The organism is Acidisoma sp. S159 (assembly GCF_009766125.1).
Taxonomy (GTDB): Bacteria; Pseudomonadota; Alphaproteobacteria; order Acetobacterales; family Acetobacteraceae; genus Acidisoma.
The window spans coordinates 111765-157989 of record NZ_LMUG01000008.1 but is presented as its reverse complement, the minus strand read 5'-3'; the positions used below and the strand labels follow the sequence as shown (position 1 = coordinate 157989).

Annotated in this window: 42 protein-coding genes (1 of these 42 running past the window's edge); 26 read left to right on the top strand and 16 right to left on the bottom strand. The window is 63.5% G+C overall.

Annotated features, from left to right (window positions below; translation table 11 throughout):
• Positions 1–149: 149 nt before the first annotated feature.
• The 3 genes from GSQ92_RS04050 to iolD are packed head-to-tail and all read right to left on the bottom strand — an operon-like array spanning position 150 to position 3738.
• Positions 150–956: an SDR family oxidoreductase gene (locus tag GSQ92_RS04050; RefSeq protein WP_254066561.1), complete on the bottom strand. Its 807-nt coding sequence runs from the start codon at positions 954–956 to the stop codon at positions 150–152.
• 5 nt (positions 957–961) lie between these two features.
• A complete protein-coding gene (gene iolE / locus GSQ92_RS04045; protein WP_159013065.1) occupies positions 962–1861 on the bottom strand; it encodes a myo-inosose-2 dehydratase in 900 nt (299 codons plus the stop codon).
• 5 nt (positions 1862–1866) lie between these two features.
• Positions 1867–3738 (bottom strand): 3D-(3,5/4)-trihydroxycyclohexane-1,2-dione acylhydrolase (decyclizing), encoded by a 1872-nt coding sequence (gene iolD / locus GSQ92_RS04040; RefSeq protein WP_158804315.1) that lies wholly within the window; start codon positions 3736–3738, stop codon positions 1867–1869.
• A gap of 112 nt (positions 3739–3850) precedes the next feature.
• Here iolD and iolG point away from each other — a divergent pair, with 112 nt between their 5' ends.
• The 10 genes from iolG (at position 3851) to GSQ92_RS03990 (ending at position 15147) form a co-directional block, all read left to right on the top strand.
• On the top strand, positions 3851–4858 hold the full coding sequence (iolG, locus tag GSQ92_RS04035; protein WP_158804316.1) for an inositol 2-dehydrogenase: 1008 nt from the start codon (positions 3851–3853) through the stop codon (positions 4856–4858).
• Positions 4858–6294 (top strand): NAD-dependent succinate-semialdehyde dehydrogenase, encoded by a 1437-nt coding sequence (locus tag GSQ92_RS04030; protein WP_159013064.1) that lies wholly within the window; start codon positions 4858–4860, stop codon positions 6292–6294. The genes iolG and GSQ92_RS04030 overlap by 1 nt, the downstream gene beginning before the upstream one ends.
• A gap of 1 nt (position 6295) precedes the next feature.
• Positions 6296–7105, top strand: coding sequence for an HpcH/HpaI aldolase/citrate lyase family protein (locus GSQ92_RS04025; RefSeq protein ID WP_159013063.1), 810 nt, complete (start codon positions 6296–6298; stop codon positions 7103–7105).
• Entirely contained in the window at positions 7105–8067 is a 963-nt protein-coding gene (locus GSQ92_RS04020; protein ID WP_159013062.1) for a hydroxyacid dehydrogenase, read from the top strand. The genes GSQ92_RS04025 and GSQ92_RS04020 overlap by 1 nt, the downstream gene beginning before the upstream one ends.
• A complete protein-coding gene (locus tag GSQ92_RS04015; RefSeq protein WP_159013061.1) occupies positions 8064–9194 on the top strand; it encodes a Gfo/Idh/MocA family protein in 1131 nt (376 codons plus the stop codon). The genes GSQ92_RS04020 and GSQ92_RS04015 overlap by 4 nt, the downstream gene beginning before the upstream one ends.
• Before the next feature lie 140 nt (positions 9195–9334).
• On the top strand, positions 9335–10828 hold the full coding sequence (locus GSQ92_RS04010) for a CoA-acylating methylmalonate-semialdehyde dehydrogenase (protein ID WP_159013060.1): 1494 nt from the start codon (positions 9335–9337) through the stop codon (positions 10826–10828).
• A 108-nt stretch (positions 10829–10936) separates the two neighbouring features.
• Entirely contained in the window at positions 10937–12514 is a 1578-nt protein-coding gene (locus GSQ92_RS04005) for a sugar ABC transporter ATP-binding protein (RefSeq protein WP_158802147.1), read from the top strand.
• A gap of 42 nt (positions 12515–12556) precedes the next feature.
• Positions 12557–13561, top strand: a complete 1005-nt coding sequence (locus GSQ92_RS04000; RefSeq protein ID WP_158802146.1) for an ABC transporter permease subunit — start codon at positions 12557–12559, stop codon at positions 13559–13561.
• A gap of 49 nt (positions 13562–13610) precedes the next feature.
• The gene (locus GSQ92_RS03995; protein WP_158802145.1) at positions 13611–14570 is read left to right on the top strand and encodes an ABC transporter substrate-binding protein; all 960 of its coding nucleotides are present in this window, start codon (positions 13611–13613) and stop codon (positions 14568–14570) included.
• A 79-nt stretch (positions 14571–14649) separates the two neighbouring features.
• Positions 14650–15147 (top strand): SgcJ/EcaC family oxidoreductase, encoded by a 498-nt coding sequence (locus GSQ92_RS03990; RefSeq protein WP_158802144.1) that lies wholly within the window; start codon positions 14650–14652, stop codon positions 15145–15147.
• Positions 15148–15320: 173 nt separating this feature from the next.
• Here GSQ92_RS03990 and GSQ92_RS03985 read toward each other — a convergent pair whose 3' ends face one another.
• A complete protein-coding gene (locus GSQ92_RS03985; protein ID WP_158802143.1) occupies positions 15321–16442 on the bottom strand; it encodes a Gfo/Idh/MocA family protein in 1122 nt (373 codons plus the stop codon).
• A 142-nt stretch (positions 16443–16584) separates the two neighbouring features.
• On the opposite strand from GSQ92_RS03985, the gene GSQ92_RS03980 reads away from it, so the two are divergent.
• Positions 16585–17649: a low specificity L-threonine aldolase gene (locus GSQ92_RS03980; RefSeq protein ID WP_158802142.1), complete on the top strand. Its 1065-nt coding sequence runs from the start codon at positions 16585–16587 to the stop codon at positions 17647–17649.
• A 178-nt stretch (positions 17650–17827) separates the two neighbouring features.
• Here GSQ92_RS03980 and GSQ92_RS03975 read toward each other — a convergent pair whose 3' ends face one another.
• Together GSQ92_RS03975 and mntR are read right to left on the bottom strand one after the other, a co-directional pair.
• Positions 17828–18238, bottom strand: a complete 411-nt coding sequence (locus tag GSQ92_RS03975; RefSeq protein WP_216849965.1) for a VOC family protein — start codon at positions 18236–18238, stop codon at positions 17828–17830.
• 46 nt (positions 18239–18284) lie between these two features.
• Positions 18285–18713, bottom strand: a complete 429-nt coding sequence (gene mntR / locus GSQ92_RS03970; protein WP_254065533.1) for a manganese-binding transcriptional regulator MntR — start codon at positions 18711–18713, stop codon at positions 18285–18287.
• A gap of 97 nt (positions 18714–18810) precedes the next feature.
• Between mntR and GSQ92_RS03965 the strand changes: the two genes are divergently transcribed.
• The 4 genes from GSQ92_RS03965 to GSQ92_RS31560 all read left to right on the top strand — a co-directional run bounded on the left by GSQ92_RS03965 (position 18811) and on the right by GSQ92_RS31560 (position 20899).
• Positions 18811–20091: an Nramp family divalent metal transporter gene (locus GSQ92_RS03965; protein ID WP_158802139.1), complete on the top strand. Its 1281-nt coding sequence runs from the start codon at positions 18811–18813 to the stop codon at positions 20089–20091.
• A gap of 94 nt (positions 20092–20185) precedes the next feature.
• Positions 20186–20437, top strand: a complete 252-nt coding sequence (locus GSQ92_RS03960) for a hypothetical protein (protein ID WP_158802138.1) — start codon at positions 20186–20188, stop codon at positions 20435–20437.
• A 148-nt stretch (positions 20438–20585) separates the two neighbouring features.
• The gene (locus GSQ92_RS03955; RefSeq protein WP_158802137.1) at positions 20586–20783 is read left to right on the top strand and encodes a hypothetical protein; all 198 of its coding nucleotides are present in this window, start codon (positions 20586–20588) and stop codon (positions 20781–20783) included.
• A gap of 2 nt (positions 20784–20785) precedes the next feature.
• A complete protein-coding gene (locus tag GSQ92_RS31560) occupies positions 20786–20899 on the top strand; it encodes a transposase (RefSeq protein WP_158802136.1) in 114 nt (37 codons plus the stop codon).
• Positions 20900–20983: 84 nt separating this feature from the next.
• On the opposite strand, the gene GSQ92_RS03945 is transcribed toward GSQ92_RS31560, so the two are convergent.
• Positions 20984–22615, bottom strand: a complete 1632-nt coding sequence (locus GSQ92_RS03945; protein ID WP_158802135.1) for a glycosyltransferase family 2 protein — start codon at positions 22613–22615, stop codon at positions 20984–20986.
• Positions 22616–22808: 193 nt separating this feature from the next.
• Between GSQ92_RS03945 and GSQ92_RS03940 the strand changes: the two genes are divergently transcribed.
• The 8 genes from GSQ92_RS03940 to GSQ92_RS03905 all read left to right on the top strand — a co-directional run bounded on the left by GSQ92_RS03940 (position 22809) and on the right by GSQ92_RS03905 (position 33135).
• A complete protein-coding gene (locus GSQ92_RS03940) occupies positions 22809–24440 on the top strand; it encodes a gamma-glutamyltransferase family protein (RefSeq protein WP_371417974.1) in 1632 nt (543 codons plus the stop codon).
• 104 nt (positions 24441–24544) lie between these two features.
• Entirely contained in the window at positions 24545–26941 is a 2397-nt protein-coding gene (locus GSQ92_RS03935; protein ID WP_158802134.1) for a mechanosensitive ion channel family protein, read from the top strand.
• Between the two features lie 4 nt (positions 26942–26945).
• On the top strand, positions 26946–27740 hold the full coding sequence (locus GSQ92_RS03930; RefSeq protein WP_158802133.1) for a S49 family peptidase: 795 nt from the start codon (positions 26946–26948) through the stop codon (positions 27738–27740).
• A 61-nt stretch (positions 27741–27801) separates the two neighbouring features.
• Positions 27802–28977, top strand: a complete 1176-nt coding sequence (locus GSQ92_RS03925; protein WP_159013059.1) for a glycosyltransferase family A protein — start codon at positions 27802–27804, stop codon at positions 28975–28977.
• Positions 28974–30107, top strand: coding sequence for an acyl-CoA dehydrogenase family protein (locus tag GSQ92_RS03920; RefSeq protein WP_158802131.1), 1134 nt, complete (start codon positions 28974–28976; stop codon positions 30105–30107). The genes GSQ92_RS03925 and GSQ92_RS03920 overlap by 4 nt, the downstream gene beginning before the upstream one ends.
• Positions 30104–30838: a PIG-L deacetylase family protein gene (locus GSQ92_RS03915; RefSeq protein ID WP_254065532.1), complete on the top strand. Its 735-nt coding sequence runs from the start codon at positions 30104–30106 to the stop codon at positions 30836–30838. Before GSQ92_RS03920 ends, GSQ92_RS03915 begins: the two co-directional genes overlap by 4 nt.
• A complete protein-coding gene (locus GSQ92_RS03910) occupies positions 30835–31407 on the top strand; it encodes a class I SAM-dependent methyltransferase (RefSeq protein WP_159013058.1) in 573 nt (190 codons plus the stop codon). The genes GSQ92_RS03915 and GSQ92_RS03910 overlap by 4 nt, the downstream gene beginning before the upstream one ends.
• A gap of 708 nt (positions 31408–32115) precedes the next feature.
• Positions 32116–33135, top strand: a complete 1020-nt coding sequence (locus tag GSQ92_RS03905) for an aldo/keto reductase (RefSeq protein WP_159013057.1) — start codon at positions 32116–32118, stop codon at positions 33133–33135.
• Here the strand turns inward: GSQ92_RS03905 and GSQ92_RS03900 are convergent, their stop codons facing one another.
• The 7 genes from GSQ92_RS03900 to GSQ92_RS03870 form a co-directional block, all read right to left on the bottom strand.
• Entirely contained in the window at positions 33136–33591 is a 456-nt protein-coding gene (locus GSQ92_RS03900) for a lytic transglycosylase domain-containing protein (protein WP_254065531.1), read from the bottom strand. It abuts the gene before it with no gap.
• Positions 33592–33687: 96 nt separating this feature from the next.
• The gene (locus tag GSQ92_RS03895) at positions 33688–34002 is read right to left on the bottom strand and encodes a c-type cytochrome (protein WP_158802128.1); all 315 of its coding nucleotides are present in this window, start codon (positions 34000–34002) and stop codon (positions 33688–33690) included.
• Positions 34003–34026: 24 nt separating this feature from the next.
• Positions 34027–35646, bottom strand: a complete 1620-nt coding sequence (locus GSQ92_RS03890; protein WP_159013056.1) for a cisplatin damage response ATP-dependent DNA ligase — start codon at positions 35644–35646, stop codon at positions 34027–34029.
• Positions 35643–36707 carry a ligase-associated DNA damage response exonuclease gene (locus GSQ92_RS03885; protein WP_254065530.1) on the bottom strand — a complete coding sequence of 355 codons (1065 nt, stop codon included), beginning with the start codon at positions 36705–36707 and terminating at the stop codon, positions 35643–35645. The genes GSQ92_RS03890 and GSQ92_RS03885 overlap by 4 nt, the downstream gene beginning before the upstream one ends.
• A 720-nt stretch (positions 36708–37427) precedes the next feature.
• Positions 37428–39464, bottom strand: a complete 2037-nt coding sequence (locus GSQ92_RS03880) for a Hint domain-containing protein (RefSeq protein ID WP_158802125.1) — start codon at positions 39462–39464, stop codon at positions 37428–37430.
• 212 nt (positions 39465–39676) lie between these two features.
• A complete protein-coding gene (locus GSQ92_RS03875; RefSeq protein ID WP_158802124.1) occupies positions 39677–39904 on the bottom strand; it encodes a hypothetical protein in 228 nt (75 codons plus the stop codon).
• Positions 39905–40027: 123 nt separating this feature from the next.
• Complete coding sequence (locus GSQ92_RS03870) at positions 40028–40729, bottom strand: hypothetical protein (protein WP_158802123.1); 702 nt, start codon at positions 40727–40729, stop codon at positions 40028–40030.
• 233 nt (positions 40730–40962) lie between these two features.
• Here GSQ92_RS03870 and GSQ92_RS03865 point away from each other — a divergent pair, with 233 nt between their 5' ends.
• The 3 genes from GSQ92_RS03865 (at position 40963) to GSQ92_RS03855 (ending at position 45539) form a co-directional block, all read left to right on the top strand.
• Positions 40963–43479 (top strand): ligase-associated DNA damage response DEXH box helicase, encoded by a 2517-nt coding sequence (locus GSQ92_RS03865; RefSeq protein ID WP_158802399.1) that lies wholly within the window; start codon positions 40963–40965, stop codon positions 43477–43479.
• Between the two features lie 17 nt (positions 43480–43496).
• Positions 43497–44186, top strand: a complete 690-nt coding sequence (gene pdeM, locus GSQ92_RS03860) for a ligase-associated DNA damage response endonuclease PdeM (RefSeq protein ID WP_158802122.1) — start codon at positions 43497–43499, stop codon at positions 44184–44186.
• Between the two features lie 810 nt (positions 44187–44996).
• Positions 44997–45539: a hypothetical protein gene (locus GSQ92_RS03855; protein WP_158802121.1), complete on the top strand. Its 543-nt coding sequence runs from the start codon at positions 44997–44999 to the stop codon at positions 45537–45539.
• A gap of 70 nt (positions 45540–45609) precedes the next feature.
• On the opposite strand, the gene GSQ92_RS03850 is transcribed toward GSQ92_RS03855, so the two are convergent.
• Together GSQ92_RS03850 and GSQ92_RS03845 are read right to left on the bottom strand one after the other, a co-directional pair.
• Entirely contained in the window at positions 45610–45987 is a 378-nt protein-coding gene (locus tag GSQ92_RS03850) for a DUF2218 domain-containing protein (RefSeq protein WP_216849963.1), read from the bottom strand.
• Positions 45988–45989: 2 nt separating this feature from the next.
• On the bottom strand, positions 45990–46225 hold the 3' portion of the coding sequence (locus GSQ92_RS03845) for a PadR family transcriptional regulator (protein ID WP_158802120.1). The gene runs 379 nt beyond the window's last position; the window shows 236 of its 615 coding nt (coding positions 380–615); its start codon lies off the right edge, out of view — the gene reads right to left on this strand; the stop codon is at positions 45990–45992.

Here is a 46225-nt window from a genome sequence, read left to right as displayed (position 1 = left end):
GGACTTTGGCGCGCCTTGGTGGCCGGAGTTTGGAGCGCGACAGCCAACCGGACGAGCGGCCGCTTACACCGCTCGCCGACCCTGACTGCAGCAACGTAGGCAATCTGCGTCGGGTTTCGCAATCGGTGGGCCGTGTGGCGCAATGATGGTCAGACGGGCAACTTCATCGGGCCTTCTGGAGCGGGCATCCCACTTGCCGCCGCACCCCAGACGGACTGATCGAAATTCACGATGGAACCGGTCATCAGCCCTGCGTCGTCCGAGACGAGGAAGTTCACGGCGCGAGCGGCCTCCGCTGGATCGACAAGCCGGCCAAAGGGAAGCTGCTTTGCCGCCTTCTCCAACCAGTCGGGATCATCCGCAGCCTGATTCTTCTGTTCCTGATCCGACGCCATCCAGCCAACGTTGAGCTGATTTATGCGTATGCGGTTTCCGGCTACCGAGAAGGCTGTATTAGCAGTTAAGGTCGTGAGCGCCCCTTTCGAGGCGCAGTAGGCATTAATAAATGGCTGGCCGGAAAGAGCCGAAATCGAACCGATATTACAGATGGCGCCCTCGATCCCATCACGGATCATGAGCTTGATCGCTCCCTGCATCAGGAAGTACGGACCGCGGACGTTGGTTGCGAAGATGCGATCGAATAAGGCGGGATCCGTGTCGAGGATCGTTCCTCGTTCAGTGGAAGCACCTGAATTGACCAGAACATCCAGGCGGCCGAAGCGCCGATCAGTTTCAGTGATAACTCGGCGGCAATCGTCGACGGAGCCGAGGTCAGCGCGAATAAAAACTATTGGCACGCCGAATTCCTCCGACAGCCCCTTCGCGAGAGTGTTGCCCCGCTGCTCGTTGCGGCCTGTCACGGCTATCCCTGCGGCGCCGGCTGCCGCGAGCCTCCGGCCGATTGCTGCTCCCAAACCTTGGGTCGCGCCCGTCACCACGCAGACCTTTTTGTCCATCCGGTTCATGGACCGACCTCGTATCCTGTCAGCGCCATAATCCGCAGAAGCTCGGCATGCCCCTTTTTTGCCATCGCGAGTGGCGGATTCTTCTTTGGGTCCTGCTCTGCCTCCACGACGAACCAGCCTTGGTAGCCGTAGGAAGCAAGTTTTCCGATGATCGATTCAAAATCTAGCGAACCGTCACCGGGAACTGTGAAAGCTCCCTTCACCACTGCGTCGAGAAAGCTCTCCTTGGCCCGGTCGATGCTATCGATCACCGCTCCTCGCACATCCTTCGTGTGGACATGACTGATACGGGCGTGGTGTTTATCGATTACGCGCATCACATCGCCACCAGCGAACGCCATATGACCGGCATCGAAGAGCAGTGGCAGACCCCGACCGGAGTGCTTCATGAGCAGGTCAAGCTCGGCCTCGGTTTCGATAGCGGCGGCCATATGGTGATGGTAGGAAATGGGCATGCCCTGCTCCGCACACCACTCGGCGAAAGCCGTCATTTTGTGCCCGTAAATCCGGATCTCCTCTTCGGAGAGCTTGGGCTTGGTCGCGAGCGGCGCGGAACGGATACCCTGAATTGAGCGCGCCGTTTCGCCGTAAACGATGCAGGGCGCGCCGGCCGCAACGAAAAAGTCCAATTGGGCACGGATCCGGTCCTTCTCCTGCTCGATGTCCCCATCGAGCAGTAGGCCAGAGAACCATCCTCCACACACCGAGATGCCGTGGCGTTTCAGAATTGGCCCCAGCTCATTCATATCCATCGGAAAGCGGCGCCCGGTTTCGGAACCGGTGAAGCCCGCTTCTCTCGTTTGCCGGAGACATTCATCCAGGCTGACGTCGTCCGACAGTTCCGCGAGGTCGTCATTCCACCAGGCGATGGGCGCGATACCTAGCTTTGCTTTCATGACCGTTAGACCCCAACGCGTTGCTTCGTGCGGATTTCCTCCTGGTGTTTCCGGGCGGCTTGCACGGACTCCCGCGTGGAAACTTCAGGCACGCCAACGTCCCAATCTGCGTCACCTGGTGTCCACGCGAAGGCGTCTGTCGTGATGGACAGCACAGTAGTCCGGTCATTGGCCTTGGCCCATTCAAGGGCTGGAGCCAGCTCGGCAAGACTGTCGCAATGGCGTGTCGCCGCACCCATCGATTCCGCATGCTTGATGAAGTCGACATGCAGGGGTGCACCGGGATTCTTCACGCGGCTATCGACGAGCAGATTGTTAAACCCTGGCACGCCCTTGGCCTGCTGCAGGCGATTGATTACCGCGAAACCGCCGTTGTCGCAGACCACGACGATCATCTTGTGGCCTGTCAGCACCGTCGAGTAGATGTCGGAGTTCATCATCATATAGGAGCCGTCGCCAACCATCACGATCGGCGTGCCCCCAAGCCCGCCGGGGCCGCTATTGGCCATGGCGTGACCCCAGCCCGCGGCAATCTCGTAGCCCATGCAGGAAAAGCCCCATTCGAGATCGAAGGTATTCGGCGACTTCACGCGCCAGCCTTTCGAGACTTCCCCAGGAAGACCGCCGGCGGCGGTGATGATTGTGTCAACGTCTCCTGCTGCCTGGTTTACGACGTGGACGACCTGGGCATAGGTTGGAACCGGGGCATTGCTGGGCGCCTGGAGCTTGGCCAGAAGCTCGTCCCACTCCTTGAACAAGGCCTGAGCCCGGGTCATATAGTCGGGCTTCACCTTCCAGTCACCAAGAGCTTGCGTGAGCTCGGCTACGGTTTCCAGCGCATCCCCTACGACAGCGACTGCACGATGCTTAATCGCATCGAAGCGGGCGGTATTGATGGATATGAACCGCGCCGTCTGACTGAAGACCGTCCAGGACCCAGTCGTGAAGTCCTGCAGCCGGGTGCCCACCGCGAGGATGACGTCGGCTTCGCCTGCCAAAGTATTCGCCGATGTGGATCCGACGATACCGATAGGCCCAGCGTGGGCCTCGTGATAATGCGTTAAGCACCCTTTGCCCGCGATGGTTTCGACAATCGGGATGCCATGCTTTACCGCAAAAGCAGCGACCGCGTCCTCCGCCAGCGAATAACGCACGCCGCCGCCCGCGATTATCAGTGGCTTCTTCGCCGTCTTCAGAAGTTCCACAGCTTCCGCAAGCTTCCGCCGGTCCGGCCGTGGACGCGGAATGCTCCATAGCTGCGGTTCGAAGAAGGCCTTCGGATAGTTGAAGGCGATTTCCTGAGTGTCCTGCGGCAGTGAAATAAAGGCTGGTCCGCAATCGGCCGGATCAAGCATCGCTGCCACAGCCTGCGGTAGCGAAGAGAGAATTTGCGCGGGGTGGCTGATCCGGTCCCAGTAGCGTGTGACCGGCTTGAATGCATCATTAACCGTCATGGTCGGGTCGCCGAAGTTCTCGACCTGCTGCAAAACCGGATCGGGGATGCGAGTGGTGAATGTGTCGCCCGCGAGCAAAAGAAGAGGCAGCCGGTTCGCGTGGGCGGTGCCCGCCGCCGTCACCATGTTTAAAGCGCCGGGACCGATGGACGAGGCGGCGACCATGATCTGGCGCCGCCGCTTGCCTTTGGTGAAGGCAGTAGCGGCAAGGGCCATCGACTGCTCGTTCTGTCCACGCCAGGTCGGCAGCCTATCCTTGACCGCCTCCAGCGCCTCCGAGAGGCAACTTACGTTGCCGTGGCCAAAAATCCCGAAGACGCCCGGGAAGAGAGGCACTCTGGTGCCGTCGACCTCTGTGAATTGCTGCGCCAGCCATTCCACGACAGCCTGAGCCATCGTGAGGCGGATTGTCGCCTGTGTCATTTTGTTTCCTCCCTTTAGACGGGTTGTGACCACCATACGCTGGTGCATTTAATATTGACAACCCCGGCGTAATGCAACATTAATTGCTGAACGAAAAACGGGGGGCGTCCTAATGATCAGAATCGCGCTGCTTGGGTGCGGGCGCATCGGCGCTATGCATGCGATCAATATCGCGACACACCCGCGTGCGCGGCTTGCGGCAATATACGATATTAACCGTTCCACGGCAGAAACTGTCGCCGCTTTAACTGGAGCTCCGGTAATGGAGTCCGCGGCTGCCATTTTCGCGTCCCCCGAGGTGGATGCCGTTCTGATTGCTACGGCAACTGATACCCACGCCGATCTTCTGGAACATGCCGTCGCGGCAGGCAAGCCCGTACTCTGTGAAAAGCCCATCGACCTCAGCCTGGCGCGTGTAAACCAGTGCGCGGCGGTTATTCGCGGAACGCCACTCCCAATCCAGATCGGTTTTGTCCGGCGCTTCGACCCGGGACATAAAGCTGTGCACGATGCCGTCCGCACTGGCGATATCGGCGAACTTCACCAAGTCATTGTCACCTCGCGCGATCCGGGGCTCGCACCCGAGGGTTATCTGAAGGTTTCCGGCGGCATCCTGCGGGACATGACGATCCATGATTTCGACATGGCGCGCTTCATTTTGGGAGAGGAACCGGTGGATGTTTTCGCTACCGGTTCGCGTCTCGTGTCACCTGCGCTGATGGAAGGTCTCGGAGACTACGACACGGTAACAGTTGCGATGACCACTGCATCTGGCAAGCAAGCCATCATTATCAACTCGCGCGAAGCGGCGTACGGATACGACCAGCGTGTGGAAGCCTTCGGCAGCAAGGGCCTTGCCGTTTCAGAGAATCGGCGGCCGCATCACATGACACTTTCAGGCCGCGGCTTTACGGAAACGGCCGCGCCTCTGCTCGACTTCTTTATTGAGCGCTACACGGAAGCTTTCGAAGCTGAGATTACCGCTTTCGCGCAAGCGGTGGAAACGGGGCAGCCGGCAGTTGTCGGTTTCGAGGATGGACGCCTGGCGCTCGTGCTAGCTGAGGCGGCGATCAAGTCGATCGCCGAGCGCCGTGTCGTTGAAGTAACGGAGGTTGCGTGATGTATACAAAGTTCGGATTGTTCATCGGCGGTGCTTGGCGGCAGGCAACAGACGGCGAAACGGTGCCGGTGATGAGCCCTGTCTCGGAAACTCCTCTGGGAGATGTGCCGCAAGCGGGTGTCGCAGATACTGAGGCGGCGCTGGCCGCCGCTGAAGAGGGGCTAGCTCGCTGGCGTGCCACTCCTGCCTTCACGCGCGCTGACGCCCTCCACGCCATCGCCGACGAAATGGCGCGCCGCACCCCCGAAGCGGCGCGGATGATCTCAAGTGAGACAGGCAAGCCGATTGCGCAAGCGAGCCGCGAATGGGTTTTGAGCACCGATCAGTTCCGGTGGTACGCGGAAGAGGCCCGCCGCATCTATGGCCGGATAGTGGAAAGCCGCGTTCCGGGCGGCCGCTACGAGGTGAGCCACGAGCCCATTGGCATTGCAGCAGCCTTCACCGCCTGGAATTTTCCTGCCGCGCTGGTTGCCCGGAAGGTCGCGCCCGCTCTAGCCGCGGGGTGCTCCGTTATTGTTCGCCCATCCTCGCAGACGCCAGGCGTCGCAATGGTGATGATTGACTGTTGCCTGGCTGGCAACCTCCCGCCAGGAGTGGTGAATCTGGTCGTTGGACCAACCGCCACGACCTACGGGCCGATTATGGCGTCTAAAGCGGTGCGGAAGGTCTCGCTCACCGGTTCTACCCGTGTTGGACAGCAAATGGTCCGCGATGCCGCTGACACAATGAAGAAGGTATCGATGGAGCTCGGCGGCAACGCGCCGCTCATCGTCTACGGCGACGCAGATTTGACTACGGCTTTGAATGCAACGGCAGCGACCAAATATGCCAATGCCGGACAGGTGTGCGTTACGCCCGACCGGTTCTATGTCCACGAGAGCCTCCATGACGCATTTGTCGAAGGTTTTGTCACCCGGGCGAAAGCTATCAAGCTCGGCGATGGCCTGGATGAAGCGGTGGCCATGGGTCCCCTTATCAACGCCCGCCGCGTGACCGAAATTGAGGGAATTGTAGCCGAGGCCGTGGCTGCCGGTGCGAAGGTGCTTGCCGGGGGGCGCCGCCCTTCCGGCTTCAACAGCGGCCACTTCTACGAGCCCACCGTTATTACGGACGTGACAGACGATATGCGCGTGATGGCGGAAGAGAATTTCGGTCCAATCGCCGCGATTACACGTTTCTCGAGCGATGATGAAGCCATCGCGCGCGCCAATTCGTCTGACATGGGACTTTCCGCCTACGCCTTTACAAGTTCGCCAGGACGCGCCCGCCGCACAGTGGCGGAGCTCAAAGCCGGAATGGTGGGCATCAACTCCTTTGCCCTCGCAGCGTCAGAAGTGCCTTTCGGAGGGACGAATTTCTCAGGAATGGGCCGGGAGGGAGGGGTCGAAGGCATCCGCGACTACCTAGACGTAAAGTTGGCGCAGGTAGTCTTCTGATATGATCACCAACCGGCTTAAGCAGCTCTGGGCTGAGGGGAAACCCACGATCAACGGCTGGTGCTCGATAGGTAACCCCTTCACCGCCGAAATCATGGCCGCCCAGGGATACGATTCGGTAAGCATCGACGTACAGCACGGCGCGCTCGATTACACGAGCGTGTTGCCCATGCTACAGGCGATGCGGGCCTCGGGTGTCGTGACAATGGCCCGGGTGCCGTGGCTGGAGCCCGGTGTCATCATGAAAATCCTCGATGCGGGCGCCTACGGGATAATTTGCCCGATGGTGAATACGGCCGAGCAGGCGGCGGAGTTTGTCAGCTATGTGCGTTATCCTCCACTCGGGCAGCGCAGTTTCGGACCAACCCGGGCGGCCTATTCTGCCGGCGCGAATTACGCTGCGGAAGCAAACGGCGAGATCCTGGCGTTTGCGATGATCGAGACCGGACAAGGCATGAGCAACCTTGAGGCAATTGCAGCCACCTCTGGTCTCGACGGCATCTATGTCGGCCCGGCGGACCTCGCGCTGAGCCTGTCCAGTGGCCGTCTCACCCCGGGTTTTGACCGCGAGGAGCCGGAGATGATCGAAAGACTGCGAGAAATCATAGCTGTCTGCAAAAAGCACGGCATTCGCGGGGCGCTTCACTGCGGCACAGCGGAATACGCCGCACGGGCGATCGGCTGGGGGTTCAACATGACCACCGTGTCCGGCGATTCGAGGCTGCTCGCAGCCGCGGCCACCGCGAGTGTCTCGAAGTTCCGCGCGCTCGTAGGAGGAAATGCCGCAAAGGTGACGGGAGGGGGTTACTGATGCCTCACGTCCTGATCGCGGGAAGCTTGCACCGATCGGGCATCGCCCTGCTGAACAGCACCTCTGGTGTGACCTATGATTATGTCGAAGAGGTCTCAGAGGACAGCTACGCGCCTTTCATCGGCGCCGCTGATGGGCTGATCATCCGTACGCAGCCCTTGTCCGCAGAAACCGTGGAGAGGGCGCCAAGACTCAAGATTGTTTCGCGTCATGGCGTAGGTTACGATTCAGTTGATCTCAACGCACTGAATGCGCGCGAGATTCCCCTCTGCATTGTCGGCGACGTAAACTCCATCTCCGTCGCTGAACATGCAATGACGCTCATCCTTGCGTGTGCGAAGTTTCTTGTCAGGGCGGATCGTTCGGTCCGTGATGGCAAATGGGGCTGGCGCAATAAACTTGAAGTAGGAGAGGTTAGCGGCAAGCGCCTTCTTATACTGGGTTACGGACGGGCCGGACGGCATCTGGCGCGGATGGCGGCAGGATTCGGAATGGATATCCGCGCCTACGACCCATTCCTGTCCAACAGCGGTAACTGGCCCGCAGGACCGGTGGAAGCGGTTGACAGTCTGCTGGACGGACTTGCGTCGGCTGATTTCATATCGATTAACGTGCCCAGGGCAGACAAGCCGCTCATTGGTGATGCGGAATTGCAGCGGGTCAAACCTGGCGTCATTCTCGTCAATACGGCCCGGGGAGGCGTCGTGGACGAAGCCGCACTCGCCGCGGCTTTGGCTGACGGTCGCGTAGCGGCCGCCGGCCTAGACGTGTTCGACGACGAACCGCCTGCTGCAGGCAATCCCATACTTGCCTTCGATCAGGCAATCCTAACGCCGCACGTCGCCGGGCTGACGGCGCAAGCCGCGGAACGCATGGCCGTCGCGTCCGTGCGGAACGTCCTGGATTTTTTCGCGGGGCGGCTTGACCCCACCCTCATCGTGAACAAGGGCTTCAAAAAATGACGGAGCGCAAGCTGCGTATTGGCTTGATCGGTAGCGGCTTCATGGGCAAGACACATGCCTTCGGCTACTCTGCGGCGTCGCGGGTTTTCGAACTGCCGCTCCAGCCCGAACTCGCCTGCCTGGCCGACATCAACGAAGAGGCTGCCGCGAAAGCCGCTGCCGCGCTGGGCTTTGCGCGTTCCACCGGAGACTGGCGTGCTCTCGTCACAGATCCTGAGATAGACGTCGTCAACATAACCGCTCCAAATGCCTTCCACAAAGAGATGACGCTCGCGGCTATTGCTGCCGGAAAGCATGTTTACTGCGAGAAGCCCTTGGCCCCCATTGCAGGCGACGCGCGGGAGATGGCGGAAGCGGCAGAGGCCAAGGGTGTCAAAACCCAGGTTGGGTTCAATTATCTTTGCAATCCAATGTTCAGCCTGGCGCGAGAGATGATCGCCGCCGGCGAACTCGGTGAAATCCGCGGCTACCGTGGTCTTCACGCGGAAGATTACATGGCTGACCCGCTGAGCCCCTTCACCTTCCGCCACGACCCGACCGGCGGCGGAGCACTGGCCGACCTTGGCAGCCATGCACTGGCCACGGCTGAGTTCCTGCTCGGACCGGCAGCGGGGCCGATCACCCGCGTCCTGGGTGATTGCGTGACGGTGGTCAGCGAAAGACCGGATGGCAAAGGCGGCACCCGCCGCGTTGAGGTAGATGATATTGGCCGAGCTTTCCTGCGTTTCGAGAACGGCGCCACTGGTTCGGTTGAGGGTAACTGGGTCGCAACCGGGCGTACCATGCAGCATGACTTCGAAGTCTTCGGCACCAAGGGCGCCCTCGCTTTCACGCAGCAGCGGTTCAATGAACTCCATTTCTTCTCAGCGGACGACGCTCGCGGCCGCAAGGGCTTTCGCCGCATCGAGGCCGGCCCTGACCACGCTCCCTATGGTCTGTTCTGTGTTGCTCCCGGTCATCAGCTCGGCTTCAACGATCTGAAGGCCATCGAGGTGGCCGGGTACCTGGAAGCAATTGCCGACCGCCGTCCTGAACCATTTAACTTTCGGGCCGGCCTGCGCATTCAAACGCTGGTGGAGGCGATCCACGCCTCAAGCCGTGCCTCGGCATGGCGGGAAGTCGGCTAGACGCTCGGGTGGTGCCACCGGCACCACCGCAATGTCGCAGTGAGTAACGGCGTGGCCGATACACGACTAGCGCTTCACGATGTCGCCCGACCACGCCTTCCTGACCTGGTAAGCAGCGCATCGCGCGCGAGGAGTCGAAAGTGGACACTGTTCAGCACTATATCGGGGGCAAGCTGACTTCCGGCGCTTCCGCGCGACGGGCGAAGGTCTATCAGCCGGCGGATGGTTCGGTCGCGCGCGAAGTCGTTCTCGGCACGCGTGACGATGTCGATGCCGCGGTGCGCGCGGCGACCGCCGCTTTCCCGAAATGGGCCGCGACGACCCCGCTCATGCGTGCTCGCGTGATGTTCCGCTTTCGCGACCTCATCGAGCAGAACGCGAAGAAGCTTGCCGCCATCATCACGGATGAGCATGGCAAGGTGCTCTCCGATGCGCTGGGCGAAGTCACCCGCGGCATGGAGGTGGTGGAATATGCGACCGCCGCTCCGGAGCTGCTGAAGGGTGATTTCACCGAACAGGCCGGACGCGACATCGACGCTTTCTCGCTGCGCCAGCCGCTCGGCGTTTGTGCGGGCATCACGCCATTCAATTTTCCCGTGATGGTGCCTTTGTGGATGCTGCCGATGGCAATTGCTTGTGGCAATTGCTTCATCCTTAAACCCTCGGAGCGCGATCCCAGCGCCTCGTTGCTGCTCGCTGATCTGCTCAAGCAGGCGGGGCTGCCGGATGGCGTGTTAGGTGTGGTCCATGGCGACAAGGAAGTCGTGGATGCGATCCTGGAGCACAAAGGCATCCAGGCGGTCAGCTTCGTGGGCTCCACGCCGATCGCGGAATATATCTACCACACCGGCGTCAAGAACGGTAAGCGCGTGCAGGCGCTGGGTGGTGCGAAGAACCACGCCGTCATCATGCCGGATTGCGATCTCGACAAGACCGTCGATGCGCTGATGGGTGCGGCCTATGGCTCGGCGGGCGAGCGCTGCATGGCGATTTCCGTGGCCGTCGCAGTCGGAGGAATTGGCGACAAGCTGATTGAGACCATGGCGCCGCGCGTGCGCGCCCTGAAAATCGGGCCGGGCACGGATAGCACAGCCGAAATGGGTCCGCTCGTCACCAAGGTGCATCTCGACAAAGTCACCGGCTATATCGATGCCGGTGTGGCGGAGGGCGCGAAGCTCGTGGTGGATGGCCGCGGCCTGAAGCTGCAGGGCTACGAGAACGGCAATTTCATCGGCGGCACGCTGTTCGACGACGTGACGCCCGAGATGAAGATCTACAAGGAGGAGATCTTCGGTCCGGTACTCGCGGTCGTGCGCGCCGATGACTTCACCTCGGCCATCAAGCTCGTCAATGAGCATGAATTCGGCAACGGCACCTCCATCTTCACCCGGGATGGCGATTCTGCCCGCGCCTATATGCACCAGGTCCAGGCCGGCATGGTGGGCATCAACGTGCCAATCCCGGTGCCGATGGCCTATCACAGCTTCGGCGGCTGGAAGCGCTCGCTCTTCGGGGACCACCACATGCACGGGCCGGAGGGCGTGCGGTTCTTCACCAAATACAAGGCGGTGACCTCGCGCTGGCCGGCCGGTATCCGCGCCGGGGCGGACTTCGTGATGCCAACGCTCGCCTGACGGATTATTGCGGGGCTGCCGTGCCGGGAGCGCTTGACAAGAGTGTTCCCGGCGCGAAACCTCTAAAATTGCAGATGCGGCTCAAACCGCGCGGAAACGGGAGGGTTTATGGAGCCGAACGAGACGGTCGCAAGCGCGCCAGCGCTTGACGCCAAACCGAAGTCGACCGCGCTTGAAATGCGTGGAATCAGCAAAACCTTTGGCTCCGTCCGCGCTCTGACGAACGTTTCCCTCACGGCCTACGCTGGTGAAATTCACGCCCTGATGGGGGAGAATGGCGCCGGCAAATCGACCCTCATGAAAATCCTCTCCGGCGCCTATCATGCCGATCCGGGCGGCGAGATCAGGATCGACGGTAAGCCTTTGCAAATCGGCAGCCCCCAGGCCGGCCGCCGCTCCGGCATTGCGGTGATCTACCAGGAATTGGCGCTCGCCCCGAATCTCACCGTCGCCGAGAATATGTTTCTGGGCGAGGAAATGCGCCGTGGCGGCATGATCGACCGCGCCGCCATGAACGCCGCCGCCCGGCCTTTCCTGGAGCGTCTGTCGGCGCCGTTCTCGCCTTCCGCCAAGGTCATCAGCCTGTCGATCGCCGAACGCCAGCTCGTCGAGATTGCGCGGGCGCTGGCAGGCCATCCGCATATCCTGGTGATGGACGAGCCGACGACCTGCCTTTCGGCCCGCGAGGCGGACAAGCTTTTCGCGATCATCCGGCAGCTTCGGTCCGAGGGGATCGCGATCATCTATATCAGCCACCGGATGGGCGAGGTTTACGAACTCTCCGACCGCGTCAGCGTATTGCGCGACGGCGGCATGGTCGGGACGCTCATGCGTGCGGAACTGAATGCCCCGACGCTGGTGCGCATGATGGTGGGACGCGACGAATCTTCCTTCTACAAGAAAGAGCATCGGCCGCCGGAGGAAGGGCACCGCAAAACCGTTTTCGAGGTGCGGGACATGGCCGATGTCAGCCGCGTCCACGGCTGTTCCTTTGTGGTGCGGGAAGGGGAGGTGCTGGGTATCGCCGGTCTCGTTGGCTCCGGCCGCACAGAGCTGGCGCGGCTGATCTATGGCGCCGACCCGAAAACCCGTGGTCAGGTCTTCATCGAGGGTCAGGAGAAGCACATCTCCAATCCGCGCGACGCGATCGACGCGGGGATTGTGTATCTCACCGAAGATCGCAAGGTGCTCGGGCTGTTTCTCGATATGAGCATCAGCGGCAACCTCAATATCAACGTCATCGGCGAAGACTCCCTGACCGGCGGCGTGCTCAACCTTGCGGCCGCGCGCCGCCGGGCGGCGGCGGCCATCCAGAAACTAGGGGTGCGCGCGCCTAACGCCGAGATTAATGTCGGCAGCCTCTCGGGCGGCAATCAGCAGAAAGTGCTGTTGTCGCGCCTGCTCGAAAGCAAGCCGAAGGTGCTTATCCTCGATGAGCCGACGCGCGGCGTCGATGTCGGCGCCAAATCAGAAATTTACCGTATCATCGACGATCTGGCACGCGGCGGCGCGGCGGTCGTCGTGATCTCCAGCGAGTTGCCGGAAGTCATCGGTGTCTCCGATCGCGTCGTCGTCATGCGGGACGGCCATCTGGTGGGCGAGGTCGAGGCGCATGCCGGTGCGCCCATCACTCAGGAAGCCGTGATGGCGCTCGCCACGGATCTCGCGGCGGCTCACGCGGCGTGATGACCCCGAAGAATAAATCCTTCAGCATGAGAGGGCCGAGAAATGTCTGAAGTAGCGGGCGATCCGATCGCGGGAAAAAGTCGCGAAACGGTCACGCATGCGCAGCGCATGCGGGCGATGTTCCAGTACGCCGGGATGCTGCCGGTCCTGATCCTGCTTTGCATCGGCTTCGCCATCGAGAATGGGCGATTCGCCTCGCTCACCAATATCTCGATCGTCCTGCAGCAGGCCGCGATCAATACGGTTCTCGCGGCCGGCATGACTTTTGTCATCCTCACCGCCGGTATCGACCTTTCGGTCGGCTCGATCCTCGCCGCTTCCGCGATGGGCGCTTTGCTGGTCTCCAAGATCCATGGCCTCGGCATGCTGGGCATCGTCGCAGGGCTCGCGGTCGGCCTGGGGTTTGGTCTCATCAATGGCCTGCTTATCGCGCTGGTTCGCCTGCCGCCCTTCATCGTGACCTTGGGTTCGCTGACGGCGGTGCGCGGGATGGCGCGGCTGATGGGCAGCGACACCACGATCTTCAACGCGAACCTGCCTTTTGCCTTCATCGGCAATGGCACGCTTTTCGGCGTGTCCTGGCTCGTCATCATCGCGCTGATTGTGGTGGTGCTGTCCTGGTTCATCCTGCGGCGAACCGTGCTCGGCACTCGCATTTACGCGGTCGGCGGCAATCCGGACGCGGCGCGGCTGACCGGCATCAAGGTCGGTGTCATCCTCATCTTCGTCTACGCGACCTCGGGTTTCCTTGCCGGGCTCGGCGGCGTCATGTCCGCCGCACGCCTCTATGCCGCGAATGGGTTGCAGCTTGGGCAGAGCTACGAATTGGACGCCATCGCCGCCGTCATTTTGGGTGGCACAAGCTTCACCGGTGGCATCGGATCGATCTGGGGCACACTGATCGGCGCATTAATTATCGCGATCCTCACGAATGGGCTTGTGCTTTCCGGTGTCTCGGATATTTGGCAGTTCATCGTGAAGGGTCTCGTCATTATCGGTGCCGTGACACTCGATCGCTATCGGCTGGACCATAACGGCCGCACCTGACCGGCCCGGAACGATCCGGGCCCCATCAACGCCATTCGGAGGACAGATAATGCAGCTTACCCGTTCGGGTCTCTCCCGCCTCGCCCTCGGCGCCGCGCTCGCGGTGGGTCTCGCCAGCCCGTCTTTCGCGGCTGACATCAAGAATGTCGGCATCACCGTCGGTTCGCTCGGCAACCCCTATTTCGCCGCGACCGATAAGGGCATCCAGGCGAAAGCCAAGGAGATCACGCCGGACGCGCATCTCACCGCGGTATCGTCGGATTACGATCTCAACAAGCAGTTCACCCAGATCGACAACTTCATCGCGGCCGGTGACAGCATCATCATGCTGAATGCCGTCGACCCGGTGGCGATCCTGCCCGCGGTGAAGAAGGCTCAGGCCGCCGGCATCGTCATCGCCGGGTTCGACGTCGCGGCGACCGGTGCCGACATCACGGTCATGACCGACAACGTCAAGGCGGGCGAGATTGCTTGCCAGTACATCGTCGATCATCTGCCGGGTAAGAAGGGCAATGTCATCATCATCAATGGCCCGCAGGTCTCGTCCATCGTCGATCGCGTGAAGGGCTGCCATCAGGCGCTCGCCACAGCGCCGGACATCAAAATCCTGTCCGATAACCAGAACGGCCAGGCCTCGCGCGATGGCGGTTTCGCGGTGGGACAGAGCATGTTGACCCGCTACCCTCAAATCGATGCGGTCTTCGCGATCAACGACCCGACGGCGATCGGTTTCAGCCTCGCCGCGAAACAGCAGAACCGTAAGGACCTTTTCATCACGTCAGTCGATGGAGCCCCGGATATCGTGGGCGAGATCGCGAATAAGGACGGGATGATCAAGGCTTCTGCCGCGCAGGACCCCTACGGCATGGCCGCTCAGGCCTATGAGATTGCCGTTGGCATCGTCGGCGGCAAGAAGCCCGCGAACAACGTCATCCTGCTCGCGCCGACACTGATCACCGCGGATAACGTTGCAAGCTACAAGGGCTGGGATCCGACCGCCGCGAAGTAAGCGCGCCGGACCAGGACCGCTACAAGCCCGCGTCGATCCTCGGCGCGGGCTTTTCTTTGTCGGGGAAAGGATCGTAGCGATGACGAATGTTCCGGCGGCGAATTGGCGCGGCGTCGTGCTGATGTTCGCGGCGGGATTGGCGCTGGGCCTCGGCCCCGCAGCGCCCGCGCGTGCCGCGACGCCTGATCAGACGCAGATCGCGGACGCGCTCAAGGCCTGGATGACGGCATTCAATACGCGCGATGCCGCTCATGTCTGCGATCTCTTCGCGCCTGACCTGGTCGCTGCCGTCCAGGGCAGCCCGACCCGTCATTTCGACACGGTTTGCGCGGGCCTGCGCAAGGCGCTGGCGAATAACTCGCGCGCCTTGCACTACACGATGGCAATCCGGGACATCATCGTCTCGGGCGACCTCGCCGTGGTGCCGATCGCCTGGACGCTGCAGGAGCGTGTTGGCCAAGGCAAGCCGCGCGTCGTATCCAAAGAAATCGGCATGGACGCCTTCCAGCGCCAAGCGGACGGCAAGTGGAAAATCACACGCTTCGTGAGCTTCACGATCCCCGCGAATGCGAAGTAACCGTCTGAGTTGCGGACATGAGCCGTCGGGGGTTTCCATCGTCATCTTCGGCGAAGGCCGAAGATCCACGCCTTACTCGCGGCGAGAAGGCAAGGCGTGGATTCTCGGCCGCGGGCGGCCCCGCCTTCGCCGAGCATGACGGGGGTGAAATCACTCCTGGCACTAGGCTCCGTTCAATCCAGCGTCACCCAGCGCTGCGCCCGCGACGATTCCAGCGCCGCGTCGATGACGCGCTGAACCTCATAGGCCTCGCGGAAATCAGCGAAGGGTCGCGGCCCGCCTGCCAGCGCTTCGAGGAAGTTGCGGATCTCGATGACCTTGAGATCGTTGAAACCGATCTGGTGGCCGCCCGCGATGCAGAAGGCGCCATAAGGCGGATGCTCCGGCCCGGCCAAAATGGTGCGGAAACCGTTGCGCGATCCGTCGCGCTCGACCTTGTAATAGCGCAGCTCGTTGAAGCGTTCCTGCGAGAAAACCAGCGCGCCCTTCTCGCCGATCACCTCGAATTCCAACTGCATCTTGCGGCCGGAGGAAAGCCAGCTCGTCTCGATCACGCCACGGCAGCCACGCGCGAAACGCAGCAGCATGCGCGCTTGGTCATCGACTTCTACAGCGCGTGACCCGCCACCACCGGGCAGCGGCCGCTCGGGAATCACCGTCTCGACATCGGCGCAGAGCGCGGAAATGGGGCCCAGCAAGAACCGCGCGATGCCGATGATGTGGCTACCGATATCGGCGATGGCACCCGCGCCGCCCGCAGGGTCCAGCCGCCAGGTCCAGGGCGACTGGCGGTCGATCATGAAATCCTCGGCATGGATGCCGCGGAAAGACCAGATTTGGCCAAGCTCGCCACTGGCGATCATCTCATGCGCCAAGGCCAGCATCGGATTGCAGATATAGTTGAAGCCGACCTGCGTCACGATCCCGGCGCGCTCGGCGGCTTCCACCATTTCCAACGCCGCCACGGCGGTCGGCGCGAGCGGCTTCTCGCAATAGACCGGCTTGCCAGCGGCGATCGCGGCCAGAGCGATGGGCGCATGCAGCAGATTGGGCGCGGTGATATCGACGACATCCACCGCCGGATCCGCGACCAGCGCCCGCCAATCTCCGGTTGAGCGGGCAAAGCCCAGCCGCGCCGCGGCGCCACGCGCCAGATCCTCATTCGCATCCGCCAGCACCTCCAGCACCGGCGCCAATGCCAGGTCGAAGACTCCGCCGACGGTGCGGAAGCCCAACGCGTGGGTTCGCCCCATAAAGCCGGACCCGACAAGCCCGATGCGTACCGGTTTCTTCATGGCGTCCCCTAAACACATCGATTGCATCGCACCGCTATTTGCCACGCGCGGCCTCGCGCGTCATCGGTTCGCTCGCGCGGTTTTGCGGGGGCGAGCGGTGGCGGTAGGGTCGCGCGCGGTTGAGCTTGAAGGATGAAGCGGAATGGCTGGCGGACGGAACGACTGGAATTTCGGTAGCGACAACGTGGCGCCCGTCGCGCCCGAGATCATGCAAGCCATCGCGGCCGCCAATCACGGCACCGCCGCCTCCTACGGCGCCGACGAATGGACCCTGCGGCTGGAGGCGAAGGCGCGCGACATCTTCGAAACCGACCTCGTCCTTTTTCCGGTTGCCACCGGCACCGCCGCCAATTCGCTCGCCCTCGCGGTGCTGGTGCCTTCCTACGGCGCCGTGCTCTGCGCTGAGGATGCGCATATCAACACTGATGAGTGCGGTGCGCCCGAATTCTTCACCGGCGGCGCCAAGCTGATCGGCTTGCCGGCGCCCGATGGCCGGCTGCGGCCCGAGCAGATCAACCAGCAAGCCGAGCGGGCGCGTGCCCTCGGCGTCCATGCCGTACAGCCGGCGGCTGTCAGCATCACTCAATCGACCGAGTGGGGCGCGGTCTATTCGGCCGCCGAACTCCAAGCGCTGGGCGAGGCGGCGAAGGCGCAGCGGCTGCCGGTCCATATGGATGGCGCGCGGTTCGCCAACGCGGTCGCGCATCTCGGCTGTTCGCCGGCCGAAACCACCTGGAAGGCCGGCGTGCAGGTGTTGTCGCTCGGCGCCACGAAGAACGGCGCCATGGCGGCTGAGGCGGTCATCTTCTTCGACCGCGCCCTCGCGCGCGGCTTCGAGGAGCGGCGCAAGCGGGCAGGGCACCTCTGGTCGAAGCTCCGCTACGTGAGCGCGCAGCTCGGCGCCTATTTGGAGGACGGGCTTTGGCTGCGGAACGCTACCCACGCCAATGCGATGGCGTCGCGTCTCGCCGCTGGCCTCGCCGCCATTCCTGGCGCCTCACTCGCGGTTCCGGTGCAGGCCAATGAGATCTTCATCTGCCTGCCGGAGCCTGTGGTCGCCGGTCTCCTCGCGGAGGGTTTCGGCTTCTACCGCTGGGATGCGCGACAGAGTTCCGCCGATCCGATGGTGCGGCTCGTGACCTCCTACGTCACCGACCCGGCGGCGGTGGAGGCACTCATCGCGGCGGCTAAGCGCCTCGCGAGTTAAGCTGGATGTCTCTGGTTTGGGTCATGCTTGTTCCACCACGTCATGCTCGGCGAAGGCCGAGCATCCACGCCTTGCCTGCGAACCAAGGAAGGCGTGGATGGCACGCCTTCGCGTGCCATGACGGATCTGTCGTTCCGGTTCGGTGCTAGATCATCACGCCAAAGCGGGCGCGGCGGTCTTACGGAACCTCCGCGTAGAGCTCCCACAGGATATTGTCGGGGTCGGTGAAGTAGCAGCTCCGCGCACCCCAGGGATAATCCGCCGGCATCCGCTGGAAGAGGAGACCGCTCTCCGTCAGGGTTGCGTGCCAGCGATCCACCGCCTCGGCGCTCGGTAGTTTGATCGAGACGCAGGCGCGGTGGTCGGGGCGCGGCGATATTGGCGGGCCGTTCGGACGTTTCACATCGGGCACATGCCCCACCTGCCAGACGACCAGGCTGACGCCCCGGCTGTCGAAGGCGGCAAACCCCTCGGTCCGCCGCCGCACGGTGAAGCCCAGCTTCTCGGTATAGAAGGCGATCGAGCGGTCCAGGTCCTGGACCAGCAGGCAGATGTCGCTGATGGCGTGAAGTTCGGAGAAGTCCGTCATCATTTCCTCGCAGGCTGGCCGTCGTGCCAGCTCTTTTGACGACTGCTTAACCATTTTCGCCTTCGACGAAACGCGCGAAAGCCTGGAGGCAGGTATCGGACACGTGATGTTCGATTCCCTCGGCATCCTGTTCGGCGATTTCCAGGGGCACGCCCAAGGCGAGAAGGGTCGCGACCACCAGGCGGTGGCGGGCCCGGACCCGCTCGGCAAGCCGCAGTCCGGCAGCCGTCAGCGCGACGCCGCGATAGGGTTTGACGAGGGCGAGCCCCTCGCGCTCCAGCCGGGTCACGCTGCGGATGACGGTGACATGCGAGACACCGAGGCGACGGGCGATTTCGGCCGCGCGGGCTTCCCCGGCTGTGTCGAGCAGATCGGCGATGAGCTCGACGTAATCCTCTAAAAGCGCCGAAGCCTGGGCACGCCGGGTCTTGCTGAAGCGATGGGCTTGAGTGGGTTGGGCCGGCAATTCTGTCAAAGCGGACCCTCCCTCGCGGTCGCTGTCGCTACGCCAAAGCCAAACTGCGGCAGACATCGCACTTGATCAAGATGTAGCACATGCTACATCTTGTCTCATGGACGCGGAGGCGCAACAGACACGGAGCTTGCGGCTGAGCGGCGGGGCGACCTGGCCGCGGCGTCTGCTCGCGGCTTCTGGTCCGGGTTACGTTATCGCCGTCGGCTATATGGATCCGGGAAACTGGGCGACCGATCTGGCTGGCGGTTCGGCCTATGGCTATCGCCTGCTCTCCGTCGTGCTCGCTTCCAGCATCATGGCGATGCTGCTGCAGGCCTGGTCGGCGAGGCTCGGCCTTGTCACAGGGCGCGACCTCGCCCAGAGCTGCGCCCAGGCTTTGCCCCGGATCCCGCGCATCGCACTTTGGGCCACGGCGGAACTCGGCATCATCGCCTGCGACCTCGCCGAGGTCATCGGCACGGCGATCGCGCTGAAGCTGCTGTTCGGACTGCCGCTCCTTGTCGGCGCCATCATCACCATTGTGGACGTCATCATCGTCCTCGCCCTTCTCGGGCGCGGCATGCGCGGGCTGGAGGCCTTCGTGATCGCCCTCATCATCACGGTGATGCTGTGCTTTGCGATCCAGATGGCGCTGGCGCAGCCGCCAATCCGCTCGGTGCTCGGCGGCTTTGTGCCGACGACGCGGATCGTGAGCGACCCGGCGATGCTGTATCTCGCGATTGGAATCATCGGCGCGACGGTGATGCCGCATAATCTCTACATGCACTCCGCCTTGGCGCGCGGACGGGCGGATCGACCGGATGGAGAAAAACGCGCGGCGCTGCGTTGGGCGGTCCTCGATTCCAATGTCGCCCTTGGCCTCGCCTTCGTCGTCAATGCGGCGATCCTGGTGCTGGCGGCGGCGACCTTCTTTGCGCATGGACGGCATGACGTGACCGATATCGCGCAAGCCTCTCACCTGCTGGCGCCGCTCCTCGGGAGCCATATCGCTCCGTTGGTTTTCGGCGTGGCGCTGCTTGCCTCCGGCCTCAACTCCTCGGTGACGGGGACGCTGGCGGGCCAGATCGTGATGGAGGGTTTTCTCAACATCCGTCTGCGGCCCTGGATGCGGCGGCTCGCGACAAGGGGCCTGGCGGTGGTGCCGGTCGTGGCTTTCACCGCTTTCGCCGGACCGAACAGCGTCAACGGCCTGCTTCTTGCGAGTCAGGTCGTGCTGTCGTGCCAGCTTCCCTTTGCCGTTTTCCCCCTAGTTCGCTTCGTGGGCGACCGCCGGCGCATGGGCGCCTTCGCTCTCAATCTGCCAGCCAAGACCCTGGCGTGGGGCGTCGCCTTCCTGATCCTAGGTCTCAACCTGTGGCTGATCGGCGGATTGCTGTAACAGCGCAGTCCGACGCCGAGGCGTCAGCTTTCTCCAACACGCCGCCTCCTGCCTCCGCCGCGGCGAGAGCCATTTCAAGCAATTCGCACCGCTCGTGAAACGCCGCGATTTCCGCTTGCAGGAGTCCGCGCAATGCGGCGACCTCGACTTGAAGGTGAAACTGGGTCTTCTCAACCCGGGCGAAAAGTCGCGCGGTTTCGGTGCGATGAGACCGCAGCATCGCGTCGCGAAACCGCCTCGCGGCTGGGCGAATATCGAGGCCGACCCCGGCGAAAGTGAGGATGGCGCGGCGGCACAGACTTGGCGAATGGGGCACGGAATTCCTTTCGCCGAACCTCGCGGCTGATCGCGGGCAGTGGCAAAGTGGTTTCGTATCGTGTATGAAGTTAGATGCTGAGTCGCAACCAAAATATTTGCTGAGTCGCAACGTCTGTGACGCTTTCCCGCGCTAGCTCTCGCTGGCAATGCCCACCAGCGTCATCGTCCGCGCAGGCATGCCATCCAGGGTCGCAGCGCTGCCCGCGCCGGCTTTGGCGATTGCCCAGCTGCTCGGGAAGAACGTCGCAGGTCTCGATGCGGAACTCGCCGAACTCGCTCGCACGATCGCGGCACTGCACAAGGCGAACCCGGTGAGCCAGAGACTTGCGGCGGTCCCCGGCGACGGTCGGTCAGCGCCATCACGCTGGCGCTGACTGTGGATGCGGCGCGGTTCCGGTGGAGGCGGCACTTCGCGGCCTGGATCGGATTAACGCCGCGTGAACACTCGACCCCGGCAATCCGCGTCTCGGCGGGATCAGCCGACAGGTAGTGAGCGGCTGCGCAGCTGCTGGTCATCGGCGCGACCGCGTCATCAGACATCCGGCAGTCGCGGCGAAGCAAGGCCGCCTCGCGCTCAGTGGTAGTGCATCCAGTCTGGCAGGGCGGCGTCTGGCGCCGCCTTCATGAAGTTGAGTTGGTCGCGATAAGGCAGGAAGGTCAGTAGCGCTGCAAAGACCGCCGGGGAGGGCGGGGTTCCCCGCGAGACCCAGGCGAACAATCCCTCCGAGGTCAGGACCTTCGGCGGCAGCGACGCGAGTTCGGCGACGATCTCGGGCTGAGGCAAAGCTCCGAGCAATCCGTGGACCTTGGCGAGCGAAAAGCGTTCCCAGTCCATCGCGACCTCACGGGTGACGAAAACTCGACCGATACCCTCTGGATCATCGACCATCGGCGGCCACGCCGTGATGAAGCGCCCGGTGCGAGGATGGCGCAGGCTGAACCGGGCGCTTTCGTCGCCCGCAACAGAAACCGCCTGGTAGGAGAGGATATCGCCGATGCGATGCTCTCTCAGGAAATCGACACGAATGGCGGGATCGACAGGCCGCACGATGCGGAGCGGGATCTCCGAGCGCGAAGAGATGAGAAAGACTATATCGGCTTCCGCAAGCGGTCTCATGGCGAAAACTGGATGGCAGCCAGCCAGCTTGATGGTGTCGGGTGTCGCGTGGAGCAGTTCCCCGGTGATTCCGTCGGCGCAGAGCACGGTTCCAAAGGCGCTTACGATCCAGTGAAAATCAGCTGCCGGCGAAACGATTGGCGCGGCGGCTGTTGGCGCGGTGCCGATCACTGAAAGCAATCGCTGCGCCAGTGGGGCAAAAAGACGCGGCAAGCTTCGCCTCTCCCGAGCTTCGCGCCTGAAGGCGAAGGCCGCCTGTCGGCATCGGTTCACGAAAGCCTTCAATACCTCGCGGTCGATCCGGAGGATCTGCCGGTAGATTGGCGACAATTTATCGAGCGGCGAAAGATCCTCGATCTCGTTCGTTCCGAACCCACCGAGATCCTCCTGTGACAGCAGGCGCAGATCCGGCCGGCGATGCAGGCGATCGATCAGATGCTCGATGCTGCGGCCGGTAAACTGCATGACCTTCGCCTGCGACCAGTCCGGCGGTTTGGCAACACAGCCGTGTTCGGTCCAGTCAAGGTGATGCCCCGCAGCGTCGATATAAGGCGCCTCGACATCGAAGCGATGCGTGTCGAGCCATTGCGGGCCGACTTTGCCGGGGCGCACGAATGATTTGATGACGTTGTGATAGGACCATGGAGCCGTATGCCGGGTGAAAGCCTCAAAAGGCGGGATCCGCGGCTTTAGAACGTGACCGTTATTTCCATAGCTGCACCAGCTGAAGCCGAGGCCGTTCGCGCCGGGATAGCGGGCGAGGAAGGATTTGATCGAGAGGTCTTGCCGGAGGTGCAGATATTCGTCGCCATCGAGAAACCCCATCCAATTGAATTTCGCGCCGAATAACGCGAGAGCTTCCCGAAAGGCCGCGGACTGCCGGTCCGTACGCGAGCGCAGCTTCGCGTCCGTTCGCAACAGACGAATATCCTGGCACTGGCTCGCGGCTCTGGCGATATTGTAGGTATGATCATCCGATTCATCGTCGAAGAGGATGATCGTATCGACACCGATCGTATGGTACCAGGCAAGCCAGGCCGGCAGATCCGATGCTTCGTTCTTGATGACCGTCACGACAGCAACCTTCATGGCAATCCCGTGCATTCGTTGTCGTATGGCGCGTCACGCCGATTGGCAGGATAGGACATCAGCCTCTCGACTGTGCTCGCGCGGAGCAGCGAATGCGTGCCTTGAACGCGGGATGACTTGCCGGAAACGGGTTTCAGCTTGATGAAGATAGACGGTATATTCCGCCTCCGAAGTGACTCTGATTGATGTAGCGATGGACAAACTGCCAATGTCTCAGGCGTCAGCCTCCTCACCCTTCATGCGTGACTTCGAGGCGCCCGGCCGCTCGGTAGCGATGGGGCGCAATGGTATGGCCGCGACCAGCCACCCGGCCGCAACCCTGACCGCGATCGAGGTGCTCCGCGCGGGCGGCAATGCCATCGATGCCGCCATCGCCGCCTGTGCCGTGCAATGCGTCGTCGAGCCGGCGATGACCGGCATCGGTGGTGACTGCTTCGCGCTCTACGCGCCCAATGGCGGTGCCGAGATTCACGCCTTCAACGGCGCCGGGCGGAGCCCCGCCGGGAGCGATGCGGAGGCACTGCGGCGTCAAGGCCATGCGCGGATCCCGCCGCATATCGCGGCAGCCGTCACGATACCCGGCGCGATCGATGCCTGGTGCCGCCTATCGGCCGATCATGGCTCCATGCGGTTGGGCGAGTTGCTGCAACCAGCAATCGCCTATGCCCGGGACGGCTACGCAGTGACACCCCGCGTCGCCTTCGACTGGCGAAACGCCGAGCCCGTCCTCGCTGCGCGCCCGGCGACCGCTGAGGCCTTTCTGACACAGGGGCGGGCGCCGGCCGCCGGAACGGTGCATCGTCTTCCACAGCTGGCCGAGACCTTGGCCGCCATCGCGGAGCATGGCCGGGACGCGCTTTATACCGGGCCGGTGGCCGAGGAGCTGGTGGAGACGCTCCGGGCCGAGGGCGGTTCGCATAACCTCGCGGATTTCGCCAACCATGCCGGCCAGTACGTCACGCCGGTCCGCGCGAGTTTCGGCGACTACGAGGTCGTCGAGTGTCCGCCGCCGGGGCAGGGCATCATTGTGCTGCTCATCCTCGGCATCCTCGAGCGCCTGCCGCGCTCCGGCGGACCGCTCGACCCTGCCCGGCTGCATCTCGAGATCGAGGCGGTGCGACAAGCCTATGCGGTGCGGGATGCCGCCCTGGCCGAGGGCTCGCCGAAATCGGTCGAGGAATTTCTGGCGCCGCGCTTCCTGGACAAACTGGCGGCCCTTATCGACACGAAGAGCGCGGCGACCGAGCTTCATGGCTATCCGGGGCCCGAGCATCGCGACACGGTTTACATCACGGTCGTCGACCGGCACCGCAACGCCGCGAGCTTCATCAACTCGATCTTCTGGGGTTTCGGCAGCGGCATCCTGGCGCCTCGCAGCGGCGTGCTGCTTAATAATCGCGGTTCAGGCTTCTCGCTCGTTCCGGGTCACCGAAATTCCTTGGCGCCGGGTCGGCAGCCGCTCCACACCATTATCCCGGCGATGCTGACGCGAAAGGGCCGCGTGGTGATGTCCTTCGGCGTGATGGGCGGCCATTACCAGGCGATGGGACAGGCGGCCCTGTTGTCGAAGGTCCTGGAACAGGGCCTCGACCTGCAAACCGCGATCGACCTGCCGCGCCTCTTCCCCGATCCAATGACCGGCAAGATCGAGGCGGAGGCGACGCTGCCCGCCTCAAGCCGGGCGGGGCTGGAGGCGCTTGGCCATAGCTTCATGGCGGCGGACGACCCGATCGGCGGCGCGCAGGCGATCTGGATCGACCATGCGACGGGCGTGCTGACGGGCGGTTCCGATCCGCGCAAGGATGGCTGCGCGCTGGGTTACTAGACCGGATGCCCATCGATGGCGTGCACCTTGCGCGCCACATGTTGAACGGCGGCCCGAGGCTCCCGCGTTGACACCGGCCGCCGCCTCATGATCGGGGTGCCCCGATGAGCATCCCGATCCGCGCGTTTCTTGCTGTATTTCTGCTGCTCATCGCGAGACCGAGCCTGGCCGCGACGGCGGACGTGGCTGATTCGCCCTCATCCCCCACGGCGCCGCAGGGATTGTCGTCCGCCCAGGCGCAGCAGCTCCTCGACGTCCTTCAGGACCCGGCAAAGCGCGCGATGGTGATTACGACGCTCGAGAACTTGCAAAAGGTCGTGCCGGTCGCTGCCGTTACGACCACGCCGGCCGCCGCGGCCAAACCAGGAGCGCCACCTCCAGCCAAAGCCCCGTCTCTCAAGGCGGATGGGTTGGGTGCCGAGTTGCTGGATCAGGCCTCTTCCGCCAGCGCCGACACCGGCGCGATGCTGGCCAGAACAGCGAAGGAGATCACGGATTTCCCGGCCCTGGGTGCCTGGGTGGTTAGCGTGGCGCGCGATCCGGCCAAGCTCCGGACGGCAGGCCGCGCGGCGGTGCCCCTGGTCGTGATCTTTCTCCTCGGCTTCCTGCTTGAATGGCTCACGGTCCACTTCACCCGCCGCTTCTATGACTTCCTGGGCGGCCATCAGGCACACGCTTCGGCTGAGGCGGCGGAGGAGCCCGAAGCCCCAGCGGAAGTCCCACCCGGACCCGAAGCGGAGCCCGAGGCACGGCGCAGGCGCCTGCGAGCGGGCTGGCTGCTGCTACGTCGCTTGCCCTTCATCCTGCTCGCTTTGGCGGTCGATTTGACTGGCCCCCTGGTCTTTCTCGCCACCGCCCTGCTGGTTTTGGCGACTCCGCTGTCCGGCGGCGAGACGACGCGGCTGCTGGTTCTGGGTGCGGTCGGCATCTATGCCCGCGGCCGGGTTGCCTACTGCGTCATCAGGGCGCTGATCGCCGCGCCGGCCTTCCGCCTACGGCTGCTGCATGTCCCTGATGCCGGAGCCGCCTTCGTGCGGCGTTGGACCCGGCGCATCGTCGCACTTATAGTCTGCGGCTACATCCTCGGACGCATCGCGCTCTATCTCGGCTTGAGCCCATTCCTCGAAAATGGCTTCATCCACATGATTGCGCTCGTGGTGCATCTTCTGTTGATCTGGGCGATCATCGAATGCCGAGCGCCTGTCGCCCTGTGGATCGCCGGCACCGGGGACGAGATGACATCATGGGCGCGGCTGCGTCGCCGCTACGCGCCCTTCTGGCACATCCACGCGATGATCGTTGTGGTCGCCGTTTGGATCATTGCGGCAACGTCAGATTATGACGGCACCGCACGCCCGGTGCAGTTCGTGATGATGAGCCTCCTCATCCTCGTGCTGGCCCGCATCGTGTGGATCGTTCTGCTCGGCGGCTTCGACCGGCTATTCCCCGGCATACGCGCGACCGAGACCGCGAGTGTCGTGCGGCTGCGGGTCGCGCATTACCACAGGCCGGTGCGGGTTGCCCTGCAGACCCTCATCGTCATCGCGACGCTGCTCGCGCTGTTCCAGGTTTGGGGCCTCGGCGCCTTGAGCTGGCTTACCCATGACCGCATCGGCAGCCAATTGCTGCGGCTGATCCTAAACCTGGCCGTGACGCTGGTAATCGCGGTCGGACTATGGGAAGTGCTCAACGTCGGGATGCAGGCGCAGCTCGACGGCTTGACGCGGCGCGGCGACTACCTGCGCGCGGCGCGTCTGCGAACCATCGTGCCGCTGCTGCGCAACGCCTTGTTTATTGTCCTTGTTATATTGATCGGACTGACGGCGCTCAGCGAACTCGGCGTCAACATCGCGCCGCTCCTGGCGGGGGCGGGAATTTTCGGCGTGGCGCTCGGCTTCGGCTCGCAGAAGCTGGTCCAGGACTTCATCACGGGGATTTTCCTGCTCATCGAGAATGCCATGCAGGTCGGGGATAATGTGACCGCCGGCGGTCTTTCCGGCACGGTCGAAAACCTCTCCATCCGCACCCTCCGGCTGCGGGCGGGCGATGGCTCGGTGCATCTCATCCCCTTCAGCGCCGTTTCCACCGTCACCAACAGTAACCGGGGCATCGGCAATGCGGCCGTGGCGGTAACGGTGGACTACGAGGAGGACACGGATCGCGTCGGCGCTCTGCTGAGCAGAGTCGCCAAAGAGATGCGCGACGACGAGAAATACGCCAGCGGCATGCTCAGCGACCTCCAGCTCTGGGGCGTCGATAAGGTGGACGGAACCACGGTGACGCTCGCTGGCCAGATCGTCTGCACGGACGGGGCGCGCTGGAGCGTGCAGCGGGAATATAACCGGCGGATCAAGCTCGCCTTCCAGGAAGAAGGCATCCGCATGACGCCGCCCGTCACCGTGAGCGGCTTCCGCCACCCTCTCGATATCCGTGTGGAACGTCCGCCGGCGGCGGCCGCACCGGCCGGGGATGCGCCCGAGGCACCGAAGGACCATAACTAGAGCCATGCGAATCCTGCCCTGGCACCGCAAGCGCTATCCCGTGGTCGAGCTGCGTGGCGTCATCGCTGCCCGGCCCGGCGCCCTCAACCTGCAATCCGTCAGCGTGGCACTGGAAAAGGGCTTCGCCCTCGCGCCCAAAGCCGACAAGCGCCTCATCCTGGCGATCGAGAGCCCCGGCGGCTCCCCCGTGCAGTCTGACCTGCTCGGGCGCTTCATCCGCCGCCGCGCGGAGGAAACCGGCACGCGCGTGACCGCGGTGATCGGCGATGTGGGCGCCTCGGGCGGCTACTGGATCGCCTGCGCGGCCGATGAAATCCGGGCGAATGCCATGAGCATCGTGGGTTCGATCGGCGTGATCGGCGGTGGCTTCGGCCTCGACCGGTTGATCCATCGCCTGGATATCGATCGGCGCATCTATACCTCCGGCCGCAACAAGGGCCGGCTCGATCCTTTCCGGCCCGAGCGCCCCGAGGATGTGGAGTTCACGCGCGAGTTGCTCGACGACCTGCACGGGCATTTCAAGGATTGGGTGCGCAGCCGCCGTGGCACTCGCCTGCGCGCACCGGAGGATGAACTGTTCGACGGCAGCTACATGACCGGAACACGCGGCGTCGAAGCCGGCTTGGTCGATGCCATCGATGACGTGGACGGACTGGTACGAAGCTGGGGCGGCACGAAAGCCCGACCGCTTTGGTTGAGACCACGCAAGCCACGGGGATTGCTACGTCTCATGGGACGTAGCGCAATCGAGATGGCGACCGAGCTAACAGATGCGCGAGATCTTCCGCAATTCCGTTGAGCGTGTCTTGTCGATTGAGGAGCGCACGGCCAGCTGAGGGTGCCTAACCTCGGAACAAACCGTGCGCGCAGCTTCAACCGGCAGCCTCTCGAACCTGTACGCGCATAGGATCACGGCATCGTCAGTGGCTATTCCGGTTCGCAACGAGGAAGCGGCGATCGGCCCCTGCCTCGCCGCTCTTTTTGCTCAGACCGAGCCGCCCGATCAAATCCTGCTTTTGCTGAATAATTGCACGGACGGCACCGAGGATGTGGCACGCACGATGGCGCGGTTATGTCCATCCATTTTGCGTATCGTCACGCGCAAGCTCGCGCCACAACAGTCCAGCGCCGGTATCGCGCGTGGCCTGGCCATAGATCTCGCTGCCTCGCTCGCCGGACCGCGCGGCGCTGTGCTGACAACGGATGCGGATGGCCGTGTTCCGCCAGAGTGGGTGGCGCGGAACCTCACGGGACTGCGCGGTGGCGCCGATGTCGTCTGTGGCACGGCCACGATCGACCCGGACGATGAGCGGGCGCTCAGGCGCGAGATCGTCGAGGATGATGCGCGGGAAGCCTGCTACACGCGACTGCTCGACGAGATCGACAGCGTGATCGACCCTAACCCCGATGATCCTTGGCCGCGCCACACACAACATTCCGGCGCCAGCATCGCCTTTTCCGTCGCCGCCTTGCGCGCCATCGGCGGCGTGCCGCGCGTCGCGATTGGAGAAGATCGGGCGCTGATCGAGGCGGCGCTGAAACATGACGCCCGGATCAGGCATGATCCAGAAATCGACGTTGTTGTTTCAGGCCGGATGGTCGGTCGCGCGGAAGGCGGGATGGCGGCGACGATCGCGCGCCGTATGATCAAGCAGGACCAATGGGCCGACGACCGGTTGGAGCCGGTGGAAGCCGCGATCGCACGCTCGATCCTGCGCGCCGAGGCGAGGCGGTTGTGGCAGAAACGACCTGATCGGCGGGAGATCAGCGAAATGGCGCACGGTTTGGCAATGAGTGAGGTCGACGCCTTGGCGGCCATGTTCCGACTGCCCCGCTTTGGCGCCGTTTGGCAGGCGATCGAAAGAGCAAGTCCGAGGCTAGAGCGTCGACCGGTGGCGATGCACGAGCTGGCGGCGCTGATCTCGGAGGCCACGAACCGGCTCGCCGGCTATAAATCAGCCTTTGAATCTGAACCTCTCGGCCGCTTGCCTGCAACGGAGCCGAGCATCGACCTCGGCGAACTGGCTGCCGCTTGACGCCGGATGATCGCTCGGCGGGATTGCTCGAAGCGCTCGCCGCTCTTTCCCCGAAGCTGGCTAACCGCGCCACTGCCCTCGATCGCGAAGGCCGTTTCCCGACACAAGATATCGCTGATCTCGAAGCAATCGGCGGATTGATCGCCTCATTGCCACGCGATCTGGGCGGTTTCGGATTGGGCACGGAGCCGGGGCAGGGGCTCCAGCTCCTCGACTACCTGGAAGCCTTGGGAACGGCCAATCTCTCGGTCGGTCGGATCGTCGAGGCTCATATCAATGCGCTCCGGCTGATCATGCGTTGCGGCAATGAGGGGCTCCGGGAGGAGGCAGCGAGCGCCGTTCGTGCCGGTGGGCTGTTCGCCCTCTGGGTTACCGACGCGCCGGGCGAAAGCGCTCTGCGGTTCGAGCGCGAAGGCGGTGCGCTCATTCTGCGCGGCGGTAAAGCCTTCTGTTCCGGCGCGGGCCATGTGACGCATGCCGTCGTGACAGCGGCCGAGGCCGGAACCGATGCGCCTCGGCTGCTCATGCTCGACCTGGACCGGGGCGAGCGTGTCTCGCCTCTGCCCACCGCGATGAGCGGCATGCGCGCCGCTGTTACCGGGCAGGTGGATTTCACTAAACTCCGTGTCGATGGCGGTCGTATCATTGGCCAACCGGGCGACTACATGCGCGAGCCCGACTTCTCAGCCGGTGCCTGGCGCAGCAGCGCGGTGGCGCTGGGCGGGTTGCGGGCATTGCTAGGTCTGCTCGGCAATGCGCTGGTGGTGCGAGGGCGCGACAGCGATCCCCACCAACGGGTGCGCTACGGGGAGACTTTGATGGCATATCGGACCGGCCAGCTATGGCTGGAGCAGGCGGGACAAGCGGCGGAAAACCTGATCGCACCGCCGGAGCAGATCGTCGCTACCGTTGGCCTCGCTCGAACAATCGTCGAGAGGGCCTGTCTCGACGGGATCGAGCGGGTGCAACGCTCGCTCGGCTTGAGCGCCTTCCTAAGCGGCACCGCGGTGGAGCGCGTGGCGCGCGACCTGCAAACCTATCTTCGGCAGCCCGCGATCGATGAGGTTCTAGTACAAGCGGGCGGCTACTTCATGACACGGCCGGACGGCCTCTGGGGGAGGAGGTCATGATGCGCATGGAAGCTGTGCGGCAGGCTTGGAACGACCTGCCGCTCGCCGATCTCGACACAATCCTGCAAGGACGCGTGCCGGTCATCCTGGCGCCGCATCCCGATGACGAAAGCATCGGCTGTGGCGGGCTCATCGCCCAGGCCTGCGCCGCTGGCGTGAAGCCACAAGTCGTCATTCTCACCGACGGTTGCCGGTCACATCCCAATTCGCCGAGCTATCCGGCGGAGCGTCTGCGCCACGCGCGGGAGCGGGAGGCGCAGACGGCGCTTGGGCTGCTTGGTCTTCCCATAGGCAACATCTGGTTTCTCGGATTGGAAGACACGGCGATGCCGCGCGTCGGTCCGGCGTTTCAGCTCGCGGCCCGCCGCGTTCTCGGCATCTGCGAGGGCCAGGAACGTCCGGTCCTGTTAACCGCGTGGCGGCATGACCCGCATTGCGACCATGAGGCGGCGGCAGGACTAGCCGTGCATGTCGCGGGGCGGGCAGGGATCCCGCTGCTCAGCTATCCGGTCTGGGGCTGGACACTACCGGACGACGCCATGGTCGATGAGCCTTTCCCCCATGGATGGCGGCTCGACATCGGCGATGAATTGGATGTGAAAGAGCAGGCAATTAAGGCGCATGCCACCCAGTATGGCGACCTCATCAAGGACGATCCGGGCGGTTTCAAACTGCCAGAAAGCTTGCTCACCCACTTTCCCAAGGCCTTCGAGGTCTACCTCGCTTCATGACTGCGCCTTCCCGCGACGCCGCGCATTTCGAGCGACTCTACGCGGCCAATCCAGATCCTTGGGGCTTCACGACCAGTGCCTATGAGCAGGAGAAATACGCCCGTAGCCTGGCCGTGCTGGCCGACCGCCGCTACGCCTCAGCGCTTGAGGTCGGATGCTCGATTGGTGTGCTATCGCGCCAGGTAGCGCCACTCTGCGAGCGGTTTCTGGGTGTCGACATCACGGATATGCCGCTCGACGCTGCCCGCCGACGCTGCGGCGATCTGCCGCAAGCGCGCTTCCTCCGTATGGCAATACCGGCTGAGTGGCCCGAGGCTTCGCTGGATCTCGTTGTGCTGTCGGAGGTGCTGTATTTCCTCGACGGCCCCGATATTTCCCAGGTCGCGACACGGTTGCGCGAACATCTTCAGCCTGGCGGGCGCGTCTTGCTTGTGAACTGGACCGGCGCTCTGGACGACCCAAACCAGGGCATTGCGGCCGCCGACCGCTGTATCGCGGAGACGGGGTTTTCGATCTCGCTACGGCAGATGGGGAAGGGGTATCGACTCGATCTTCTCCAGCGGGACTGAGTAGAAAACAGTGCGGTTGGCGTGCTCGCGCGAATGTTTCTCGCGCTCATCTTATCGTGCGTCGAGACGCGCGGTTCCGCTGGCTATCGTCTGATCCCCGCCCCTGAGGGGGCCCAGAAAGGGAGGACGCTATGGCAATGCAGCCGCAAGACCGCGATTCGACAAACTCTTCGGCAACCTCAGGGCCGCCCGGCAAAGTTGTTCCGGAAGCTATAGGCAATGTGAGCAAGACGGCGCCCACGGGCGCGGATGGTGACGAAGAGGTCACGACGCCGGCCGAAGCCTTCGGTGACGCACAGCACACCTCCGCGAAACCAGCAGCCTCGGGTTCAAGTCCTCAGGTGCCGGGAAAAGCCGTCCCGGACGCGCTTGCTAAAACTGGCAAGCGCTAAGACGAGTAGGCTTCACCCGCGAGATAGGACGTGCTCGCGGGTGAGGCTGACCGGCTTGGCATTCTCGGTTCCAAGGGAGCGGAATTCCGCCACGTGCTCCTCACACTGCTGAGACGCCGAAGATTTACGCTTTCCGAAACGGAAGAGACGGCGCAAGGACGCATCAACTCCTCGGCAGCCCACCATCCCGCATAAAAAAGTCGCAGAAGATATATTATGTTAAGTCTTCGAGGTTACGGTTTGTGACGGTCGCGCTCGACCTCTTCACGCTTGGTCTCTTTAGGTCCTATGTCCTGGGTTACCTCAGGAGAAGAGCATGAGCGACAATAAATCCCTGCCGCTGAGGCGGCTTGGGCTGACCGACATGAAGATCACGCCAGTCGGCTTCGGCGCCTGGGCGCTGGGCGGCGGGGAATGGGCCTTTGGCTGGGGTAGTCAGGATGATGCGGACTCCATCGCCGCCATCCGCCACGCCGTAGAGCATCATGGGGTGAACTGGATCGATACCGCGGCGGTCTATGGTCTCGGCCGGTCCGAGGAGGTCGTTGGCGCGGCCTTGCGCGAGATGTCGCCCGACCAGCGTCCCTTCGTCTTCACCAAATGCGGGTTGGGCTGGGACGAGGCCGATCGCCGCGCCGTCGCCAAGCGGATCGGCCGGCCTGAGGGCATTCGGAAGGAGGCCGAAGCGTCGTTGCGGCGCCTGGGAGTCGAGCGGATCGACCTTTATCAGATGCACTGGCCGCCGGATGACGGCACGCCGATCGCCGACTATTGGGGCGCTCTGCTCGACCTCAAGGCCGAGGGTAAGGTTCGCGCCGTTGGTCTCTCCAACCACAATGCACAGCAGCTCGAGGCGGCTGAGTCGCTCGGTCATGTCGACACGCTGCAACCGCCCTTCTCGGCAATCGAGCGCGGCACGGCGGAACACCTGCTCCCCTGGTGTGCGGCACATGAGACGGCGGTGATCGTCTATAGCCCCATGCAGGCGGGTCTGCTGACTGGAGCCTTCTCGGTCGCTCGGGCCGAGGCCTTGGGCGCCGACGACTGGCGCTCCCGCAGCCCCCATTTCAAAGGCGACGGGCTGCGCCAAAACCTCGCTTTCGCCGAGGCACTGCGGCCGATCGCCGAACGTCACAATGTGGCGGTTGCGGCCGTCGCGATCGCTTGGGTCTTGTCCTGGGCGCCAGTTACAGGAGCAATCGTGGGTGCGCGTAGCCCGGCTCAGGTGGATGGCTGGGTCGAGGGCGGCCTCATCCAACTCACCAGCCACGATCTCGACGAAATCGCGGCGGCGATCCAGGCGACAGGCGCGGGACGCGGCCCGACGCGGCCGTGACTAAGGGGCCGCCGCCGGCGGCCCCGCCTTGTGTTTGTGACGATGCGTCGCTCCGGGCAGCGGCGCCATCGCTATCGCGTGCTCCAGTACCTTCATGCGATACGGCCCGCTTAGGCCCGGCGTGTGTGAGTGGTAGTAGCCGATCGCCTGGAGCATATTGCCGTGGGTTTCGACGAGGTAACCTTTGAGGATGGCGGCAGCGCTCGCCACGCCGAAACAAGGGCTCAGGATGAGGCGCAGGCTCACCGCTTGTTCGGGCAAGCCCGTATAGGCGGCGAGCGGCTTCACCCACCGCGAATTGACCTGCATGATACCGAGATCGTGGCTGCCGTCCCGATTGGGACTAACCGCGCCGACATACCCTCCCTCAACCGCCTGGATGGCCGGGAGAACACGCACGGGCAGGTGATAAGCCGCCGCGGCGGCGATCATGCAGGCGAGATATGGGACGGGCACCTGGGATTTCCGACAGGAATGGACGGCACGTTTAAGTCTGTGCCGCGGATCATATCGCTAAATCACTTCTAAATCATAAGCCGTCCGCCGCGCCGGCTAGGACGTCAGCGATGCGTAATAGGATGCGAGCGCCTTGATATCGTCCGGCGTGAGCTGCGCGGCGATGCCGCTCATCGTGTCCGCCTGGCTGCCCAGCCTCTGGTGCTGCTGATACTGGCCGAGGGCATAGGCGATATAACCGGCATTCTGGCCGGCGATATTTGGGAAGGTCGGGTAAGGCGAACGCCCGTCCTTGCCGTGGCAGGATGCACAAATGGCAGTCTTGGCAGGCGGGGTCGCCGCCTGTGCCGCGCCGCCAACTAGCAATCCGCCCAGTCCAACAATAGCCAGAATCGCCAAGCGTCGCGCCATCGTCTCGCCTCCCTGCCCCATACGCTAATTCGCGGCTGCGGGAGCCTCGACCAGCGTCTCGCCCTTTGCGATGCCGGAGCGTACCACACGCGCCATAAGGCTCGAAAGCCTATCCGCCTCGGCCGCGGGCTTGTCGGTACGGATGCGGCTGATGCGCGGGAAGCGGAGTGCCACGCCCGATTTGTGACGTGTGGAAAGCTGCGCCGCGTCGAAAATGATCTCCAGCACCAGCGCCTTCTCGACTTCCCGAACCGGTCCGAAGCGCGATGTCGTGTGGTTGCGCACCCAGGAGTCGAGGAAGTTCAGTTCCTGGTCAGTGATGCCCGAATAGGCTTTGCCCACCGGAACCAGCACCCCGTCGTCTCGCCACAGGCCGAAGGTATAGTCGGAATAGATGCTCGACCGCCTGCCATGCCCACGCTGCGCATACATCAGTACAGCGTCGATCGAGAGCGGATCGCGCTTCCACTTCCACCATGGCCCCTTGGGCCGCCCGGCGAGATAGGGCGCATCGCCGCGTTTGAGCATCAGTCCCTCGATGCTCGCCGCTCGAGCGCCGAGGCGTAGCTGAGCGAGATCCTCTGGGCCTGCGAAATCGATGAGTGGCGAGAGGTCCATCCGTTCCGGATTTTCCTGCGCATACCAGGCTTCCAGGCGCTGTCGGCGCGCATCGAAAGGCAGCGCCCGGAGATCCTCATCGCCGTCGAACAGAATGTCATACAGCCGCACGGCGGCTGGAAATTCGGCCAGCATTTTCGCGGTGGGCGACTTGCGGTTCAGGCGTTGCTGCAAGTCCGCGAACGGCGCCACCTGCCCGTCTCGCAGCACCAGCAACTCGCCGTCCAATACGCCGAGAAAATGCATCGCCGCTAGGATCTCGGGAAAGGCGTGAGAAATGTCCTCCGCGGTGCGGGTATAGAGTCGCTTGCCCCCGCTCGTCGCGACCAGTTGCACGCGGATACCGTCCCATTTCCATTCGGCGCGAAACGCGTCCCAGTCGATCGACGCCGCATCGGCTTCCTCCAGCGGATGGGCGAGCATGGTCGGGCGGAAAACCGGCGCCCCCGCCGCGTCGGGCTTGGGCGCCCTGCCCTCCAGCCAATCGAATAGCGGCAAGTAGGGCGGCAACAGGCCGTGCCAGACCTCCTCGATGTCATCGGCTGGAAGTCCCGCCATTTCGCCCAGCGCGATCTTTGCCAGCCGAGCCGAGGCGCCGACGCGCAATCCGCCCGTGATGAGCTTCAGCAGCGCGATCCGCTCGGAGGGATCGCAGAGGTCGAGCCAGCCAGCGATCCGCGCCGGCAAAGCCGCCTTGCTCGTGTCGTGCAAGGCGTCCACCACTTCCGACAGGCGCGGCGCAACCCCCGGCGCCGCATCGGGCCAGATCAGCGCGACGGTTTCGGCGAGGTCGCCGACATAGTCATAGGACCACTCGAAGAGCGTCGCATCGACCCGCGCCATGGTGATCTCGCGGATCATGGCGGGCTTGGCGGCGACGAAACTGAGATCGCCGGCAATGGCCGCAAGGGCAAAGCCTCGATCCGGATCGGGGGTATGGGCGAAGTAGTCCCGTAGCAGAGCGATCTTGGCGAGGCGGCCGGGGGTGAAAAGCAGCCGCTCCAGCAAAGCCGCGAAGGGTGTCATGCGGCACCCTCCGCCACGGGCGGCAGATGGTCGCCGGGTTCGGGCGGCGCCGAGGCGCGTTCGTCGGGTGCTTCCTCGCCCGGCTCCTCGCCCTCATAGCCGACCAGCCGCAAGGCGCGACCACGGATCTGGCGCAGCGAGAGTGCGTGGATCAGCGCTTCCTCCGAGCCGTGCGTCACCCAAACCTCCGGCGCCTGGGCCTCCGCGATGCTGCGCAAGAGATCGTCCCAATCGGCGTGGTCGCTGATGATCATGGGCAGCTCGACGCCGGCCATCTTGGCGCGCTGACGCACCCGCATCCAGCCGGAGGCGCGGGCGATCACCGGATCGTTCAGCCTCCGACCCCAGCGGTCGGCGCAGGCCGCCGGGGGCGCCACGACAATCGCGCCCTTTAGGACTTCTTTCTTAGCCGCAGTCGCTGCCCGAAGGTCACCAAGGCGAACCCCGCGTTCCTCATAGAGGGCGCAGAGCGAGGTCAGCGCGCCGTGGATATAGATGGGGCCATCCCAACCGGCTTCGCGCAGCAAGGCGATCACCCGCTGAGACTTGCCGAGCGAATAGGCGCCAATGACATGCGTGCGCTCGGGAAACAGCGCGAGGCTTTTGAGAAGTTTGGCGATTTCATGGGCGGGTGGCGGATGGCGGAAGACCGGAAACCCGAAGGTCGCCTCCGTCACGAAGACATCGCATTCGACGGGCTCGAACGGCGCGCAGGTCGGGTCGTCCTGGCGTTTGTAGTCGCCACTGACAACGGCACGGCTGCCTCGCCATTCCATGACGATCTGCGCCGAGCCGAGAACATGACCAGCCGGCCTGAGCGTTACCTGCACGCCGCGAATGTCCAGGGGCTCGCCATAGGCCAACGGCTGCTGGCTCTCCCCGGCCCGCTCCGCCCCCATACGGGCGCGCATGATCGCAAGCGTGTCGGGGGTAGCGAGCACAGCTTGGTGACCCGCCCTCGCGTGATCGGAGTGGCCATGCGTGATGACCGCTCGATCCACCGCTCGCAGCGGATCGATGAAAAACCCTCCAGGCTCGCAATACAGGCCCTGAGGCAGCACGCGGAGCCAAGTTTCAGGATGCGGCACGACCACGGAGTAGATATAGGGTCTGCCCGTTGTCCTGGAAGAGGCGCTTTGAGCTTGGCGGCGGAGGCTAGTCTTCGGTTTCTGACTGTTCAGCGTCCTCAGCTGATGCTCTGTTTTGATCCGGGAGCAATTGCGCCTTTTCCCAATTTATCGGTACGAGACCTCCGTGATTTGCGCGAAGAAATTCCTTCTCTTCCATAGCGATCGTGTGCGGTGAGTTTTGCGGGCCAGACTGCCGCTCGAGTTGCAGAAAGGCCTTAGGGAGCCGCTTAACGACTCTGTAGCAACTCAAGCCGCCAGGTGCGTGCTGAGGCTGCGGAATTGTCGGCTTCGGCTCGAAGGGCGTCGTCGTTTGCTCCTCACGCAGTGCTCGCGCCGACGTAAGCGTGGCTTGTGTCGTTGGCCCTATCGCCATTGTCTTCTGTCCTGCCAGCCGCCCGACGACGACCGAAGAATTATGTTCCAAGTTCAAGCAGAGATCAGTCGCACGCTGCCTTCGCTGCGTGACCATGCACGCCGCTTTTGTAACCGAAGCATGCTTATAATTTCGTTGCGGTATTGCGACTAAAAAATTGTCGCCTTCGGCGCGCTCATGGTTTGTATCGGCCCCCGGGACGCCGAAACGCGAAAACGCTCTGCGCTTAAAGTACGCGCGGTAGCCGCTAGCGGACTTCTCGGATTGTGCGGTTCCAATCACGCCAACGAACGGCGATCGCGACCTTTTGCGCAGTCGCGGGCGGCGATGATCTGGCGCAGCCGGGCGACTTCGGCACCGGTCACTATCAGCGGCGCGCAGGCCATTGCCTCCCAGACCAGCGGCTCCTCTGCGGCCGCAAAGTCCGGGTGCAATTGCGCGAGGGTGCCGCCATTCGCGAAGGCCGCCCGGACTCCAGTATCGAGAAAACTCTCCGCCGGCATGCCTTCGGCAAGCAGGACATCATGCGTCTCGAGCTCGACATGGCAGTAGAGCACGGTCTCGGTATCCACGGGGACAATGCCGTGGCCATCGATGAGATGCTTGATCGGGATGAGCACGCCTTCCGAATAAATCGCGTGATCCGGCGAGAGGTATAGATCCCGTTGAGGCACGTCGGGTCCAAAAGTGCCAGCCGGGACGCGGACGGGTAGGAACTTTGTCGGATCAGGCTGAAGGCCGAAATACACGCGGCGCCGGCCGACCCAGCGGATAGCCCGCGCATTGCCGTCGGCGGTAATGACCATTCCCCCAGGGCCAAGCTCTTCCACCGGAACCTCTCCCCCGGGCGTCAGGATCCGGCTGCCCGCGGCGAAGCAGGCGGGTGTGAAGTCGATGGTGGCGAGGCCGCGTACCTCGTCTTCTCCCGAGGTATAATCGGCAGGCTGGATGCCGTACGCAACATCGTCGAAATTATAGGTGCCGATATTGGTCACGATGGTGAGCGTGGAGCTGCCAATCGTGACGCCGACCACGCTGGTGCCTGGAAGTTCCAGAATATCGCCCGCTGAGAGCCCGGCCAGCCCAGCATCGATCGTGGCGCCCGGAGCGGCAAGCGCCAGGGTGTCGCTCTCGCCATCCACAAAGTCGATGTCGGTACTGACGGCGACAGTGCTTTCGAGCGCGAGGATCCCGCCGTTTAGAAGCGTGTAGTCAGCACCGCCATCGACGCCAACCTCCGCCGAAGCTCCAGCGCCGTTCAAGACGAGGCTGCCACCACCGCTCACCTGACCAGTAAGGATCCCGTGCGGGTTTCCGGCGGTGGCGCTGACGGTGATCGTGGCACCGCCGGCAAGCTGCATCGCGGTGGCTACGAGATCGCCTTCGACCGTCAGCGCCGTGCCGTTCTCGGCCGTCAGCCCGACAAGATGGAGATCGGCCATGTCATCGAGCCCGGCCGCGCCAATGACCACACCGTCGCCGTCCTGCGGCGCACCATTGGTCCAGTTTTGGCCGTCGCTCCAGAGGAATGGACCGCCTGCAGGAACGGTCTGCTCGAATGTTGTGTAGCCCAGCAAAGTCAGGGCATCGAGGTTGGTGCTGGGATCCTTCGCGATCGCTTCGCCGGTGAGAGAGGTCGCGTAGCTCACATCCGTGAAGGCAACCGTTCCGGCGTTGGAGACGATGGTGACCGCGCTCGGGCTGATCGTCACGGCGGAGAAAAAGGTGCCGGGCAACTCGATGGCATCGCCGGTGCCGAGGCCGAGAAGCGACGCCTGAATCACGGTCCCCGGATTGGAGAAGGCGAAAATACCCGGCCGCGCCGGGTCGAGGAAGGAAAAAGCGGAGTTTGCGTTGGGTGCGTCATCCAGCTGCACCACGCCACGATCCGTTGCCGCGTAATAGAGTCCGGGGTCACTGCCGGTGAGATGTACCACCGCGCCGCCACCGAGTGCGGCCACCACCGCGGCGGTCGCGCCTTCGGCGTCTCCCGTCCCATCTCCGAGGATCGACGCTATCGTCAGTGTGCTGGGCGTGCCTCCTTCGGCATCATCGACGACAGTGGCATTGTCATCCACTAGCAGGCTGCCGACCGAGAGATCATCGATGTTATAGAGCACACCGTCGGCGAGCACCGTCACGCTGGGGAGGCTGAGGCCCGGGATATCGTCCGTCCCCGTGCCGCCGACGACAACGGCTTCGCCGTTCGTTGGGATGCCATCCGACCAATTGGCCGCATCGCTCCATAGATACTGGCTCGGACCGGTCGCCCCGGTGGTCGCGTGACTATCCGAGAAGATGTCCGGCTCGCCCATCACAGAGGTCCTGTCGTTTCGGTACTGGAACCATAGGGCCTCTGTGACCAATCGTAAGATTTATTTTAGCGTACGCGTTCCGAAACCCCGTGTCGCCGGAGGCCGGCTTGGTCACCGTGCGATCTCTGGCGCTGCTCGCAAAGAGACTTCGGGCTTCCGTCTCGTTGATGCCGCTGTCGGGGTAGTAGGCGTGGATCGCTACGGATAAGATTTCACTCATTCACCCCTTCCGGCGAAGAAGTTTTGCGGGTGACCAAGCTGCTCGCAGCCGTATCTTCTTTTGCCATCGTTTCCCGCATCGCAAGCTCCGCTTCGCGCTCCTTCTTCCGTTTCTGTTTTGCCGCAACGCGATGGTTCGGAAGTGTAAATGTACTAGTATCGAAACACTCTGTGCTCGCGGATCCCACAGGCATTTGTTGCAGTGATGGTGTTTCCGCCATATTTCAAGCCTCCGGTTACTTTCGGGCCAAAGTAGTGGTGGAGTGGGTTAAGATTTGGTTATCTTCTGAAACACTTAGACGGCTCTTAGGATTGCAGCCGGTCCCGACATCACCCGGACGTCGCTAGGAATCGGTAAGCCCTGCCTCGCGAAGCGCCCGTTTCATAAAGACCTCGAGGTAGTCTCTCAGATCGTCGACGCTCTCGGCGGAGAGGAAAACCGGTGCGGTAATGACGACCTCGCCTTCCGCCAAGCCGAAGACCGCGCGCCGGACGCCCTCGGGCCGAGCGGACGGCTCGACCAGTGAAACCACCTCGCTGAGGGAATGGCGTTCGGTGGTGGACGGCATCGAAACCGGCTGCCGAACAAGTTGTTCCGCCAGGAACTGTTTCGTCTCCCGATAGGAGCGGACCGTGGCTTCGGCTGCGGGCGGGATGAACCCTTGGGTCACGAGCCAGGCGCGTATCGCCGCGTCACTGGAAGCACCCTCGGCGAACCGCTCATCGAGACGGCCGAAGAGCGCGGGTTTGGCCGCGGCCTCGGCCACCGCCTCGCTTCGTTCAGGCGACGCGCCCGGATAGGCGAGGATACGGGCCGCGAGATCGGTAACCCTCACCTCGTCGCCCCGCCCCTCGACCAGACCGAAACGGCCCAGGGCCGCGAGAACCGCGAGAGACTTTCCGTTCAGGCCCGAATAGCCCAGGCGCTCTGCCGCGACCTCTCGCGTCAAAACATTTCTGTAATCGCGGTCGTAGACGGATTTTACGCGTTGGACCGCTTCCCGCAGGCCGATCTGGGGATAGGACGGACTTCGGCTTCTGCCCATCAGCCAAACTCCTCGATTCATGCGCAGACGAGAGATAGCCGGACGGTTGTCTGCCAGCAACATCCGACCGCACCCCTAAGCGCAGCGTTATAGAACGTCTTAAACGTCATCTTTGCGTCACGCTAACGTTTCGTGCTGTTTGCAAAGATACCCACAGCGCCATCCCCGCCGCACCGCACCAATGAGAGAAAGTGGCTGGGCCGACGCAGGATTCACGCTATGTTCTCGTCGCGATGAGCAGACGCCGCCCCGCCGCCCTTCCCACGCTTCCGCAATCGCTGCCCCCGGCCTTTGCCGCATGGTTCGCGGCGCGCGGGTGGCGGCCTCGGCCACACCAGATTGACGTGCTGGAGGCGGCACGGGCCGGCAGCCATGTCCTGCTGATCGCACCGACCGGAGGAGGCAAGACGCTCTCCGGCTTCCTGCCGAGCCTGATCGCGCTCGCGGAACGCCCCGTCCCGGCCGAGGATGCGCCGCCGCGTGGTGTCCACACCCTCTATCTCAGCCCGCTCAAGGCGCTCGCGACCGATATCGCCCGCAACCTGATGGACCCGGTGACCGAGATGGATCTGCCCATCCGTGTCGAGACACGCACCGGCGATACGCCGCAGAACCGCCGCCAGCGCCAGCGGGAAACGCCGCCCGATATCCTGCTTACGACGCCCGAAAGCCTCTCGTTGCTGCTCTCCTTGGACGGCGCCCCCACGATGTTCCGCGACCTACGCAGTATCATCCTCGACGAGGTGCATGCGCTGGCGGGCACTAAGCGCGGCGACCTGCTCTCCCTCGGCCTTGCCCGGCTCGACCGGCTGGCGCCCGAAGCGGTGCGGATCGGACTGTCGGCGACGGTCGCGCATAAGGTGCCGCTGGCGGCCTATGTCTCGGCCGATGGCCAGGGCGGCAATGTCACCCTCATCGAGGTGGCCGATCCGGCGCCGCCGGACCTCTCGATCATGCTGCCGGCCGGCCACCTGCCCTGGTCGGGCCATATGGGCCTCGCCTCCGCGCCGGATATCCTGGAACGGGTTAAGGCCGCCGGCCTGACCATCATCTTCGTCAATACCCGTGCCCAAGCCGAGTTGCTGTTCCAGGATATTTGGAAGATTAACGAGGACACTCTTCCTATCGCCATCCACCACGGCAGCCTGGACGTTCATCAGCGGCGCAAGGTCGAGGCCGCGATGGCCGAGGGGCGGCTGCGCGGCGTGATCGCCACCTCCTCGCTCGATCTGGGCATCGACTGGGGCGGCGTCGATCAGGTGATCCAGGTCGGCGCACCCAAGGGCGTCTCGCGTCTGTTACAGCGCGTTGGCCGCGCGAACCACCGCATGGACGAGACCAGTCACGCCATCCTGGTCCCGGCCAACCGCTTTGAGGTTCTGGAATGCGAAGCGGCACGCCAGGGGGTGGCCGCCCGCGAGCTGGATGGCGACGCGCCCCGGCCCGGCGGGCTGGATGTTTTGGCGCAGCATCTTCTCGGTCTCGCCTGCGCCGCACCCTTCCTGCCGGATGAGGCCTTCGCCGAGATCACCCGAGCGGCACCCTTTGCGGCAGTGGACCGCGCGACCTTCGAGGCAGTGCTGAACTTCGTGGAAAACGGCGGCTACGCCCTCGCCGCCTACGAAAGATATAGGAAACTATTCCGCGATTTCGAGGGCCGGGTGCATGTCCGCAACGCCCGCGTCGCGCGCCAATACCGCATGAATATCGGCACTATCGTCGAGGCGCCGATGATCAAGCTGCGCCTCGGCCGGGGCGCTTTCCTGGGCGAGGTCGAGGAATGGTTCGTCTCCGGTCTAACGGCGGGCGACACCTTCATGTTCGCCGGCCGCTTGCTGCGGTTCGTGCGGTTGCGTGAAACCACCGCCGAGGTCGCAGAAGGCGGAAGCGGGCCGCCTCGCGTGCCAACCTATGCCGGAGCCCGGCTGCCGCTCACCACGGGCCTCGCCGTCCGTGTGCGCGGCCTGATGAGTAATCCGGAAAGCTGGCCGGCGTTCCCCGAGCCGGTGCAGGAATGGCTCGCCATCCAGCGGGAACGCTCCGCGCTGCCCGGCGCCGACGACTTGTTGGTGGAAACCTTCCCGCGCGGCGGCCGCTGGTATCTGGTCGCCTATTGCTTCGAGGGTCGTAACGCCCACCAGACGCTCGGCATGCTCCTCACCCGCCGCATGGAGCGTTTCGGCATCGGGCCGCTCGGCTATGTCGCGACCGATTACGTGCTCGCCGCCTGGTCGGCGCATGAGCCGCATGACATAGCGGCACTCTTCTCCCAGGATATGATGGGCGACGATCTCGAAGCCTGGATGGCCGAGAGTTCAATGCTCCGGCGCACCTTCCGCAATGTCGCGGTGGTGGCGGGGCTGATCGACCGGCAGATGCCGGGAGCCGAGCGCAACCGGCGGCAAGTGACCGTGAACAGCGATCTCATCTACGACGTGCTTCGCCGCCACCAGCCCGATCATATTCTGCTGCGCGCGACCTGGGCCGATGCCGCGGGCGGCCTCACCGATCTCGGCCGCCTCTCCGGCATGCTGCAGCGGGTGCGCGGGAAAATTCACCACGTCATCCTCGATCGCGTCTCGCCGCTGGCCGTGCCGGTCATCCTCGACATCGGCCGCGAGCATGTGCAGGGCGAAGCCGAGGAGGATTTACTGGCAGAGGCGGAGGCTCTTGTCGCAGAGGCAACAGGGGAGGAACATGCCGAGAACGTTCTTGCCAGATCACCGCGCTTCGACCTGAGGTTCACCTAGAATATGAAGTTCCGCCTATGACAGCCGCCCTTCTACATCTGGCTGGCGAGCGCCTCATGCTCGATCCCGCTGGTGCCGTCTTCTGGCCCGCCGCGAGCATGCTCATCTTCGCCGATCTGCATCTGGAGAAGGCGGCGGCCGCCGCGCGGCGCGGGCGCCTGCTCCCGCCCTATGACAGCCGGACAACTCTGGACCGTATGGCGCTGTTGCTACGGCATTATCGGCCCACGCGGGTTGTCGCGCTGGGTGACAGCTTCCACGACGAGGAAGGCGCGCTGAGCCTGCAGCCGGCCGATCGCCAGCGCCTCGCGCTGATGGCGGATGGCGCGGCCTTCACCTGGGTGCTGGGCAATCACGATCCGGCCCTGCCGGAGAGCTTGCCCGGCCACGTCGTGCCCGACTGGGCGGAGGGACCACTCGTCTTCCGCCACGAGGCACGGGCGGGCGTGCCGCCGGAGGGTGAACTCTGCGGCCACCATCATCCCAAGGCGAGCGTTCCGGTGCGAGGGCTGGTGGTCACCCGCCCCTGCTTCGTGACCGATGGTCACCGGCGGCTGATGCTGCCAGCTTTCGGCGCCTATACGGGCGGCCTGGATGTGAGCGACGCCGCCATCGCGTCCCTGTTCCCACGCGGCCCGCGCATCTTTCTGCTGGGGCGCGAGCGGCTGTACCACTTTCAGCTCGCGCGGGGCGCGCGGGCGGCGTGATGTCGTTACGCTTCCTTAGGCCGTTCAGTGCAATCCTCAGCGTGACGAGAAGCCAACAGCACTCAGGAAAGACCATGACGCGCTCATCTCCCGTTGCCTCGGCACCGCGGCAAATACCAGTGGAAGCCGGCCCCGATGGCAGTTTCCGCGAAACGTAGAGGAATTTGCTTAGCCGAAATAAACCACAGAAGCCTGCCGCAACTCCGTGGGTGCAGCGGCAGTACGTTGCGGTTGCGCCTCTAAGGCAACAAGGTCCAGGTCAGCTAGGTTCATCAATATTCATCGGCCCACGCGATGCGGTTGAGCAGTACCTCAACCCCCGCCCGCGAAGCTCGGTTTTCCGTGTCAACGCACCGCGACGAGAGAGCACCGATTCCATATTTTGACGGCGATCCTTCACTTCGCACCCCGTAGTGCCGGAGTGTAAACTCTGCGACCACCATCTCCCAAGGCGAGCGTCCCGGTGCGTGGGCTGGTCGTCACGCGCCCCTGCTTCGTCACCGGCGGCCACCGCCCCCTGATGCCAGCAGCCCGCGTATCTTCTGCTGCGACGCGAGCGGCTTTGCGTCCTTGCTCCGCGCAAAACATCGACCTTATGTCGCAATGCGATCCCTGTTGTGGATCAGAGCGCCTCGCGAGATGAGGATCCCAAGTATTCCGGCAACGACTTAAAGCCGTTGTGAAGCTCAATATACGCGATGAAATCAGCGTTCGCTTATCGAAATATATACCGCGATGAAACAACCTAAATGCGAGTTTCAATCGCGATCCCGGAAGGCAACGGGGCGCGACATAAAAGGACGCAGATGCATGACGTGGATACAACCAGGGGGCCGGCCTTCCAATAGAGATCCGTCGCCACCAGCTCAAAAAAAGTTCGAATTGCATCCCGCAAAATCAAACAGCAAGCAAGGCCAATTTCCTCAAGACAAATTCTTTCGTCCGCATGAGCAGCCACGGGAAATCGCGTTAATTCTGAATCCAACGCCACAGAATATCGCGTTCGTTGGACCACCTCTGCCTCAAAAGCCCCCAAGCTTTCTCTACAGGTTTGCCTGCAACTTGACGCGAAAGCTGAAGCCATCGACCTACCACATTGATCCAGGAACGATTCGAGCAGCTGCCCAAGCGGGTGCCAAACCGGACGATAGAATCGAAACAGCCAATTGGATCATCAACACGGCAGCTGCGGCCATTCTGAGAACTTCAGATGAAACGACAAAGGCATCTCTGCGTAATTTCCAGCATCTCGCTACAGCTTATAAGAATTCGCTATCCGGCGGGCCCCCTACGAACGTCGACATATATTCGCTTCGAATTCAGTACTACAATCTGGCAAACTCGTTGCTCTGATCTACATCTAGACTGTAAGCCAAAAAAATCGACCGACCCCTCACCAATCTCGTTCAGCGATCGTCGACCGTCAGCCGGCGGCGCTCCAAACTATCGCCGCCGCCTGCTCCTCCGTCATCTCGCGGAAGGCGAAGCGCTGCAGGTGGCTGATGATGACCCGCTGCAGCTGAGCCATGTCCTCCGCATCCGGCGCCGTGGCGCGCATGCGCAAGCCGGTCGCTTCGGCAATCGCGTCGCAGGTGCCGAAGGAGAAGGTGATCTTGCCGTCAGCCTCATTCAGCACTACCGGCGCGCGATGCGCGAAATGCTTGCAGAGCTGGCCCATATAGCGGGCCGGGCTGGGCGTTTCCCAAAACGTCTCGGTTACCAGCATCCTCGTCGTCTCCGTTGCGGGGGCGGGATTAGCCGCCCCCGTCTGGTTAAGGGAGAGCATAATCTCGCCGATCATGCTCAGGCCCGTTCGATAGCACGGGCGGCGGCATCCAAGGCATCGGCGATAGCCTGAGCCTCGCCATCCGCCAGCGGACCGCGTGACAGGCGCATATGCAGCGCGGTCCGCATATTCTGCACCGCCCGCACTACTTGCGGCGACCGGTTGCCCGAGGACGAGGCCGAAGTCCGCTCCATGCGAGCGAAAATCGCATCTACGTTCGGCTTATTCGCTGCGAGATCGGCCTGGCCTTCCT

What these genes read in the sequence shown, in the direction of transcription:
- GSQ92_RS04000 (WP_158802146.1), top strand. Translation starts at nt 12,557, where the DNA reads ATGTCTGAAGTAGCGGGCGATCCGATCGCGGGAAAAAGTCGCGAAACG.
- GSQ92_RS04050 (WP_254066561.1), bottom strand. Translation starts at nt 956, where the DNA reads ATGGACAAAAAGGTCTGCGTGGTGACGGGCGCGACCCAAGGTTTGGGA.
- GSQ92_RS04015 (WP_159013061.1), top strand. Translation starts at nt 8,064, where the DNA reads ATGACGGAGCGCAAGCTGCGTATTGGCTTGATCGGTAGCGGCTTCATG.
- GSQ92_RS03940 (WP_371417974.1), top strand. Translation starts at nt 22,809, where the DNA reads ATGGACAAACTGCCAATGTCTCAGGCGTCAGCCTCCTCACCCTTCATG.
- iolG (WP_158804316.1), top strand. Translation starts at nt 3,851, where the DNA reads ATGATCAGAATCGCGCTGCTTGGGTGCGGGCGCATCGGCGCTATGCAT.
- iolE (WP_159013065.1), bottom strand. Translation starts at nt 1,861, where the DNA reads ATGAAAGCAAAGCTAGGTATCGCGCCCATCGCCTGGTGGAATGACGAC.
- GSQ92_RS03865 (WP_158802399.1), top strand. Translation starts at nt 40,963, where the DNA reads ATGAGCAGACGCCGCCCCGCCGCCCTTCCCACGCTTCCGCAATCGCTG.
- GSQ92_RS03895 (WP_158802128.1), bottom strand. Translation starts at nt 34,002, where the DNA reads ATGGCGCGACGCTTGGCGATTCTGGCTATTGTTGGACTGGGCGGATTG.
- GSQ92_RS04005 (WP_158802147.1), top strand. Translation starts at nt 10,937, where the DNA reads ATGGAGCCGAACGAGACGGTCGCAAGCGCGCCAGCGCTTGACGCCAAA.
- GSQ92_RS03995 (WP_158802145.1), top strand. Translation starts at nt 13,611, where the DNA reads ATGCAGCTTACCCGTTCGGGTCTCTCCCGCCTCGCCCTCGGCGCCGCG.
- GSQ92_RS03890 (WP_159013056.1), bottom strand. Translation starts at nt 35,646, where the DNA reads ATGACACCCTTCGCGGCTTTGCTGGAGCGGCTGCTTTTCACCCCCGGC.
- GSQ92_RS04030 (WP_159013064.1), top strand. Translation starts at nt 4,858, where the DNA reads ATGTATACAAAGTTCGGATTGTTCATCGGCGGTGCTTGGCGGCAGGCA.
- GSQ92_RS03975 (WP_216849965.1), bottom strand. Translation starts at nt 18,238, where the DNA reads ATGACGGACTTCTCCGAACTTCACGCCATCAGCGACATCTGCCTGCTG.
- GSQ92_RS03880 (WP_158802125.1), bottom strand. Translation starts at nt 39,464, where the DNA reads ATGGGCGAGCCGGACATCTTCTCGGATAGTCACGCGACCACCGGGGCG.
- GSQ92_RS03990 (WP_158802144.1), top strand. Translation starts at nt 14,650, where the DNA reads ATGACGAATGTTCCGGCGGCGAATTGGCGCGGCGTCGTGCTGATGTTC.
- GSQ92_RS03910 (WP_159013058.1), top strand. Translation starts at nt 30,835, where the DNA reads ATGACTGCGCCTTCCCGCGACGCCGCGCATTTCGAGCGACTCTACGCG.
- GSQ92_RS03955 (WP_158802137.1), top strand. Translation starts at nt 20,586, where the DNA reads ATGCCATCCAGGGTCGCAGCGCTGCCCGCGCCGGCTTTGGCGATTGCC.
- GSQ92_RS03965 (WP_158802139.1), top strand. Translation starts at nt 18,811, where the DNA reads ATGGACGCGGAGGCGCAACAGACACGGAGCTTGCGGCTGAGCGGCGGG.
- GSQ92_RS03945 (WP_158802135.1), bottom strand. Translation starts at nt 22,615, where the DNA reads ATGAAGGTTGCTGTCGTGACGGTCATCAAGAACGAAGCATCGGATCTG.
- GSQ92_RS03855 (WP_158802121.1), top strand. Translation starts at nt 44,997, where the DNA reads ATGACGTGGATACAACCAGGGGGCCGGCCTTCCAATAGAGATCCGTCG.
- GSQ92_RS03875 (WP_158802124.1), bottom strand. Translation starts at nt 39,904, where the DNA reads ATGGCGGAAACACCATCACTGCAACAAATGCCTGTGGGATCCGCGAGC.
- GSQ92_RS03870 (WP_158802123.1), bottom strand. Translation starts at nt 40,729, where the DNA reads ATGGGCAGAAGCCGAAGTCCGTCCTATCCCCAGATCGGCCTGCGGGAA.
- GSQ92_RS03915 (WP_254065532.1), top strand. Translation starts at nt 30,104, where the DNA reads ATGATGCGCATGGAAGCTGTGCGGCAGGCTTGGAACGACCTGCCGCTC.
- GSQ92_RS04020 (WP_159013062.1), top strand. Translation starts at nt 7,105, where the DNA reads ATGCCTCACGTCCTGATCGCGGGAAGCTTGCACCGATCGGGCATCGCC.
- pdeM (WP_158802122.1), top strand. Translation starts at nt 43,497, where the DNA reads ATGACAGCCGCCCTTCTACATCTGGCTGGCGAGCGCCTCATGCTCGAT.
- GSQ92_RS04025 (WP_159013063.1), top strand. Translation starts at nt 6,296, where the DNA reads ATGATCACCAACCGGCTTAAGCAGCTCTGGGCTGAGGGGAAACCCACG.
- GSQ92_RS03985 (WP_158802143.1), bottom strand. Translation starts at nt 16,442, where the DNA reads ATGAAGAAACCGGTACGCATCGGGCTTGTCGGGTCCGGCTTTATGGGG.
- GSQ92_RS03980 (WP_158802142.1), top strand. Translation starts at nt 16,585, where the DNA reads ATGGCTGGCGGACGGAACGACTGGAATTTCGGTAGCGACAACGTGGCG.
- iolD (WP_158804315.1), bottom strand. Translation starts at nt 3,738, where the DNA reads ATGACACAGGCGACAATCCGCCTCACGATGGCTCAGGCTGTCGTGGAA.
- GSQ92_RS03935 (WP_158802134.1), top strand. Translation starts at nt 24,545, where the DNA reads ATGAGCATCCCGATCCGCGCGTTTCTTGCTGTATTTCTGCTGCTCATC.
- GSQ92_RS03930 (WP_158802133.1), top strand. Translation starts at nt 26,946, where the DNA reads ATGCGAATCCTGCCCTGGCACCGCAAGCGCTATCCCGTGGTCGAGCTG.
- GSQ92_RS03905 (WP_159013057.1), top strand. Translation starts at nt 32,116, where the DNA reads ATGAGCGACAATAAATCCCTGCCGCTGAGGCGGCTTGGGCTGACCGAC.
- GSQ92_RS03850 (WP_216849963.1), bottom strand. Translation starts at nt 45,987, where the DNA reads ATGATCGGCGAGATTATGCTCTCCCTTAACCAGACGGGGGCGGCTAAT.